The sequence below is a fragment of the Trinickia dabaoshanensis genome (assembly GCF_002879885.1).
Lineage (GTDB): Bacteria > Pseudomonadota > Gammaproteobacteria > Burkholderiales > Burkholderiaceae > Trinickia > Trinickia dabaoshanensis.
The window spans coordinates 56,508-113,513 of record NZ_PNYA01000027.1 but is presented as its reverse complement, the minus strand read 5'-3'; the positions used below and the strand labels follow the sequence as shown (position 1 = coordinate 113,513).

General features: G+C 61.4%; 51 protein-coding genes and 1 pseudogene (1 of these 52 cut by a window edge). 24 read left to right on the top strand and 28 right to left on the bottom strand.

The annotated features are described in order from the left end of the window. From C0Z18_RS33650 to C0Z18_RS25255, 5 genes are all read right to left on the bottom strand, one after another. The coding region (locus tag C0Z18_RS33650) for a hypothetical protein (RefSeq protein ID WP_233217484.1) at window positions 1–197 on the bottom strand (197 nt) is incomplete at its 3' end. A gap of 298 nt (window positions 198–495) precedes the next feature. After that, complete coding sequence (locus C0Z18_RS25270) at window positions 496–963, bottom strand: GNAT family N-acetyltransferase (protein ID WP_102648184.1); 468 nt, start codon at window positions 961–963, stop codon at window positions 496–498. A 24-nt stretch (window positions 964–987) separates the two neighbouring features. After that, entirely contained in the window at window positions 988–2,775 is a 1,788-nt protein-coding gene (locus tag C0Z18_RS25265; protein WP_233217483.1) for a type III effector HrpK domain-containing protein, read from the bottom strand. 354 nt (window positions 2,776–3,129) lie between these two features. Further along, entirely contained in the window at window positions 3,130–3,609 is a 480-nt protein-coding gene (locus tag C0Z18_RS25260) for a MaoC family dehydratase (RefSeq protein ID WP_102648183.1), read from the bottom strand. 106 nt (window positions 3,610–3,715) lie between these two features. Further along, window positions 3,716–4,879, bottom strand: coding sequence for a carboxymuconolactone decarboxylase family protein (locus C0Z18_RS25255; RefSeq protein ID WP_102648182.1), 1,164 nt, complete (start codon window positions 4,877–4,879; stop codon window positions 3,716–3,718). A 418-nt stretch (window positions 4,880–5,297) separates the two neighbouring features. Here C0Z18_RS25255 and C0Z18_RS25250 point away from each other — a divergent pair, with 418 nt between their 5' ends. The 5 genes from C0Z18_RS25250 (at window position 5,298) to C0Z18_RS25230 (ending at window position 12,858) form a co-directional block, all read left to right on the top strand. Then, window positions 5,298–6,056, top strand: coding sequence for an SDR family NAD(P)-dependent oxidoreductase (locus C0Z18_RS25250; protein ID WP_102648204.1), 759 nt, complete (start codon window positions 5,298–5,300; stop codon window positions 6,054–6,056). Window positions 6,057–6,130: 74 nt separating this feature from the next. Continuing rightward, a complete protein-coding gene (gene ccrA / locus C0Z18_RS25245; RefSeq protein WP_102648181.1) occupies window positions 6,131–7,408 on the top strand; it encodes a crotonyl-CoA carboxylase/reductase in 1,278 nt (425 codons plus the stop codon). Window positions 7,409–7,446: 38 nt separating this feature from the next. After that, window positions 7,447–11,367: a type I polyketide synthase gene (locus C0Z18_RS25240; RefSeq protein WP_102648180.1), complete on the top strand. Its 3,921-nt coding sequence runs from the start codon at window positions 7,447–7,449 to the stop codon at window positions 11,365–11,367. Between the two features lie 68 nt (window positions 11,368–11,435). Then, window positions 11,436–11,780 (top strand): acyl carrier protein, encoded by a 345-nt coding sequence (locus C0Z18_RS25235; RefSeq protein ID WP_102648179.1) that lies wholly within the window; start codon window positions 11,436–11,438, stop codon window positions 11,778–11,780. A gap of 55 nt (window positions 11,781–11,835) precedes the next feature. After that, window positions 11,836–12,858: a beta-ketoacyl-ACP synthase III gene (locus C0Z18_RS25230; RefSeq protein ID WP_102648178.1), complete on the top strand. Its 1,023-nt coding sequence runs from the start codon at window positions 11,836–11,838 to the stop codon at window positions 12,856–12,858. A 30-nt stretch (window positions 12,859–12,888) separates the two neighbouring features. On the opposite strand, the gene C0Z18_RS25225 is transcribed toward C0Z18_RS25230, so the two are convergent. Both C0Z18_RS25225 and C0Z18_RS25220 read right to left on the bottom strand, forming a co-directional pair. Then, the gene (locus tag C0Z18_RS25225; RefSeq protein ID WP_102648177.1) at window positions 12,889–13,647 is read right to left on the bottom strand and encodes a response regulator transcription factor; all 759 of its coding nucleotides are present in this window, start codon (window positions 13,645–13,647) and stop codon (window positions 12,889–12,891) included. 510 nt (window positions 13,648–14,157) lie between these two features. After that, window positions 14,158–14,910, bottom strand: coding sequence for a zinc ribbon domain-containing protein (locus tag C0Z18_RS25220; RefSeq protein ID WP_146014093.1), 753 nt, complete (start codon window positions 14,908–14,910; stop codon window positions 14,158–14,160). 298 nt (window positions 14,911–15,208) lie between these two features. Here C0Z18_RS25220 and C0Z18_RS25215 point away from each other — a divergent pair, with 298 nt between their 5' ends. The 4 genes from C0Z18_RS25215 (at window position 15,209) to C0Z18_RS25200 (ending at window position 16,726) form a co-directional block, all read left to right on the top strand. After that, complete coding sequence (locus tag C0Z18_RS25215) at window positions 15,209–15,790, top strand: RNA polymerase sigma factor (protein ID WP_199189543.1); 582 nt, start codon at window positions 15,209–15,211, stop codon at window positions 15,788–15,790. A gap of 12 nt (window positions 15,791–15,802) precedes the next feature. Next, window positions 15,803–16,111 carry a hypothetical protein gene (locus tag C0Z18_RS25210; protein WP_102648174.1) on the top strand — a complete coding sequence of 103 codons (309 nt, stop codon included), beginning with the start codon at window positions 15,803–15,805 and terminating at the stop codon, window positions 16,109–16,111. A gap of 2 nt (window positions 16,112–16,113) precedes the next feature. Beyond that, complete coding sequence (locus tag C0Z18_RS25205) at window positions 16,114–16,410, top strand: 4Fe-4S dicluster domain-containing protein (RefSeq protein WP_102648173.1); 297 nt, start codon at window positions 16,114–16,116, stop codon at window positions 16,408–16,410. A gap of 124 nt (window positions 16,411–16,534) precedes the next feature. Next, a complete protein-coding gene (locus tag C0Z18_RS25200) occupies window positions 16,535–16,726 on the top strand; it encodes a DUF805 domain-containing protein (RefSeq protein ID WP_233217486.1) in 192 nt (63 codons plus the stop codon). Between the two features lie 90 nt (window positions 16,727–16,816). Here C0Z18_RS25200 and C0Z18_RS25195 read toward each other — a convergent pair whose 3' ends face one another. Continuing rightward, window positions 16,817–17,431, bottom strand: coding sequence for a plasmid fertility inhibition factor family protein (locus C0Z18_RS25195; protein WP_102648171.1), 615 nt, complete (start codon window positions 17,429–17,431; stop codon window positions 16,817–16,819). A gap of 416 nt (window positions 17,432–17,847) precedes the next feature. On the opposite strand from C0Z18_RS25195, the gene C0Z18_RS25190 reads away from it, so the two are divergent. After that, window positions 17,848–18,756: a helix-turn-helix domain-containing protein gene (locus C0Z18_RS25190; protein WP_158244287.1), complete on the top strand. Its 909-nt coding sequence runs from the start codon at window positions 17,848–17,850 to the stop codon at window positions 18,754–18,756. On the opposite strand, the gene C0Z18_RS25185 is transcribed toward C0Z18_RS25190, so the two are convergent. Genes C0Z18_RS25185 through C0Z18_RS25175 form a run of 3 tightly spaced genes read right to left on the bottom strand, consistent with a single transcriptional unit; the run spans window position 18,685 to window position 22,020 of the window. Continuing rightward, a complete protein-coding gene (locus tag C0Z18_RS25185; protein WP_102648169.1) occupies window positions 18,685–19,737 on the bottom strand; it encodes a glycosyltransferase family 9 protein in 1,053 nt (350 codons plus the stop codon). The two genes, C0Z18_RS25190 and C0Z18_RS25185, sit on opposite strands and share 72 nt — an antisense overlap. A 4-nt stretch (window positions 19,738–19,741) precedes the next feature. Then, a complete protein-coding gene (locus C0Z18_RS25180) occupies window positions 19,742–21,529 on the bottom strand; it encodes an ATP-binding response regulator (RefSeq protein WP_102648168.1) in 1,788 nt (595 codons plus the stop codon). Beyond that, on the bottom strand, window positions 21,526–22,020 hold the full coding sequence (locus tag C0Z18_RS25175; protein WP_158244286.1) for a molybdopterin-dependent oxidoreductase: 495 nt from the start codon (window positions 22,018–22,020) through the stop codon (window positions 21,526–21,528). Before C0Z18_RS25175 ends, C0Z18_RS25180 begins: the two co-directional genes overlap by 4 nt. Before the next feature lie 190 nt (window positions 22,021–22,210). Between C0Z18_RS25175 and C0Z18_RS25170 the strand changes: the two genes are divergently transcribed. Beyond that, window positions 22,211–22,474 carry a PAAR domain-containing protein gene (locus C0Z18_RS25170; RefSeq protein ID WP_102648166.1) on the top strand — a complete coding sequence of 88 codons (264 nt, stop codon included), beginning with the start codon at window positions 22,211–22,213 and terminating at the stop codon, window positions 22,472–22,474. A gap of 32 nt (window positions 22,475–22,506) precedes the next feature. Here C0Z18_RS25170 and C0Z18_RS25165 read toward each other — a convergent pair whose 3' ends face one another. The 9 genes from C0Z18_RS25165 to C0Z18_RS25125 form a co-directional block, all read right to left on the bottom strand. Continuing rightward, window positions 22,507–23,178 (bottom strand): HAD family hydrolase, encoded by a 672-nt coding sequence (locus tag C0Z18_RS25165; RefSeq protein WP_102648165.1) that lies wholly within the window; start codon window positions 23,176–23,178, stop codon window positions 22,507–22,509. 26 nt (window positions 23,179–23,204) lie between these two features. After that, the gene (gene nudK / locus C0Z18_RS25160) at window positions 23,205–23,801 is read right to left on the bottom strand and encodes a GDP-mannose pyrophosphatase NudK (protein WP_102648164.1); all 597 of its coding nucleotides are present in this window, start codon (window positions 23,799–23,801) and stop codon (window positions 23,205–23,207) included. Between the two features lie 120 nt (window positions 23,802–23,921). After that, window positions 23,922–24,980, bottom strand: a complete 1,059-nt coding sequence (locus tag C0Z18_RS25155; RefSeq protein WP_102648163.1) for a Gfo/Idh/MocA family protein — start codon at window positions 24,978–24,980, stop codon at window positions 23,922–23,924. Window positions 24,981–25,111: 131 nt separating this feature from the next. Then, a complete protein-coding gene (locus tag C0Z18_RS25150) occupies window positions 25,112–25,828 on the bottom strand; it encodes a phosphorylase (protein ID WP_102648162.1) in 717 nt (238 codons plus the stop codon). Beyond that, entirely contained in the window at window positions 25,828–27,822 is a 1,995-nt protein-coding gene (gene shc, locus C0Z18_RS25145) for a squalene--hopene cyclase (RefSeq protein WP_102648203.1), read from the bottom strand. The genes C0Z18_RS25150 and shc overlap by 1 nt, the downstream gene beginning before the upstream one ends. 111 nt (window positions 27,823–27,933) lie before the next feature. After that, window positions 27,934–28,782, bottom strand: a complete 849-nt coding sequence (gene hpnD, locus C0Z18_RS25140; protein ID WP_102648202.1) for a presqualene diphosphate synthase HpnD — start codon at window positions 28,780–28,782, stop codon at window positions 27,934–27,936. Window positions 28,783–29,016: 234 nt separating this feature from the next. Beyond that, window positions 29,017–29,958, bottom strand: coding sequence for a sensor domain-containing diguanylate cyclase (locus C0Z18_RS25135; RefSeq protein WP_102648161.1), 942 nt, complete (start codon window positions 29,956–29,958; stop codon window positions 29,017–29,019). Continuing rightward, window positions 29,955–30,578 carry a chemotaxis protein CheC gene (locus C0Z18_RS25130; protein ID WP_102648160.1) on the bottom strand — a complete coding sequence of 208 codons (624 nt, stop codon included), beginning with the start codon at window positions 30,576–30,578 and terminating at the stop codon, window positions 29,955–29,957. Before C0Z18_RS25130 ends, C0Z18_RS25135 begins: the two co-directional genes overlap by 4 nt. Next, complete coding sequence (locus C0Z18_RS25125; RefSeq protein ID WP_102648159.1) at window positions 30,571–30,939, bottom strand: response regulator; 369 nt, start codon at window positions 30,937–30,939, stop codon at window positions 30,571–30,573. Before C0Z18_RS25125 ends, C0Z18_RS25130 begins: the two co-directional genes overlap by 8 nt. An 80-nt stretch (window positions 30,940–31,019) precedes the next feature. On the opposite strand from C0Z18_RS25125, the gene C0Z18_RS25120 reads away from it, so the two are divergent. Genes C0Z18_RS25120 through C0Z18_RS25110 form a run of 3 tightly spaced genes read left to right on the top strand, consistent with a single transcriptional unit; the run spans window position 31,020 to window position 34,444 of the window. Beyond that, window positions 31,020–31,364: a hypothetical protein gene (locus C0Z18_RS25120; protein WP_102648158.1), complete on the top strand. Its 345-nt coding sequence runs from the start codon at window positions 31,020–31,022 to the stop codon at window positions 31,362–31,364. Window positions 31,365–31,386: 22 nt separating this feature from the next. Next, window positions 31,387–33,648 carry a hybrid sensor histidine kinase/response regulator gene (locus C0Z18_RS25115; RefSeq protein WP_102648157.1) on the top strand — a complete coding sequence of 754 codons (2,262 nt, stop codon included), beginning with the start codon at window positions 31,387–31,389 and terminating at the stop codon, window positions 33,646–33,648. Continuing rightward, window positions 33,605–34,444 carry a hypothetical protein gene (locus C0Z18_RS25110; protein WP_102648156.1) on the top strand — a complete coding sequence of 280 codons (840 nt, stop codon included), beginning with the start codon at window positions 33,605–33,607 and terminating at the stop codon, window positions 34,442–34,444. Before C0Z18_RS25115 ends, C0Z18_RS25110 begins: the two co-directional genes overlap by 44 nt. A gap of 4 nt (window positions 34,445–34,448) precedes the next feature. On the opposite strand, the gene C0Z18_RS25105 is transcribed toward C0Z18_RS25110, so the two are convergent. Continuing rightward, complete coding sequence (locus C0Z18_RS25105; protein WP_102648155.1) at window positions 34,449–35,006, bottom strand: NADPH-dependent FMN reductase; 558 nt, start codon at window positions 35,004–35,006, stop codon at window positions 34,449–34,451. Between the two features lie 811 nt (window positions 35,007–35,817). Beyond that, window positions 35,818–36,177 (bottom strand): arsenate reductase (glutaredoxin), encoded by a 360-nt coding sequence (arsC, locus tag C0Z18_RS25095; RefSeq protein WP_102648153.1) that lies wholly within the window; start codon window positions 36,175–36,177, stop codon window positions 35,818–35,820. Window positions 36,178–36,864: 687 nt separating this feature from the next. Between arsC and parA the strand changes: the two genes are divergently transcribed. Next, on the top strand, window positions 36,865–37,527 hold the full coding sequence (gene parA / locus C0Z18_RS25090; RefSeq protein WP_102648201.1) for a ParA family partition ATPase: 663 nt from the start codon (window positions 36,865–36,867) through the stop codon (window positions 37,525–37,527). A 24-nt stretch (window positions 37,528–37,551) separates the two neighbouring features. Further along, window positions 37,552–38,613, top strand: a complete 1,062-nt coding sequence (locus C0Z18_RS25085; protein ID WP_102648152.1) for a ParB/RepB/Spo0J family partition protein — start codon at window positions 37,552–37,554, stop codon at window positions 38,611–38,613. A gap of 69 nt (window positions 38,614–38,682) precedes the next feature. Here C0Z18_RS25085 and C0Z18_RS25080 read toward each other — a convergent pair whose 3' ends face one another. Further along, window positions 38,683–40,041, bottom strand: coding sequence for a replication initiation protein (locus tag C0Z18_RS25080; protein WP_102648151.1), 1,359 nt, complete (start codon window positions 40,039–40,041; stop codon window positions 38,683–38,685). A gap of 1,835 nt (window positions 40,042–41,876) precedes the next feature. Here C0Z18_RS25080 and C0Z18_RS25070 point away from each other — a divergent pair. Further along, window positions 41,877–43,091: a DNA-binding protein gene (locus tag C0Z18_RS25070; RefSeq protein ID WP_102648149.1), complete on the top strand. Its 1,215-nt coding sequence runs from the start codon at window positions 41,877–41,879 to the stop codon at window positions 43,089–43,091. An 82-nt stretch (window positions 43,092–43,173) separates the two neighbouring features. Here the strand turns inward: C0Z18_RS25070 and C0Z18_RS25065 are convergent, their stop codons facing one another. Both C0Z18_RS25065 and C0Z18_RS25060 read right to left on the bottom strand, forming a co-directional pair. Next, window positions 43,174–43,557, bottom strand: a complete 384-nt coding sequence (locus C0Z18_RS25065; RefSeq protein WP_102648148.1) for a DUF2471 family protein — start codon at window positions 43,555–43,557, stop codon at window positions 43,174–43,176. Window positions 43,558–43,638: 81 nt separating this feature from the next. Continuing rightward, on the bottom strand, window positions 43,639–44,253 hold the full coding sequence (locus tag C0Z18_RS25060) for a helix-turn-helix domain-containing protein (protein ID WP_102648147.1): 615 nt from the start codon (window positions 44,251–44,253) through the stop codon (window positions 43,639–43,641). A 157-nt stretch (window positions 44,254–44,410) separates the two neighbouring features. On the opposite strand from C0Z18_RS25060, the gene C0Z18_RS25055 reads away from it, so the two are divergent. Then, window positions 44,411–45,610: a glycine C-acetyltransferase gene (locus C0Z18_RS25055; RefSeq protein WP_102648146.1), complete on the top strand. Its 1,200-nt coding sequence runs from the start codon at window positions 44,411–44,413 to the stop codon at window positions 45,608–45,610. A gap of 12 nt (window positions 45,611–45,622) precedes the next feature. Further along, a complete protein-coding gene (gene tdh / locus C0Z18_RS25050; RefSeq protein WP_102648145.1) occupies window positions 45,623–46,651 on the top strand; it encodes an L-threonine 3-dehydrogenase in 1,029 nt (342 codons plus the stop codon). Here tdh and C0Z18_RS25045 read toward each other — a convergent pair. Further along, complete coding sequence (locus C0Z18_RS25045; RefSeq protein ID WP_102648144.1) at window positions 46,629–47,312, bottom strand: YceI family protein; 684 nt, start codon at window positions 47,310–47,312, stop codon at window positions 46,629–46,631. The genes tdh and C0Z18_RS25045 overlap by 23 nt on opposite strands. Before the next feature lie 141 nt (window positions 47,313–47,453). On the opposite strand from C0Z18_RS25045, the gene C0Z18_RS25040 reads away from it, so the two are divergent. The 5 genes from C0Z18_RS25040 (at window position 47,454) to C0Z18_RS25020 (ending at window position 55,818) form a co-directional block, all read left to right on the top strand. Further along, window positions 47,454–48,131: a TetR/AcrR family transcriptional regulator gene (locus tag C0Z18_RS25040; protein ID WP_102648143.1), complete on the top strand. Its 678-nt coding sequence runs from the start codon at window positions 47,454–47,456 to the stop codon at window positions 48,129–48,131. A gap of 9 nt (window positions 48,132–48,140) precedes the next feature. Then, window positions 48,141–48,626, top strand: a complete 486-nt coding sequence (locus C0Z18_RS25035; RefSeq protein WP_102648142.1) for a nuclear transport factor 2 family protein — start codon at window positions 48,141–48,143, stop codon at window positions 48,624–48,626. A gap of 288 nt (window positions 48,627–48,914) precedes the next feature. Next, complete coding sequence (locus C0Z18_RS25030) at window positions 48,915–49,376, top strand: hypothetical protein (RefSeq protein WP_102648200.1); 462 nt, start codon at window positions 48,915–48,917, stop codon at window positions 49,374–49,376. Window positions 49,377–50,422: 1,046 nt separating this feature from the next. Next, complete coding sequence (locus C0Z18_RS25025) at window positions 50,423–54,880, top strand: response regulator (protein WP_102648141.1); 4,458 nt, start codon at window positions 50,423–50,425, stop codon at window positions 54,878–54,880. 692 nt (window positions 54,881–55,572) lie between these two features. After that, on the top strand, window positions 55,573–55,818 hold the full coding sequence (locus C0Z18_RS25020; RefSeq protein ID WP_102648140.1) for an H-NS family nucleoid-associated regulatory protein: 246 nt from the start codon (window positions 55,573–55,575) through the stop codon (window positions 55,816–55,818). A gap of 15 nt (window positions 55,819–55,833) precedes the next feature. On the opposite strand, the gene bluB is transcribed toward C0Z18_RS25020, so the two are convergent. Beyond that, window positions 55,834–56,508, bottom strand: coding sequence for a 5,6-dimethylbenzimidazole synthase (gene bluB, locus C0Z18_RS25015; RefSeq protein WP_102648139.1), 675 nt, complete (start codon window positions 56,506–56,508; stop codon window positions 55,834–55,836). Between the two features lie 191 nt (window positions 56,509–56,699). Next, a pseudogene (locus tag C0Z18_RS25010) lies at window positions 56,700–57,006 on the bottom strand (c-type cytochrome) (its annotated part continues 632 nt past the right edge of the window); the annotation flags it as partial.

Genomic DNA, 57,006 nt, shown 5'->3' with positions numbered 1-57,006 from the left:
CCAGCCGAACCGCTTCCAGCTTGAATTCGAGCGTGTAGCGCGCCCGCGTTGTCTTGCTCATCTTCTTGACTCTCCTTGCTTGAGTTTAAACGCTCAGCAAGGGATTCGTTTTTCGGGGGCAAGCTCAGTTTACCGCGACATGCACTCGCTGCCTCCATGAATTGATCGCATCTCAATCCAAGCGCTAGTGTCAGCATGTGAATCTGCAACTCGTGCGAGAAAGGCCCGTTATAAGTGGTGCAAAGGCACGCCGAAGCCTACGCGGATAGAAGACCAGTAAGGGCCTCGGGGGATCGACCGATCAGACTTCAACGCATGGAAGCGGAAATACTGGAAGGATCGCGCCTCTTGAACCGCCCCGGATTTTGTGGAGGCTCCAACTCTTGAGAGAATGGATTGCTTCCGAACACCGGCGCTATTTCGTGAAGAAGTATGCGATCAAGCTCCTCGAAGGAATAGCCAGCATATTCGCACCTCCTACGCCCCAACGCGCCCTCAAGCCGCGATTCCGCTGCGCTCGAACTCCCTTGCAAGCGCCGCAGAGTAACGCCGGCCCAGGAACCGGCACTCGCGCTTCAACATGCCGTACACAATGAAATCGGTTCGATCGCCGGCGCCTTCCCGCATGACGCCCTCACGCGCAAATCCGAGATTCTCGTCGAGCACCTGAGCGCCGACATTGTCTGTCCGCACGAGCCCGGTTACCCGATGGCAGCCGAGCACCTGAAATGGATACATGAATGCGGCGCACACGAAGGCCGGTGTAATCAGATGGCGCGACCCATTGAGTGCAAAATGCATCAGCACGTTGGGTCCGTTGTGCCCTTGGTAGACGACCCCCGCGACGATCTCGCCGTCTTTCTCAAGTCCGATCGTCGAGCAGTCGTCGTACCGGCTTTCCCCCGTCATGCGAGCGACAAAGGCCATCACCTCTTCGCTCCGGTCGAATACAACGCGACGCATCGCTTCACCTCGCTTCGGTAGGCGTCATTTCGGGAGCGGAATGCCGAACTGCTGCAGCGTCGGGTTGACGTTGGACGCGAATTCGTTCTGATGGTGTTTCTTTTGCACGGCCTGAACGATGGCCATCACGATACCCGCGATACCGGCAATGCCGGCGCCAACCGCCAATATCGGCGTTGCTGCTGCGAGGCCGCCGGCCACCGCGCCCAGTACGCCATCGGCAGCGGCTGCGCCACCCTCCGCGCCCGCGACAGCACCTTCCGCACCGGCTGCCGCACCTTCGGCCGCGCCGTCGGCTCCGCCCACGGCGCCTTCCGCCGCGCCCGCAGCTTCCGCGGCCGCGCTGTCGCCGCCAATGCCCATGAAGCCTTTGCCCTTGGCGAGATCGCTGAGCGATTGCGTCACGGTCTTGGCATCCTTGAGGCCATCGTGAACCTGATCGACGATATCTTTGGCGGACGTTTGAGATTGGCTGCCTGCGGCGCCGGTCTCGCTGTCACCGTCGCCGCCCCCGGCACCGGACAAGCCGCCTGCCGCCGCGAAGGCGCCGCCAAGGTTTTGCATGGCGGGAGGCACCGTTTTCTGTAGATATGCCTGGGTTGCCGGATCGCTTGCGAGCGTTTGAATGTCTTTTTGCAGGGCGGCCACGGTGGCCTTTACGTCGCGCAGACCATCCGACCCGCCCGCCTGAACGTTCACGAGGGTCTTCATCAACGTCACCATCACCGCCGCCTTTTGCTCAGGCGTGTAGTTCTGCGGATTGGCAAAGATGTCCTGGTTCAGCTTGCTGGTGTCGGTGTTCGCCGTAATGTTCTGCAGGCTCGCATCCTCGAGGAAGCTCTGGTCGCTCGCTTCGTTCGTCGGCGCTTCTTTCGAAATGAAGTCCGTGAGATTGTTATCGTCGAATTTCCCGTCGGCTTTCGTCGTGGCCTTGTCGTCGCCGGCACGGTCGAGGGCGTCGAATGCGCCGCTCGTCGACCACGCCTGCGCCGCGCTCTTCAACGCCGAGCTGAAGCCCTGGTTCTTTTCCAAATCGGCGACTTGCTGCTTCGTGGTAAGTCCGCCGCCATTCTTGCCGCCGTTGTAGCCGTTGTTCTTGCCGTTCGAGACATGGCCGGCCGATTCGCCCGCTATCGGGTTGTAGGCCTGTAGCAGCGCGGCGGATCGCACGGTGTTGAGCGAGCCCGGGTCCGCGCCCGGGTGCTTCTTCATGTAGTCCTTGACGTTGTTGTCGGCCTGCGTCAGGTTCTTCTCGACTGATTGAAGCAGGCCTTTGAGCTTCTTCGTATCGACGCTGCCGTCGGAATTGAGCGCACCCGCGTTGCTCATTGCGCTCTTGAGCGAAGGGTTGTCGTTGACGAATTGCATTGCCGCCTGCTTTTGCGCTTGCGTGGGCGGTTGGCCGTTCGCATTCGGTTGCCCCGAGAGAATCTGCATCGCCGCGAGCGGTCGCTCGAGCGAGATTCCTTGGTCGTTCGCGGCAAGGTCCGACCATTTGCCGAGATCGGAGCCATCCGCCTGCGAAGCGTAGCTGTCGAGCTCGGGGTATGAGTCGCTGCTCGTATTGGTGCTGGTACCGGCGGCGCCCGCACCGTTCATCCCGGCGGCCGAGCCGGTGCCGGTCGGCGTCGTGCCTGCGCCGCCGGTGTCGGGCTGATGCATCTGCTTGTGCATCAGTTCGCCAAGCAGCGTTTGGAGCTCCGTTATCAGATCGGTTTCCGTGCCGCCTTGAGACCCTTGCTGGCCTGCGTCCTGCAAGCGCGAGAATGTACCGGCGGGCAGTCTGAGGGTTGACGTGATCGACGAGCTCATGGAAATCAGATTCCAGGAAAGGGTACTCGCCTGCGCCCAAGCAACGGCGTCGCAGCGCGCAGCGTTGACGCGCGTGTGCGAGGCGGCGTATCCGATTGTTGGTGTCCTCGTTGGGCGCCGCGCTACGAGCGAGGCGTCCCTATCGAGTAGTTGAGGGCATTGTGCGGACTGCAGGCGTTCGATCCGATGCGCGAGCCGAATCGTTGTCGCGTTTTGCGAAGCAAGCGGGGGCAGGTTTAGCCTCGGACTCTAGCTGTCCTTCGGGCTGAAACCGGGGGTAGGTCAGTGGGCCGGACGGCATAGGAATCTATCCGTCCTCGAACGGCGGCCTGCGCAGCCCGGTTTTCGCGTTTCCTATGCTTGACTCCCCACTGCATGCACGGCCGTGATGCACAGTTTCTCCCGATCGGAAACAGACGTCGTGAGTACCACGGCATCGCCCTGCACCACGATACGGCCTTCGACATCACATGTCGTCTCGAGCACCGCCCGCTTACGGCTCGCCTGTATTTCCTTGACCGTAACGGTGGCGCAGACCGTCTCTCCGATCCTTACCGGCTGGCGGAAGCTCAAGTTTTGCGACAGATAGATCGATCCCGGACCAGGCAGACGCGCGGCGATCGCGGCTGAAATGACGGATGCCGAGAGCATGCCGTGCGCGATGCGCCCGCCGAACCGTGTGCGCTTCGCGTATTCTTCGTCGAGGTGGACGGGGTTCCGGTCGCCGGATGCCCCGGCAAACAGAAAGACGTCCCGCTCCGTCAGTGTCTTCATGAACTGCGCACTCATGCCAACCACCAGGTCTTCAATATCGTATCCACCGGCATCGTTCATTTTTAGTCCCTTCGTGTGTGACTAGCTTCGGTTATCACGCGCAGCCGTACTAGGTCCATTTGGGAAAAGCAGCCAATCGCTGTGCTCGAGCAACCTCTCAGCGCGCTCAGGCGAACCGACGATCTGCCGCCTCAATCCGTGTCGTGCTCTCGAACACCTGGTTCGCCACAACGAGGCCATACCGGACGGCCAGCGCGCCCGCGAGAGGGAGTGTTCTCAAAATGGCATCGGTGATGTCCTGCTTCGACGCGCCAAGCAACAGCGCTTCCTTCACGTGTTCAACCATGACACCCGCGTCGGCGTTTCGCGCAAGGCATGTCAAGCACGCGATATCCGACAACCGCTGGGCCAAGGCTCGCTCGCCCGAAGGCAGCCCATTTCCGTTCAACCCCGTGTCTTCAAGATACTGGCCGATAGCAGGCGACAAACTCGCAACGCCCTTCGGTACAGCGAATCCGGAAAGCGCGCCCACGGGTAGCGAATGGAGTGTCGGCGTCGCAACCGGTGCCTGCGATGACACGATCTCCGGTACGTCGCGATTTTCGGATTCCTCGAAAACTTCCAATGCCATCCCAGCAATGGGAAGAATGAGCGGCCAACCGATGTATCCCGTCAGTTGGATTAACACCTCCGTCAGCTCGCTGCGCCGCCACCCCAGCTTCAGACAGGCCTTCAGATGCAGCCGCACCGCTGCCGGTTGATTTCCATGTGCGATCGCGATCGCCAAGGTGGCAAGCTCCCGATCCTTCAGCGTCAGCGTCGGTCTGTCCCGCGCAATCCGATACATCGTATGTGTGAACATTTCCTGAATTTCCCGCGGAAACATATCGAAAATTTCACACGAATTTTGAAGCGTGGGCACGACATCCGAGTTCAAAACTTCAACATCATTCGTCGAGCCGATTTCATTTCGCTCGACCTCGATTCCTCGCTCACAAAAAACCGTTGAGACGATACGCATGGCGGCAATTGCCGCAGTAACGCCTGAATAGACAAGCGTTTGCAATATCGTTTCCAACAGTTCATCCGGAGTCCAACCGGTATTCAACATGCCGGCGGCATGGTATTTGAGTGCCGAATCGGCCTTGCCCATCGTAGCCAAGACCGCAACAGTCAGGAGTTCGCGATGCTTCAACGCGAGATTGGGCCGGGCAAGCAATCCGGCGTACCCGCCTTCGACGAGCAAGCGCTTGAAGTCCGGATCGAGGCGATCCAACGCCGAGCTCAGGCTGTTGAAGCCTTCGTCCCCAACCGCTCGGACAACAGTCATTCCAATCTCGTACAGCGAACTTTCGTGTTCTCGCATGTCTGGTAATGAGCCTGATGTCGGTTTAACAGAGATTTCTTTAAAATAAAAATAGCGTCGACGCACTAATATAAAGCGATCAAATCAATGTTTTTCATACGCGACTCTGCGACTTTAGTCTAATCGACCGATTCAAAAGTTGATTCTGAACAATTGTGAACTCAAAGCGCATTTCCGAGAGCCATCCCATTAGAATAAATTCACACCGCTTTCCAAGTATTCGCTCTGAATTTCGGGTTACCCCGGTCGAATTTTCCGACGCGCCCGGCAACACCGGTAGAGGCTTCAACACACACAGTCTGAACTGATCGATGTGGGCATCCCGCATCGGGAAACGGCGGGCCATTGGCGCCACGACAGCAGTGTCACTCTGGAGAGCACCTTGTCGAAACTTCGGGAAAACGTAGCCCTCGTGACGGGCGGAAGTTCTGGTATCGGTCGCACCACCGCTTTGCTCTTTGCAAGAGAGGGCGCGAAGGTCGCAATCGCATCGCGCAGGCAGGAGGAAGGCCAAAGCGTGGTCAACGAAATTCGGAACGCCGGCGGGGACGCCATCTTCATCAAGACCGACGTCTCGAAGGCGGACGACTGCGCGAACGCCGTATCGCAGACCGTAGATGCGTTCGGCAAGCTCGACATCGCGTTCAACAACGCCGGCGTGGAGTCGTTCGGAAAACCGGTGGCAGAGACCGATGAATCGACGTGGGATTCCGTGTTGAGCATCAATCTGAAAGGGATATTTCTCTCGATGAAATACGAGATCCCGGAGATGCTCAAGGCCGGCGGCGGATCGATCGTCAACATGTCGTCGACATACGGCATCGTCGCGTCCGCTTTCGGCGGTTGCAGCTATCACGCGTCTAAAGCAGGAATCATCGGCCTCACGAAAGCGGCCGCACTCGAGTACGCCAAACACGGCATCAGAGTGAACGCAATCTGCCCGGCTTTCGTCGCTACCGCGATGGTCCAGAAGTTTCTCGAAGAAACGGGCATGACCGATCAGATCAAGGCGTTTCACCCGGTCGGCCGGCTAGGAACGGAAAGCGAGATTGCGCAATCCGTGGTGTTTCTGGCCAGCAATGCTTCCTCGTTCATGACGGGCACCGCACTGTCCGTGGACGGCGGGATGGCCGCCAATTAGACGCTCCCGTACGCGGCGGCGCGAGGCTGCCCGACGAACGTGTGTACCGAACCTATACCGAGGTGAGAACAGACATGGACATTGAATCGTTGGACATCGTCGTTGATTCGCGAATCGACCGCCCCGAACTGTTTGAGATCGGCCGCCCGATCCCGCTGGGGCAGGTTCCCCGCAAGATGTACGCGTGGACCATCCGTCGCGAGAACCACGGCGAGCCGCACCGCGCATTCACCAAGGAAATCGTGGATGTTCCCGTCGTCGGTGCTAACGAAGTGCTGGTTTTGGTGATGGCCGCCGGCGTGAATTACAACGGCGTATGGGCAGCACTCGGCCAGCCCTTCTCCGTCCTAGATCTGCATGACGACCCCTATCACATCACCGGATCGGACGCGGCGGGGATCGTCTGGGCCGTCGGAGCCAACGTGCGGACATGGAGGGTGGGTGACGAAGTCGTCGCGCATTGCTCGCAGGTGGACGGCGAAGACGAGGAATGCAACGGCGGCGATCCCATGCTTTCGCCCTCGCAACGCATCTGGGGGTATGAGACCTCCCACGGCTCGTTCGCGCAGTTCACGAAAGTGCAAAGTACGCAATTGATGCCTCGCCCAAAGCATTTGAGCTGGTCTGCCAGCGCCTGTTACACGCTGACGCTCGCAACCGCGTACCGCATGCTGTTCGGTCACAAGCCTCATGTCCTCATGCCGGGACAGTCGGTCCTCGTGTGGGGCGCCGCGGGTGGGCTAGGAACAATGGCCATCCAGTTGGCCGCCCTCGCGGGAGCCCGCCCCGTAGCCGTGATCTCGGACGATTCCAAAGCGGACTTCGTTAAAAGTCTCGGCGCAGTGGGGGTAATCAATCGCTCGCACTTTTCTTGCTGGGGCACGCCTCCGTCGGTCGATGCTGGCCCGCAGTATCTGGCCTATATCGACAGCGTAAAGAAATTCGGCAAGGCCATTTGGGACGCACTCGGCGAAAAGCGCGACGTGGACATGGTGTTCGAGCATCCCGGCCGCGACACGTTTGCGGCGTCCTGCTATGTCGTCAAACGCGGTGGCATGGTCGTTTTTTGCGCGGCGACGAGTGGCTACGACCTCGCCTGCGACGCGCGATATATCTGGATGCGCCAGAAGCGGATTCAGGGCAGTCATTTCGCCACGCTCAAAGAAGCCGCGCAAGCCAACCGGCTGGTGATGAGTGGGCGCATCTCCCCGTGTCTTTCCGAAGTATTTCCATGGAACCGGTTGCCGGACGCGCACGCGAAGATACGAACCAATCAGCACTTACCGGGCAACATGGCAGTGCTCGTCCAGGCGAGCACCAGTGACGACCTCCGCGCAGCTGTCCGCGTGTGACGCCCCAAAAACTCAGGTTCTCGGCGGTCACGAACACTATGGACAAGTCAAACGAAAACACCGGCAAAACAGCCATTATCGGCATGTCTTTGCGGTTTCCCGGCGGCAGCTCATCGGCATCCACCTATTGGGCGTTTCTGAATTCCGGGTCTTCGGCCATTCGCGAAACGCCGGCCGAGCGGTTCGATATCGACGCCTGGTATTGCGCGGACCCGTATGCACCGGGAACCACTTACTCCCGACAGGCGGGCTACGTCGCCGATCCGTTTTTCTTCGATCACAAATTCTTCCGCATCTCCGCCGCCGAGGCGATCGAAATGGACCCGCAGCAACGCTGGATGCTGCAACTGACGTGGGAAGCGCTCGAAAATGCCGGGCTCGTGCCCAGCCAAATGCGCGGCAAGCGAGTCGGCATATTCATGACTACCGGCGAGGCGGACTACGGGCGCAGGACGTTCTGGTCCGGCGATCCTTCCGCCATCACGACATACTCCAAACTCGGCAACCTTCGCGCGATGGCGGCAGGGCGCGTTGCACACGTCATGGGCTTCAACGGCCCAGCTATATTCATCGACACCACATGTTCCTCGTCGCTCGTCGCCATTCATCTCGCCGCACAAAGTTTGCGAACGGGAGATTGCGACGTGGCAATCGCCGGTGGCGTCAACCTGATCTTGGGACCCGAAGAGACGATCGGCGTTGCGCGGCTACAGGCGATGTCTCCCACCGAAAGCTGTCGTCCTTTCGACGCTGAGGCCAACGGCTATATGCGGGGCGAAGGCGGTGGCGTCCTCGTCATCAAGCGTCTGGACGACGCGCTCCATGATGGAGATCGAATCGATGCGGTACTGGCCGGCTCGGCGATTAACAGCGACGGCGCGAGCAACGGCCTGACCGCACCCAACGGTGCCGCACAGGAAGCCGTTATCCGCGCCGCCATGACACGCGCCGGCGTGGAGCCCGAAGACGTCGCGTACATCGAGGCGCACGGCACGGGAACCTCGCTAGGCGATCCCATCGAACTGGCTGCGCTTCGCAACGTCTACACCCGTTCGGTTGCAAGGCAACGGCCGATCCTCGTGGGTTCGGTCAAATCGCAAGTGGGTCACCTGGAAGGGGCGGCGGGAATGGCCGGGATCATCAAGGCGATCCTCGTTCTGCGTCATCGCTATGTGCCCGCCCAGGTGAACTTCGCGACGCCGAATCCGCGATTCCGATGGGATGGCGCACAGCTCGAAATCCCCCGGCATGGCAGCACCCTTGCCGGCGATGAACCGATGGTCGGCGTCAGCGGTTTCGGAATTACCGGAACCAATGCCCACTTGATTCTCTCGTCGCACGGCAGCGCGACCGCGGCGCCCGCGAGTGTCGCAACGCAACGCGTGCTCACTGTGTCCGGCCGTTCTCCGGAAGCGCGAGCGCGCCTCGTTTCCGCCTACCGGGACATGCTGACGAAAGCGGACGCTTCGTTGCGCGACGTCTGCTACACGGCAAGCACCCGACGGGAACACTTCGACTTTCGGGTGGCATTCGTCGGCGCGACCAAAGAAGACTTTCTCGCGGCAATGGACGATTTCCTCCATGCCAATCCTTCCGGCAAGTGGCACGCAGGCGACCTCACCAAACGGCAGCGTCTCGCGTTCCTGTTTCCAGGACAAGGCGCCTGGGAGCCCGGTATCGGCGCGGAACTGTACAACGGCAACGGCATATTCCGCCGGTTCGCGGACGCGTGCCTTCAAGAACTCGACCGCGACACCGCGGACGACGTGCTCTCCGCGATTGTCAAGCGCGATCCCGCGTCGGTTCGCCATCATCCAGGCCAACTGGCACATTTCGTCGTCTGCTTTTCGCTGGCTCGCACGTGGATGGAGCTCGGCCAACAGCCCGAGCTTCTCATCGGGCATTCGCTCGGCGAACATGTGGCGGCAGTTATCGGTGGTGTCATGACGCTCCCGGATGGTCTGAAAGCTGTCGAGGCGCGTGGCCGGCTGTTCGATACCCAAACGCCACGGGGCGCGATGCTCGCGGTCGCCGCCAGTGTCGAGGAGATATCCCGGCACTTCGACTTGGGCACGGATTTGTTCATCGCGGGCATCAACGGCCCCGAGCAGACAGTGGTAAGTGGCACGCCGCAAGCGGTAGCCAACGTCCAGGACGCCATGGTGGCGTGGGGCAAGCGAGTGTCTTTGCTGAAGACCTACGACACGCCTGGGCATTCACCTTTGCTCCGATCGATGCGTGAAGCGTTCCGGCTCGTGCTGGAACCGCTTACGTTCGCGCCGCCCGCCATACCGATCATTTCCACGCTGACCGGTACGCTCGCGACCGAACGTATAACGAAGCCAGACCATTGGTTGGATCTCGTCGAAGAACCGGTACGATTCCACGAAGCATTGCACGCCGCGCTGGACGGCAAGACAGCTTTCATCGAAGTCGGGCCCGGGGCCGCGCTTTCCAAACTGGCGCGTGCAGCCGAGGGCGGTGACTGGCAGTGCGCCGTCTCCTCGCTAACAGACGGACCGGACGGCGACGAGGAGGCCGAAACGACCGGCTTCGCGCATGCCTGTGCTCATCTTTACAGCGCAGGACAGGCGATCGCGTGGAACAAGATGTATGGGAACGCGCCGCAGCCCGTGGAGCTGCCGACTTACCCCTTCGACGAAGAGCGATTGGAATTGCCGTTCCCCGACCGCAAGCAGGCAGGTATGCCCGTGCGCTCCATAAGCGGGCTTTCGCGAAGCATCGCGGCGAGCGCCGACGTCATCGAACGTACGCCGGTGCCGGCGAACACCGCGCCGGATGCGGCCTCGTCCGCGAGCGAGAATGAACAACTCATTCTGGCCAGCATCCGCGCGCTCGCCCAGTCCGTTTCATCGGGCGCGGCGAACCTCGAGGACAATCTGCCTCTGGCTGCTCAAGGTATGGACTCACTCGCACTGACGGAGCTGCGCGTACGCCTGCATCAAACGTTCGGAACGATGCCGCCGGTATCCGTGCTGGCACGAGGCGCGTCGTTGATCACGCTCGCGCGCTACTTCACTTCGTCGCCACCGAGTCCGGCAAGCGGAACAACGGCAGTCGATCCAGCTCGTGCAACGGAAGCATCCAACGACACGCGCCCATCGGACATGCTGCGCGATGATGTCGACGAGCGTACCCTCGTCGTATCGCTGCGCGAAGGCAGTGGACCGGTCATTGCGCTCGTTCATCCTGTCGGCGGCGACGTGCTCTGCTATCAGCAGCTTGCTTCGGTATGGCCGGGCGATCCGTCCATCGTTGCGGTTCGACATCCTTATTCGGACCACGATCGCGAAGTCGAGTATCTATCGATCGAGCAATTGGCCTCGCTTTATCGCTCCGCCGTTCTCAAAACCACTGGCCGTATTCCGGACCTGTTAGGCGGGTGGTCGTTCGGCGGTCTGGTGGCACACGAAATGGCGGCGCAATGGGAGGCCGAGGGGTTCGACTCGCCGCCGCTGCTGATCGTCGACAGCCCACTCCACGATGGCGAGTTTGCGAGGCGTCTGAGAGAGATCGTCAGCGCACTCGATTGCGACGAGGGACCCCGGCTTGTCGAGAGGTTGCTTGCGAACGAGCACTTCGATGCGATGCTCGACAGTGACTTTTCCCTCGCCGACATTCGTCGTCGCGCTCACCCCACGGTCTTTGCGCACATCGCTCGCCGTCATGCGTCGAGCGCGGCAGCGCTATCGCAGCATCGCCCGCGACTGATCAGCGCGCGGATGCAGTATGCCGTCGCGACGCGAGGGAAGGCAGGCGCCTGTGGCGAACAACTCCTCGCCCGTCTTCGTCTGCTCACCAACGGCACGATCACCGTGAAAGCATTCGACGACGATCACGACTCCATCGTTCGTCTTCCCTCAGCACAACATCTCGCAAGCTTCCTCGACGATGCAACCGCGACCGGACAACACCGCCTCGGCGGAGCCGAAGCATAGAGAGCGCATTGGTTCACGACCAACCTGGTATTCCCCCGCCCCTAACCTGTTTTTTCGGAGCAAACGCCATGAGCGACCAACTTCAATCCTCCGCCGTGGACGGCGCCAAGATCACCACGGCGAAGATTCTCGCGTGGGTCGAGGAGTGGACCGAGGCTAACCATCTGAAAGTGCCGTCCGACTTCGACCAGACGTTCGCCGAGGCGGGCTTCGACTCGATGCACTCGGTCGAGTTGGCGTTCTTCCTCGAGGAGCGGCTCAAAATCAAGATCGACGATACGGTCCTGTTCGATTACCCCACGTTCGCATCGCTGGCCGAACATCTTCTCTCACTGGCCCAGCCCGCGGAGGCCGGCCAAGGGGACTACGCCGTAGCGTCCAGCAGCCCGGCCTCCGGCACCGGCAACTGGTAGTAAAACGCGCTCCACCGCTTGACCGCAACCACGATACGCACGGGAGTACGAAACAATGACGGAAACAACCGATACCGTCGATTCAACGACGGCTCGATATGCCGTGACGAACTGGGCCTCCCGTGTAGTCGGTTGCGGGTCGGCGCTTCCAGAGCGCCGGCTGACGAACCATGAACTGGCCACGATGGTCGACACCTCGGACGAGTGGATACTGCAACGTACGGGCATCAAGGAACGACGGATCGCCGCGCAGGGAGAGAACACCTCGGATCTCGCGATAGGGGCGGCGAAGGCCGCCCTAAAACAGGCCGGCATCCATGGCCCTGACGTCGACCTCGTCGTGCTGGCCACGTGCACGCCTGACCGGACCATGCCCGCGACCGCGGTTCGCGTACAAGCGGCGCTCGGCATGACGGGCGGCTTTGCATTCGACGTGCAGGCGGTCTGTTCAGGATTCGTTTTCGCATTGTCGATCGCCGACAACATGATTCGCCTCGGTCAGGTGCGCACGGCGTTGGTGATCGGCGCGGAAACGATGTCGCGCATCATCGACTGGAATGATCGCAATAGCTGTGTGCTTTTCGGCGACGGCGGCGGCGCTGTAGTGTTACGCGCCGAGCGCCGGGCCGGCGACCAACCGAGAGGCATTCTGTCCACCCATCTTTATTCCGACGGACGGCATCAGGACAAGATTCATACCGACGGCGGAACGTCATCGACCCAAACGGCCGGAAAGATGCAGCTCGAAGGGCGCGAGGTATTTCTGCATGCCGTCGTCAATCTCGCGCAAGCATCGCAGGAAGCCCTGGTGGCCAATGGCATGACCAAGGACGACCTGCACTGGGTGGTGCCTCATCAGGCGAATCAACGCATCGTGCAGACACTGGGCGAAAAGCTACAACTGCCGATGGCAAAGATCGTCTTGACTCTCGATCATCACGGCAACACCTCGGCCGCGTCGATTCCTCTCGCGCTTGCCGAGGCCGTTGCGGACGGACGCATCAAGGAGAACGATCTGGTCCTGACGCCCACGATGGGATCGGGTTTCACCTGGGGATCCGCATTAATACGGTGGTAGCGGCGATGACAGCATGCCGCTCCCCGTTCGCTACGTTTCGATCGCATCGGCTGGGGGTAAAGCGGGAGCCCGCAGTTGGCCAGCTTCGATATCCGCGTTGGGCGCGTTTGCTTCGTCCAGCCGGTAGCCGTGTGTATAAACGGAAGCGAACGTTACGCCGTTCTCGGGCGTAAGCCGCAATTTCTTGCGCAGCCGATAAATGTGGGTATCGACTGTGCGCGAATCGGCATCCAACTGTCTTCCCCACACGGCGACCGATAGCATTTGCCTCGAGACCACCTTGCCAACGTTACTGAACAACAGCGCGATCACCTCGAATTCCTTCATCGTCAATTCGACCTCCTGACCACGCAAGGAAATTCTTCTGCGCCGTGTATCGAGGAGGTACATGCCGACCTCGATGAAGCCTGCCCGCGTGTCGCCCTGCGCATGCGTCCGGCTGCGAATCCGTATTCTCGTTGCGAGCTGAAGGCCGCTAAACGGCTTCAAGATGTATTCGTCGACCACCTCGGCCGCCTGTAGCAACGCGTCAATCTCCGAACGGAGGTTGACCAGCGCGATGGCAGGAATATGGCGTTTTTGCTCGGAGCGAATCGATTCGATCGTCATTTCCGATACAAACGACTTCGACAACCAATCAAGAACAATGAAATCCACGGGTATCACACTTGCCGCTTCCAGAGCGACTCTTGGGCTCTGCGCATGTGACGCTTGAAAATTGCTCTCGATCAAAAACCTCTCGAGCGCCCCTGCATTCTTGACGCTCTCATCAAGGATCAATATATTCATGATAACGCCCCTATTTTTTATAGAGCCATCGATTTCATTACTTCAATTTAGATCAATCAAAATAACAAGACGAAATCAACCATATATTGCGAGAGCAAAACCGGTTCGCGCGGCCCGCACCCTCTGGAAAAACAGAGAATGATCGTCGCGACGAATGAACTGGACCCCAAGTAGGACCGAAACTAACCGTGAGGCACCGCCGTCCCAGGCATGGCCCCGTAAACGCGTTCGTTCCGCTGTGCAGACGGATCTCGATTACATCAAGATGCTACCGATGTTTCGTCGAATATATACTTATATTCATACAAAAAGCCAACAAATTTTTAGATCTTATGGAATATTTTTATCCCGCGTCAGCCACTCCCACGAATGCGACAAGGCGATGACAAATGCTCAATATGTGAGATTCCACTAAACGGAATACTCCATCGCTACTACGCCTCATTCGGATATCTTAATCCATAAAACAAACGGTGATATCGCAACCCAAATCTACCGTTATAGTCTGCCTCACCCAAACCACCGCCCCACTCGCACATCCGAATGCAAGTAAGTCGTATCCCGAGTGGGCCTATGCCAGATCTTGGCATGCGAATGCGCGTGGGCTCTCCCCCGGGAGAGGTGCCGGCGCTGCCCGGCGCCTGCCCTGCCCGTCTGCGCTCGCTGAGTACCGGCGTTCGCAACGGGCGGCGTCACCGCACCGGATGCCGATGTGCCGGCGCCTTGCCCCGTCGCATCCGCCGCTCTGGCCGCGTCGTTCGCAGACCCATTGAGATTCGATTCCTCCGAGCCATTGAGCGCCGTCGAACCGTCGGCTGAATTCCACGCGCTCTTGTCCAATCCGGCGGGATTCGAAGCATCGTCGTACCGGTGCAATACAGTCAGGCTGCCGGCCAGCACGACACCAGCAGCGAGAGCCAACCCGACGCCGCTTTTCAGGCCCCACTGCCGCCAAGCCGCGAAGCGAGCACCACCCGCCCCACCATACGGCTCGCTCTCCGGCATCGCGGCAGGCAGATCCGGCGGTGCACCGGATGGCGCATCGAGATCTCCTTCGAAATCGGTAGATGCAAACGAGCGCGCGGGCGGCTCGAAGCGCGTCATAGGAGCGGACTGACCGCCTTCCGCTTGCATCGCAACCGAAGCGTGAGCAGCCAGCGGCGCGCCGCAGTGCGGGCAAAACGCGGCGGGCTCCGGAATTCGGCCACCACAATGAATACACGCGATCGCAAGATCCGAGGTTCGAGCGGTTTGGTCGCTCATGCCGGTGCTCCTAACGCGGCGACCAAGCGGGCGTTGCGCGCCGCTTCAATTGCCCGCTCACAAGCGTGAAGCCGGCCACCCCCTCAACTCGATAAAAGAACTCGATCATGACATCAGCCAATCGCATCGAACGAGTGACCCACTATGGTCGAGCGCCCCTTAAGCGTCAAGGGTGCGAAGGCACATACAATCCAGCCAAATCGGCCACATGTTCGGCCATTACCGCCGCCACCGCCACGGGGCCGGTAATTTTTCGCGCACGCCACAATATCCGCGCGCCTGAAACGTCTTCAGGTGCATGCAATCGCCAACCACTTCGCGCACGATGACCGAACCAGACCGCGACATCACCGCGATAGTGATGCGCGAACGAACGAGGCTAGTGAATTTCATCCGGCGGCGGATACGCGATCCGGACGACGCCGAAGACATTCTCCAAGATGTGTTCGGCGAGTTCGTGCAGGCGTACCGGCTTCCCGCACCGATTGAACAGGCAAGCGCGTGGCTGTTTCGGACCGCGCGCAACCGGATCATCGATCGTTTTCGCAAGAAGAAGGAGCAGCCGCTGACCGAGGTGTTCGCGAGCGAGGACGATGCCGACGGCGAGTATCGCTTGGACCTCGCGCTGCCGGCGCACGATGCGGGTCCCGAAGCGCTCTACGCTCGCACGCTGTTGCTCAAGGCCTTGCAGGATGCACTCGACGAGTTGCCGCCCGAACAACGTGACGTATTCATCGCGCACGAACTTGAAGGTCTGCCCTTCAAGGCGATGGCCACGCAAAGCGGTGTCGCGCTCAATACCCTGCTCGCGCGCAAACGCTATGCGGTCCTGCATCTGCGCGCCCGGCTTCAACCCATTTATGACGAACTGGATCTCTAAAGGAGTCTACGAATGAATCTTCGAATCAAATGCGCGGGCAAAGCGCTGCTCGTCGTAGTCGCGATAGCCGCGCTCGGATGGGTGGTCATGATGCTATGGAATTGGGTGATTCCGGCGCTCTTCGCAGGCGCCCGTGCGATCGATTTCGCCCATGCGCTGGGCCTGCTCGCATTGAGCCGCATTCTATTCGGCGGATTCCGCGGACATCGCGGCTGGCATGGCCGACGCCACTGGCGCAAGTGGGAATCGATGACGCCCGAAGAACGCGAGCGTTTCCGAGCGGCATGGCACTCGGGCAGCAATCCGCGCACAGGAGAGTGATCATGCGCGATCAATCAACGCGCGACTGCAAACAAATGCCGGGCGTCATTAAGCCTATCGTCGATCTAAAACGCTGCGAAGGCAAAGGCGACTGCGTCACCGTTTGCCCTGAAAACGTGTTCGAAATCCGGCGCATCGATAACGCTGATTACCTTAGCCTCGATCTGCTGCATCGCTTGAAGCAGCGCGTGCATGGAATGAAAGTCTCCTATACGCCCAACGCGCAGGCCTGCCGGTCTTGCGGTCTATGCGTGACGGCGTGTCCCGAGCGCGCCATTACGCTCGCCCGAATGACATAGGAGTACACCGAGAGCGCACGCCAATCCATATACATTGCCTTTATGAATTGATTCGCAGATAATTTGCGGCGTCGAGGGAAAACCACAACGCAAATTCACTAACGGAGAAGAAAAAATGGGCGCAATGAATATTTGGGCGTGGCTCATCGGCATCGTATTCACTCTTGCGATGCTTTACCCCTATGTGCGAATCATCCGTCGTACCGGTCACTCGGGATGGTGGTTCCTCACCATGCTCGTACCGGTCGTCAACCTGATCATGATTTGGGTTTTCGCCTTCGCGAAATGGCCCGCTGTCGATCGCGTCAAGCAATAAGCGGGCGCAAAAAAACAGCTACGGCGCGCGATGCGCGCCGTCTTCCCGGCCTACGTTTCATACCGTAAGTGCCGGCATGAACATCCAACCCTATCTCCACCCGCTCCGATATTGCCGATCATCCACGCCGGCCTCGAACTCGAATAAGTTCTTAAAAGACAACGGCGCGGGCCCGCATCCGACGGACTCATACAAACGCGTGGCCGAGTCATAGCCCTGTACCTCGACTGGAAACGACTGCGCCCGATTCGCAATCAACCAAAACACGCTCGTGATTCCGCTCACCACACCCACGCGCAAAGCACCCCGCTCCACCCACACGATCGCTTCCGCCAACGGTACCGGCTTACGGCTGCTATGAACGAAGCGGCTATTGGCGACCGGGTATAAGCGCGCCTTCCGCATCTCCGCGCGCACGACGCAGTCCTCTTCACGCGGCGTCCAATGCGTCGGCGTCGTGGCGAGCCAAGCCCGGTAAAACAACTCGGTGTCCACGTGAACGACATGCTTGTCTCGGTTGCCGTTGCCCGAGATCGCCGTCATGAAACTGTCCGGCAATCCCGGCGCACGGATGCGCCAAACAGCCCGGTGGTCGGTATGCCCCACCATCTCGCATCCCTGAACGCGTACGCGGTCGCGGGCTTCTCTATCGAGCCGCTTCAACTCGAACGCACGTGTCAATGCTCTGCCAATCCACGTCAGCATGTCGGCCGCTCAACGAGTTCCGATCGACGGAGCAAAAAAGCGCCGACGACGCACCAACGTCGTCGGCACAGGAAACCCGGCTGGCCCCAAGCGGGCAGCACCGGGCCGAGGGATGGCAATGAAAACAAAGTACTCGACATCAATTCGACGGCAGACAACGCCAGCGCGTCACGCCGCTACGGCAATCACACAGCGAGCGAAAATCCCCGCCGCCCGTGTCTCGCATGCTTCATATCCACCACCTCGCGCCGTTATTGACACGATTAACGCGCTTTTATGTGCCCTCGGAATTGCGCTTCACGTCACTTTACTATGGAAAACGCGCGTGTCAAGTCATGATCTCAGGAAATTCACGCCAACATTGCGCGGCACGCCAGTTTTCGATAAAGTCCGCTCCCAAGGAGGAGCCGACTGTGATGGCCCGAGAAAGTGAAGGGACGGAGGCGCTCGCGGTAGCGCTGCGGGTTCGCCAACTCATGGATAAGCACGGCGTGCCCAAGCGGTCACAGGCGAGCGTGCTGAGCCGTATCCTCGATCTCAGCTTCTCCGCCGCCAGCAGAAAGATGAAAGGCCAACTGCCGTGGGATTTGAAGCAGTTGGGTGCCGTCGCCGGTTATTTCGGCGAGGCCGCGAGCGTATTGCTCACGCCCGAAGACGAAAGCGCCGGTTCTTTGGCCGTGGAAGGCATGCTCATGGTGAGTCCCCGCGCATTGCCTTGCATCATCCACATGGGGGACGAAGCCGCCGGCCCATCGCCCCTGGACCTCGTCGCACTCGAAATCGGCGGAGCGTGGCGCGCCTATCCGGCGGAAATCGCTCCGCCCGGAAAGGCGCGCAGCGTCTTCTCGCTCGAGGTCCGCCCCCTAACGGCTCAGGCCGACAAACCGACGATCGCCGTCGTCGATGACGATACCGATACGAACGAAGCAGACAACGTCTGCGAGTATCTAAACGGTCACGGCCTTCAAGCCGAGGCGTTCTACGATCTAGCGACTTTCCGAGAGCAGCTCAAGAACACGGCCTACGACGCGTTCGTTCTCGATTGGCTCGTCAACAACGAAACGGTGGAAGAACTCATCGGCGAAATTCGCCGGTCCGACAACGGTTCGGCGCCGATCTTTTTGCTTACCGGACAGTTGAGAACAGGCAAGGCTCACGTCGATGAAATCGCGCTAGTGATCCAGCGATTCGGCTGTAAATGGATCGAAAAACCCATTCGAATGCCGATCCTTCTTTCCGAAATCACGCACGAGCTAAGCCGCACGGGCCCGCAAGGCACCGATCCAATCCACCCCTTCCAATCCCGCGTACGCACGCTCGACTAACGCCAAGTCCTCAGGGCGCGCGCTTGCATGAATGCCCGTCAACGCCGGAATGGGCAGATCGATCGCGGCACATTTGGCGTAGTCGCGCGCGCGCAGTCCGGAAGGGATCGTCGTGAAGAACGCGGCGGTGGGCACGTCGAAGCCCGCGCCGACATGCACTGCGCTCGTATCCGAAGTCACCAGCAGCGTTGCGCCGCGCACCCACGCCAGATATGACGCCGTGCTACCGGAGCTGCTTGAAACGTTCGTATAGCGCTCATGCTCGATCGGGAAAAATCCGACGATCGGCAGGCGAAATTCGGCCCATAGCCGGCTGACGATTTCGGGAAGATATTGCGAAGGAATGCTTCTTACGGGCGTGCTGGCCGCCGGTGCGAGCAGAACGTAGGGGCGCGCTTTCCATTCCGGCATAAGCTTGGGCAACGCTACCCGCTTGAGCCATCCATTGCTCTTTTCTTGCGATGGGATCTGCGCGGGATCGAGGCCGAGAGCCCACAAGAAGAAATCGATCATGGGCATGGTCGAAAATTTCGGCCAAAAAAGATGATTGCCGATATCGACTTTCGGTTCGTCGGCAGGCAACGTATCGAGCGACACCGGTAGGTCCTGTATCGTGCCGAACAGCGGCGCCGCGAGATGGTAAAGCGCCTTGACGAACAGCGGCGTTCGGCTGGGACGATAGATCGCGAACGATAAGTCCGGATACCGTTGCTTGATCGCCGCCAACGCGGTGAGGCCGACGATCGAGTCGCCGAGCGTCACGCCCATCCCGTTGATGATATGCGCACGGCTGGCGCCTTCGTAGCAGATGCTGCCGGCGCAGGCGTTGGCGTTATGTATTCCCTGTAACGTCGACAGTGCGCAATATTCGCCGATCGCCGCATCCGCCACTTCGAGGTCATACGATGCGGTAATCCGCCCTTGCGCCGACAGCAACGATCCCGTATGCGTTAAACAAGCGACATCGTCCAGTGTGGTCATCACGTTACGTCCCGAAACAGACCTCGACCAAGGCATCGCGCAATACCGTTTTGCGAACCGGCTTATGAAGATGCTTGGTAAATAACGGCGGATCGCCGATCACCAACTGCTCACCGAAATACGCGCTGACCGCAATGATCGGCACGTCGCGGTTGGGCCCGTCTCCCGATCGTACCTTGCCCGCCACTTGCACGCCATCCTCGCCCGGCATTTGCACGTCGAGCAAAACCGCATCGTATCGGGACTCGCGCAGCGCCTCGAGTGCCTCCTGCGCATTAGCGGCGATATCGACGTCGGCACCCAGTGACGACACGATGTCCGCCAACGAATCGCGCGCGGAGTCTTCGTCGTCCACCACGAGTACGCGTTTGCCGAGAATCGACGAGGCATCGCGAAGCGCGGCTTCACTATTGCCATTACCGGACGAAGCGATCGCAATCGGTATCGTCACATAGACTCTCGTTCCCTCGCCGATCCCCGTTTCCATACGCAGCGAACCCTGGAGCAGGCCGACGAGTCCTTTCACGATTGCAAGACCGATTCCGGCACCTTCGATCCGCTTCATGCCCGGTTCGTCCAGTCGCGTGAAAGGTCGAAACACGCGCTCGACGGAGTCGGCCGGCATACCCGACCCGGTGTCTTCCACCACGATATCGAGCGTCGGCGCATTGTTCGACATACTGACGCAAGCGCGCACCGTAATGCCGCCTTCATTCGTATACCGGATCGCATTCGATATCAGGTTCGTCATAATTTGCCGTATTCGGTCAGGGTCGGACAGGTACCATCCGCCTAAATCCGAGAGCTCCGAACGAACCGTTAGATGCTTTCTCCTGGCTGCCTCGCGCGCCTCCTCGATCATCGTGTCGATAAGCACACTCGGCTGAAACTCTTGCTCCCGAAGTTGCAGCACGCCGGCGTCGAGCCGGGCGAAATCCGTCAAATCCTTCATCTGCGCTTCGAGGCGCGCGGCCGCTACCGCGAGACGACGCACCAGCGCCGCGTCTCGCTCCGGAAACGATCGCTCGAGCAGTGTATCGGTCACGCTGATGATGCTTTGCAATGGCGTGCGAAGCTCGTGACCGATCATGCCCAAGAATGCATTTTTCGATTGGATGGCCGCCCGCTCCGCCTCCATGGCCGCCGCCTGTTGTATCCGCAAGCGGCGGCGATGACGCAGCAATCTGATCGCGAGCACGCCCGTGCCGGCCAACAATGCCATCAACAACAGGCCGCTCAGAAAGAACAGATGCCGCTTTCCGATCAGATCGTCGTAGACCTCGTCTCTGCGTGCGATTTCGACGGAACTCACACTCTCCATGATCTCGTCGAATGGGTCGGAAAACTTATCCAAACCCACGGAAACATCGATCGCGCGACTGCGATCGGCCCGCACGCCGGGTAGTTCGCGCTTGGCGGATTCGATTACCGAACCGATAGCGGCGATCGCCCGCTGGGAAGTTTCATTACCCTGAAAGATCGCCGTGGAATCCGATGGCGTCGCGAGAATCGAGTATCGGGACTCGAGCACATCGAATCGCCGCTGCACTTCGGAAAAATCCACGCGGCCGTCGGCGTACAAAAGCAGCGCGATCTTCGCCTTGTAGGTCGCAACCTGAAGTTGCGCTACCGGCCAGTAATAGTTCTCCTGAGGACCGGCAAGCGCGCTCAAACTCGCCGGCGACAGCAACAGCACATAGGCGTAGTACACCCAAACGACAAACGCGAGGAGCAGCAGGCCGACCGTCGTCGATAGGGACTTCTTCGCACCGAACCGGCGAAGCAGTCTCATTTGACGACGATCTTATAGATTTGCCACACGAAGCGGGCTTCGATCGAAGCCCGATTGAGTGCGTCCGGCTCGGCATCTCGCGGATAAACCAGCATCAACGGGCCGAACTTATTCGGCGCCAAAGGGACGCCATTGCGTTCGAATGCCAGAATCACGCCGTACTTTTGCACGTCCGAAACCGGAACGTCGTGCTCGTAATCGTCGAGCGCGTACACACGGAGGACTTCCCCGTGGGCGCCGACTTTCTGTAAAACGCTTTGTAAGGAAGGGCCGCGCCACACGCTAACCGGCGTCCAATTCGTAGAGGTCTTGATCGTGCTCGTGCCGAGCGCGAGCAAATCGGCTTTAGAGAATCGGTACGTGTGCGAAGCTTGATCGGTCACATGCTCGATGTTGCCGCCGACGGTCAGCATCGCGTCGTCGCCCGACGCAAAAGCCGGCCTAAATGCCAACGCGATGAACAACAGTATCCAACCAACGACGACTCGCATCCTTGCCTCCATTCGTGACTGCCCCTCGCGTAAAAGTTCGGCCGACTGCCGATGGACCGGGCGCGCTGCATAATACCCCACGAATCCAGCGCTTATCCGCGCGCGGGTTGTCTCGCGAGCGCGACACAACCCGCCCGCTCGGCCTTCGTATAATGGCGGGCATTACAAATCGACGAACGAGGGAAGCCAAATGAAAAACGTGATCCGTGTCGGCGATCCGACGAGCCACGGCGGCAAAGTGGTGACCGGCGCTTCGAATTTCGAAGTCGACGGCGTTCCCGTCGCCTGCGTCGGCGACACGTGCACCTGCCCCCAAAACGGACATGAGAACTGCATGATCGTCGAAGGCGATCCGCAATTCGTCGTCGACGGGCGCGCCGTGGCATTCGACGGCCACAAGACGAGTTGCGGCGCGGTGCTGCAATCGACGGTGCAAGGATTCGGCGCAAGCTGATGCGCGCTTGCGCCCTGACGGCAATGGCCCGGCTATGAGACCGTTTGCACGGCTTCGTCGAGCATGCGCCACAACGAGGGCGCCGTGAAATCGTCGATCACGTCGCCGGCACCCGCATCGAGCAGCGTCTGGGCGGGCAGCGCCGTGCGCATGCCGAAGGTGTAGATTTTTGCGGCGCTCGCCGCGCGAATACCGGAAAGCGAATCTTCGAACGCGACAGCGTGCCGAGCATCGCCGCCGAGCCGCTCGAGGCCGGTCAGATACGGCAAAGGATCGGGCTTGCCGCGCGCCAATTCGTCGGCGATGACGAGCGTGTCGATACGATCCGCCAGCCCTAGCCCGTTGAGCAGCAACTGCGCATTGGCCCGCGGTGCGTTCGTCACAACGGCGATACCCACGCCTCGCGAGCAGGCCCAATCGAATAATTCCAATGCCCCCGCCGTGGGCTCCAAGCGGCTCACCGACGCACGAAACAGCGCCTCTTTGCGATCGGCCAGTTGCCGATGCCGGCTCTGCGGCACGTCCGGAAAGAATTCGCGCATGATGACGTCGTTCGTCGCGCCCATGATGCGCGACTGATACGTCTCGAGCGTCAAGCTGCGCCCAAGCTCACCGAGCAAGACTTGAAACGCATGGAAATGAAGCTCGTCCGTATTCACGAGCGTGCCGTCCAAATCGAACAGCAGCGAGAAATTGCGCGACATGTGATATCCCTTGGCGATGCAAGCGTCTAATCGATCAACCGATGCAGCTTGGCATATTGCAACAGCATGATCGTTTTGCCATCCATGATTTCGCCGCGATCCACGCGCGCAAGCGCATCGTCGAGCGTCATCTCGAGCACCTCTATCTCCTCGCCGTCCGATTCCACGCCGCCGCCTTCGCTCACTTTATCCTTGCCGAAGTATTCGCCGACGAAAAAGTACAGGCGCTCGGTGACCGAACCGGGGCTCATGAATGCCTCGAAAACCTTGCGCACGTTTTTCACGCGGTAGCCGGTCTCTTCTTCGGTCTCTTTGCGGATGCACGTTTCCGCATCGTCGCGATCGAGCAGTCCCGCGCACGTTTCGATCAGCATGCCGTCATGCTCGTTCACGAACGCGGGAAGACGGAATTGGCGCGTCAAGACGACCGTTTTCTTTTCGGTGTTGTAAAGCAGGATCGTCGCGCCGTTGCCGCGATCGTAGACCTCTCGCGTCAATGTCTGCCATGTGCCGTCTCTGCGCAAAAAATCGAAAGTGTGTTTGCGCAGGATGTACCAGTTGTCGGACAGCAGTTCGGTCGACGTGATTCGCACGCGACCGCCTTCACGCTCGCTCGTGGCCAAAGCCTCACTCCTTGTTTAATGAAACATGCCATACCCCGGGCAAAACCGTGGTGATGGTATCAGGGAAGCTAAGCGCCCAGGATCGAGGGCCACCGCCTGCGAAGCAGGCGGCTGAGACGCTCAGTGAGGGAAGCGCCCGAGCCCTGTGCCGGCCGGCGGCGATATATGCCACCCCTCGCGCGTCGCGGCGGCGCTATCGTGCTCGCGCTCCGTCGCCCGATCGGCATCGCAAATGGCCTCGACGATTCGGTAGGTCGGCAGCAGGCTGTAAAAGTCCGCCTCGAAACGCGTGCGCGTCCGGCAGGCCTCGAAGAATCGATGCAGTTCGCTATCGTAACCGCCGCGATCGGGGCCGAAATCGAACGGCGTTTGCGCGTCGATTTCCGCATATGAGCCGGGTTCGGCCCCCCGCAGCGTGATGTCCCCGCGATCGTCGAGTTCGGCCGTGGCCGAGTTCGAGCCGATGAGCTTGATGTGAAATTCGAAGTGAGGAAGCGTCGTTCCCAGCAGCAAGGTTGCCGTGGCCCCGGACGCGAACCTGCACTCGGCTTCGACGGTCAACGCTTCGCCATAGCGGCGCACGTGCGACTGGACATCGATGAGCTCGCCGCGGCCGAACGTTACCGCCAAGTCGATCGATTGAAGCGCATGTCCAAGCAAAACGGAACGCAATGCCGTGTCGTGCCCCGGCAATGCGGTGCGCGGCTGATGCGCATAGTGCGTCAGTTGAATGCTCGACGTATTGCCGAACGTTTCGCTCGCGGTCAGTTCGCGCAGTTGCCGGATGGGCCGCGAAAACCTCAGGTTCATTCCCACACCGGTTCTTACGCCGCACTGGCGAGCCATGTCCACGAGCAAACGCAATTCGTCCAGCGTCGAGCAAGGCGGTCTTTCGACGAAGACGCTGATACCGCGCTGCATCGCACTGATCGCCAGCTCCCAATGCAGATGCGGCGGGCAAGCCATGACGATGGCATCCAGGCTCATCGTATCGACCATCGCCGCCACGCTGTCGGTCGTCCGAATGCCGGGAACGGAGCGATGAATCGCGCCGGCGCGCGCCGCCTCGCTATCGCAGGCGCCGACAATCTCGATACCCGGGGTTTGCAGCAGCGCGGGGAGCAGGTTCTGCTGCATCTGCGCGCCGATGCCCGCTAGGCCAACCTTGAGCACGCCCATCGTAGTCTCCGGAATGATTCGCGCGATCGAACCCGGCTAGTGGTCCATCGAAAGAGCCTATCGGAATACCAATGGGTTGGAATCTACTAGAACTGGTAGTGTTTTCGCCGCCGAAACGAAGGATTGGGAGCTTAGCGCGGGGACGCTGCGGTGCCCGCGCTGAGCGCGCCCGCTCGTTGCAGCGCCGCGCGAGCGGCAACCAGCGATACGCGGGCGGCGCGCGCATCGAAGGCGAGGCGGATCATAGCGGGCAACTGCCCGGGCGCGCGCGCGAGTTCGCGCAGAATCGGCGCGAGCGCCGTCGTGCCATCGTCGCGCAAGCCCGCGGTCGCCGCCGAGGGCAAGGTTCGCCATGCAGGATCGACGATGGCGCGGCATACGGCGAAAGGCACCCCATACGCGCCGGCCTGCTCGGCGGCGATGTGCGACTCCATATCGACGGCGAGCGCCCCGGTCGCGCCATGCAGCGCCTCCTTCTGCTGTTGCGAGACGACGGGCGCCGAGACCGCGGCCATCGAGCCGCGTTCGACGCGCGCCGCCGGCATCGATGCGCGCAGCGCGCCGGCGATTTGCTCGCTCCAAAGCGCATCGGTCGATCGATGGCCCATCGGCCCGTCGATCGCACTCGCCACGACGAGTGCGCCGGGCATCAAGCCGGGCGCAAGCCCGCCCGCGGTGCCGAAGCTCATCACGCCCGATGCGCCGCGGGCCAGCGCCTGGACCAACGACCGTTCGAGCACATCGGCGCGCGCGGCGTAGACGACTTCGACGCCGGGCCCACGCGCAATACGCGCCTCGAACGCCATCCCCGTGACGATGATGAGCGGCCTTGCCGCGCCAACCGTCATTACATGCCGACCGTCACGCGCACGCGAGCGTCGCGCTTCAGATTGCGGTATCGCGCCAGTGCCCACAGCGGGAAGAACTTACGATAGCCGTGATAGCGCAGGTAGAACACGCGCGGAAAGCCCGTGGCGGTAAAGCGCGTTTCGTCCCACAAGCCATGCTCGCGCTGCGTGCCGACGAGATACGCCACGCCGCGCGCCACAGCCGGATGGTCCACGGCGCCCGCGGCCATCAGACCGAGCACCGCCCACGCCGTTTGCGACGCGGTGCTCGTCGCCTTCTCGTAGCCGCGATAGTCGAGCTTGTAGCTCGCGCCGTCTTCGCCCCAGCCGCCGTCTTCGTTTTGAATCGAGATCAGCCACTGCGCGGCGCGCTTGATGCGCGTGTCGTCGTGCGCGATACCGGCCGCGTTCAGCGCGCACAGCGCCGTCCACGTCCCGTAGATGTAGTTCATGCCCCAGCGGCCATACCAACTGCCGTCGTCTTCCTGCTCGGCAAGCAGGTAGTCGTATGCACGCCGCGCCGGTTCGCTATTGCCGGGCATCTCGCCCAGTTGCGCGAGCATCGACAAGCATCGCCCCGAAACGTCGGCCGTCGGTGGGTCGAGCAATGCGCCGTGATCCGAGAAAGGAATGTTGTTCAAGTAGTACTGCGTGTTTTCCGGCTCGAACGCACCCCATCCGCCGTCGCTGCTTTGCATGCCGACAATCCATTCGCGTGCGCGAGCAATCGCCTCACGATCGACGTTCGAGCTCGTCAGCGCCGCCGCGCGATCCATCGCCAATGCCACGACCGCCGTGTCGTCGACATCGGGGTAATGCGGGTTCGCATACTGGAACGCCCAGCCGCCCGGGCGCACGTTGGGACGGCGCGAGATCCAGTCGCCTCGCACGTCGAGCACCTGCAACGGCCGCAGCCATTGCAGGCCGCGCAGCACCGCGTCTTGTGCCTTCGGTGCTTCGGTTTCGAGCAGCGCGTGGGCGACGAGCGAGGTATCCCAAACGGGCGACAAGCACGGCTGGCAATACGCTTCGTCTTCGGAGATCGCGAGCAGTTTTTCGATCGATGCGCGCGCAATAGCGCGGTTCGGATAGTCGGGACCGTAGCCGAGCGTGTCGTACATCATCACCGCGTTCGCCATCGCGGGGAAAATCGCCCCGAGCCCGTCTTCGCCGTTCAGCCGCTCATCGACGAACGCGACGGCGGCCCGGATCGCGCGCTCCCGCGTTTTCCTCGGGAATAGCCCGTCGGTCGCACGCAATACCGTATCGACGACGCGGAAAAATCCGAACCAGCCCCGGCTCTGATGCCCCGCGCGCGGCAGCAAGCCCGTGCGCGCCGGATCGCCGAGAAAGAGTTCGTTTATACGCACGCCGCGCGGATTTTTCGCCACGGGCCGCCGCGCATTGAGCACGAGCAACGGCACGATGACCGTCCGCGCCCAGTACGACACCTTCGACAAATGGAACGGAAACCATTGCGGCAGCAGCGTGATCTCGACGGGCATCATCGGCACGGCGCTCCAAGGCACGATACCGAACAGTGCCAGCAAGATCCGCGTGAAGACGTTGACGGCCTCCGCGCCGCCGGCACCGAGAATGGCCGAGCGCGCCCTTTGCATATGCTCGGCATCTTCGCGCTCGCCCGCCATCTTCAACGCGAAATACGCTTTCACGCTCGCGCTGACGTCCATCGCGCCATCCGTGAAAAGCGGCCAACCGCCGTCGCTCATTTGGATACGGCGCAGGTAGCGCACGATCTTGCGTTCGAGCTCGAGATTGGGCGTCTCGCCCAGGTAGTGGACGAGCAGGATGTACTCGGCGGGAATCGTGGCGTCCGCTTCGAGTTCGTACACCCAATGTCCGTCGGGCCGCTGATCGGCGAGGATGGCGTCGGTCGCGCGCTCGATCGCGGCCTCGAGCGCAACCCGTGTTTGGGTCGCATCGGCGTTGTTCGAGGCCGCCACGATGGCGGAAGGGGCGGTAACGTCGTTCATCGGCATCTCAATGGTGTTCGAGACGAAGCGCGCGGCTTCGTCGTTCGTCTTATCGGTCTAAGCTCGTCGGCCCGCGGTCGCATCGACCCGCGAGCGGGCGCGGTGCGCGGCTCAAAAAAACGCGTAACGGGCGACGATTCCCAACAGCCGCAGACGCGGCTTCGCAACCGGCGAGCGAGGCACATCGAAGCCACGCTCGAGCGTGCGTTCGAGCAGGCAACGATAGACGCCCGACATGATCCGCGGCGCACGCACGGCTTTGCGCGGTGCGCCGTCCATGATCGCGTCGGCTTTGGCGAAATGCTCGAGCGCGCGTTGCGCGAGCGTCGCACACACGCGCGGCAGCGAAGGATCGTCGGCGATCTCGAGCGGATTGGTCGCGGCAATCCCTTCTCGCGCCAACAATTCGCGCGGCAAGTAGCAGCGGTTGATCGCGGCGTCTTCGTCGATGTCGCGCAAGATATTCGTCAGTTGCAACGCGCGCCCGAGGTGGTGGGACAGCGCATGCCCCGCGTCCTCGCTCATCCCGAACACTCTCACCGATAAGCGGCCCGCGGCGCTGGCCACGCGGTCGCAATACAGATCGAGCGTCGCTTCGTCGGGTGCGCAAATATCGGCCGCGGCATCCATCGCCATGCCGTCGATCATCGCGTGGAAGTCTTCGCGGCGCAGCCCGAACGCGCGGATCTGGCGCGCGAGCGGAATCAGCGCTCGGCGCGGCTCGCCGTCGTAGCAGGCGTCGATGTCGGCGCGCCAGCGCTCGAGCCCGGCGCTGCGCTCGGCGCGCGGCGCATCGCTGTCGGCGATGTCGTCGACAGCGCGGCAAAATGCGTAGATCTGAAACATCGCCTCGCGCTGCGCAGCCGGCAAAATGCGCATGGCGAGATAGAACGAGCTGCTCGACGTAACGGCTGCGGCGTCGGGTGCTGCTTCGTCCGCGACGAGATTGGATACGGCCAAGGCGAACTCCGCTGTGGCGCCCTCGCGGGGCGCATGAGAATCGATGCTATTTGCGGCGTGCCGCGCGGGCACTCTTCGGACGCGCTTCGCTCAATGAGCGGCGCGGCGCACCAGCAAGGAAGCCGGAAACGGGCAAAAGTATACCAACGTTTCATTCGGTGCCGCCGCCGAACGGTCCGGCGCCGGCTTCGCCGCCGGCAAAGCGGTGCCGCCGCCGAACCCGGCGAGCGCGGCTCAGCCTAGCGTAACCGACCGATTGCGGCCCTGGCGCTTCGCGCTGTAAAGCGCCGCATCCGCCTCGTTGATGAGCGCTTCGTAGCTCGGCAAGCCGGGACGCGCCGCCGCGCCGCCTACGCTTGCCGTCACCGGCACGCGCACGCCTTCGGCCTCGACCGGCGTGTCGCCGATCGTCATCCGAATCTTTTCCGCGACGAGCATTGCATCGGCCAGCGGCGTGCAGGGCAACAGCAGCGCGAATTCCTCGCCGCCGAAGCGCCCGAACGTGTCTTGCACGCGCACGGCCTGCGCCACGCGCTGGGCCATGACGCGCAGCACGGTATCGCCCACGGCGTGCCCGAAGCGATCGTTGATGTCCTTGAAGTGATCGAGATCGAACAGCAGCACCGAGAGCTCGCCGCCGTAACGCTGCCAGCGCAAGAATTCGTCGCGCAGCCGGTCCTCGAAAAACCGCCGGTTGGCGATGCCCGTCAGACCGTCCAGATTCGCGTACTCCTGCAGCTTCTCGACGGCCTCCTCCCGCTCGCGCTGCATGACGCTCACGTGAGTCACATCCGAGATCGTCACGCACACGGCGACCACTTCGCGGCCGCGCGTGAGCGGCATGAAGGTGCAATCTTGCTGCATGAAGTCGACGCCGCCGGTGATCGGGCGGTCATGGTCGAACTTGAAGAGGTAGGGGCGCTGCTCCCACGAACTGAACGCGAAGCTGCCGAGTTGAAAGACACTTTCGACCTTGCGCGTGAGCCACACGCGCGGCAATTCAGGGAAGCTCGCGAAAATCGATTTACCGACGACGGTTTCCGCGGGCTGTCCGCTGTGGTCCTGCATGAACCGGTTCCACATCAGCACGTTCATGTCGCGGTCGAGCACGAAGATTCCGAACCCGACGCGTTCGATGACTAAATCGCTGAGAGATTGCTCGATCGCATCGTTCATAGGCTCGACAACAACCCGTCAAGGGCTTCGTTCATCCGCCGAATGGAGTCTTCGGCCATCAGCATGACGAGGTGCGCGCGAAACGTTTGATCCTCGAGCGCGAAATTCACCTCGAGCAGCAACGCGACCTTCCATGCAAGCACATCGGCTTGGAAAACATCGTCGAGCGAAATGCGTTCGCCGAGCATCCCCGGCGGCGAAAAAATCGGCGTGCGGTCGAGTTGATTGAGAATGCACGACACGCACGCGCCCATCAGCACGTTGGCGACGTCGAACATCAACTCGGTCTGGCTTACCGCTTCGTAAGCCGAATGGACGTAAGGGTCGTTCACGAGCGCGCACAGATGGCCCACCCCGCTGCTACGGCAAATGACGAGCGCCTCGCCTTTGATGTCGGAACGAAAGCCTTGCCGCACCGCGGTCACGCTTTCGTCGATGCCCGTCATCTCGCGCAGCGTCTGCGCCGCGTCCTCGGCACCCACCACGCGCACGCGCGGCACCGACAGTTCGATGAAGGTATCTAGCAGCCGAGCCAAGCGCGTGGCGGCCTGCCCCATCGCCAAATTGGCGATTTCCTGCAGGGCGTCGCGCTGCTCTTCGGTGAACACGTTCTCACGCATACAACCCGTACTCCTTCAGGATGGGCAATATTGCCTCTGGGGTCACGGGCTTGGCGACGAAGGCCACGGCACCGAGCGCGCGCACGCGCTCCTGGGCCAGCGGCTGCACGTCGGCGGACACGACGATCACGAAGGTGTTCAAGTCCTCGTGCTTGAGGGCCTCGAGCACCTGGTAACCGGTCATATCCGGCATCGTCAGGTCGAGAAACATCACCGAGGCTTTCCCCTCGCGGTAAAGTGCGAGGGCCTCGCGGCCGTTCGATGCGTATGCGATGTCGACGTCCCAGTCGGCCGGCAAGGCTTTCGTCAGAACCTTACGAGCAAGCAGGGAATCATCGGCGATCACAATCGGCAAAGGCATGGCAAGAGCGTGACGAAAAACGAAAGCGGTCTATATCGCGTTAACGGCGGCTCGGAACGTTTTCTTTAACGGGAGCGGGCGTGTCGACGGGCGGTGGCGTGCGCGAGCGGCAAGTGCTCTACGCGGGCGCTCGTTACACCGAGCGCATCATGTCGCATAAAAATGAAGCGAAATTCTCGGAGCAAACCGGCGGAAAATCAACTCTCCAATTTCACAAACGCTCAGGCAAGCTCGTTCGTTTCTTCGGTATGAAGAAAAAAACATGGCGATTTCTGGCCAATATGCGCAGATTTTTCTTTTGTGTACGTTTGCGCTTCCGATTTCGTCGCTGTTTTAGGGCGAACGTTCGGACGCGTCGCGCAATGCCTCTTGGAACGAAAAGGCCGGCGACGAACCAACTCGCTTATGATGACTGCACGGCGTAACGCCGATTGGACGACTACGAATATGACCCGACGGCTCGATGACTCCACGACGAAGGCCTTGCCTGAGGAATGGCAAGACGATTCGGCGGCGCTGGGTATGCCCGAGCCCGATTTTGCGGTCCGGCGCATCACATTGATCGCACTGCTCGCCGCCGCCATCATCCTGCCCGGCATTTATGCCGCCGCGATCGTGTATTCGAACTTTAGAGCGCGCGTGGCATCGGCGACCGACGCGACGGTTCGAACGGTGCGCATCGCCGAGGAACATGCGCTCAAAGTATTCGACTTGAACGAGACGCTCGACGCGCGCGTCGACGATTTGGTGCGCGGGCTCGACAACGATGCGATTCGCGCGCGCGAAGCCGATATCCACAACAAACTGCAAAGCATCGGTGGCGGTTATCCGCAAGTTGCCTCGGTATCGATCTTCGGCCCGGAAGGTCTACTGCTGGCAAACAGCCGCTATTACCCCACGCCGCGCGCTTCGATCGCGGCGCGCGACGATTTCGTCGGCATTCGCGGCGGGCACATCCTCGAGCATGTGTCCAAAGTGATGGTCTGGCATGCGGGCAGCGGCGAAGCCGTCTTCAATACGGGCATTGCCCGCCGAGGGGCAAATGGGGCGTTCGCGGGGCTCGTCTCGGTGGCGCTGCGCCGCTCGTACTTCGAATCGTTTTATCGGGACCTGCTAGGCGGCGAACGCGGCGCGATGACGGTGATGCTCACTCGCACGGACGGGGCCGTGCTCGCATCGTATCCGCCTCGCCCCGACCAAGCCGTGGTCTCGCCGACATTCGCCGCCGCGCTCGCGGCAGGCGCCCGGTCGGGCGTGCTTCGGCTTCCGGGCAGCAACGCCAAACACGGGCGCCACGACGGGCAAATCGTCGCATACCGGCAGGTCGGCAGTTATCCCGTGTACGTGTCGTGCGCGTATAGCGAATCGGCAATCTGGTCTGCCTGGTATCGCCGCGCGCTGGTGTTCGCCGCGTCCGTGTTTACGCCGTCGATCGTGCTTTGGTTCGTGCTCGCCTTCTCGCTCAAACGTTTGGCGGCGGAAAAACAAGCCTGGGAACGGTGGAAGGCCGAAGCGTCGATGCGGCGGTCGATCGAATCGGCCTATCGCCAATCGCGCAAGATGGAGGCGCTCGGCAATCTCGTCGGCACAGTCGCGCACGATTTCAACAATCTGCTGACGATCGTCGCGACGAACGTGCAAATCGTCCGCCGACGCGGCGTCTCGAGCATCGATCGCGAACTCGGCGCGATCGAGCGCGCCTTGAAAAGCGGTCAATCGCTGACGCGCCAACTACTCGGCGTCGCCCGCAAGCAGCCGCTGCGCAGCGAAACGATCGATCTGTCGCGCTGGATGGCCGCGAGCCGCGAACTGCTGCGCGCCTCGCTGGGCGCGAATGCCGCGCTCGTCATCGATATCGGCCGCGATGTCTGGCCGATCGACGTCGATAGCGCGGAGCTCGAGCTCGCGCTGATCAACGTTGCGGTCAACGCGCGCGACGCGATGCCCAGCGGCGGCCGCTTCACGGTACGTGCGACGAACGTGCGGCTGGAGCCCGAAGGCGGGTTCGCCCTGACCGGCGAGTTCGTGCAGATTTCATTGGAGGATACCGGAGCGGGCATGCCGGCCGAGGTGCTGGCCCACGCGTTCGAGCCGTTGTTCACGACGAAACCCAAGGGAATGGGCACCGGTTTGGGTCTGCCGCAAGTCTTCGCGTTTTGCGACCGTTCGGGCGGACTCGCGACGATCGATAGCGCGCCGGGTTCCGGCACCACGGTGCGCCTCTATCTGCCGCGCGCCCACGACGTGCCCGCGGCTGTCGCGCCACATCCGCAGCAACCCGTGCAGGACGTCCCCGCGGGGGGGCTGCACGTGCTGCTCGTGGAGGACAACGACGAAGTGGCGGCCGGGACGGAAGCGCTACTGCGAATGATGGGTCATCGCGTCACCTGCGCGTTCAATGCCGATGCAGCGCTGAAATTGATCGCCGAAGCGCTGACGCAACCGACCGATCCCTTCGATGTGGTGATTTCCGATATTCACATGCCGGGCACCGCCAACGGCATCGATTTGGCCGAGGCCGCGCAGGCGCTTGCCGAACCGCTGCCGGTGATCCTCATCACGGGTTACGCGCAAGAGCTCGAACGGGCGCGGAATGTCAACGTGCGTGTGCTGTCAAAACCTTTCGATATCGCCTTGTTGGAATCGATGCTTCAGACGATTCGACGTGAACGCGAAGTCCGCGCTCACGCGCACGGCAGGGCCAGTTGAGCGACGCGGCGCGAGTTTTGCGCACCGTATCGCAACCGGCATCGAGGAGGTCATCATGCAGCACACGGTCATCGCGTTTTTCGATACCTATCCGCAGGCGGAAGCCGCTCGCGACGCACTCGTCGCAGCCGGGATCGCGCCTGCCGATGTCACCCTGAAGGCAAAATGCGAGCCGACCTACGCGACCGATGCGACGACGGCCTATGAGTCGACGCCGGCAGCGAACGAAGGTCTGCTCGCGAGCATCGAACGCTTTTTCGAATCGCTGTTCGAAAGCGGGCCTCGCGAGCGAGAGCGCGCCCACTACGCCGAGGCGGTGCGCCGCGGGGCCGTCATGATCTGCGTGGACGCCGCAACGGATGGGCTCGCGCAACTAACGCGGACGACGCTGGAAGCGATGGGACCGCTCGATGTGGAAGAACGGGCGTCGACGTGGAGTCCCCCGGCCGGCGATGCCACCCGCTCGCATTCGCCGCTGGAAGAACTCGGGCTTAGGCCGAGCGTGCCTGCGCCACCGGCATCGCACGGCTCGGTATACACCTATGCTCGCGACGGCGCGGCCACATCGCCGGACACGGACGCAGCGGCCGCACGTACCGTCGTCACCGAGGCGACCGCTACGGCCGTCGCGGCGGGCTCGGCGCCGGGCATGGGAGCCGTCTTTGCGGCCGGGCATGCCAACCCGGCCCCGGCGCCCCAAACCGCCGCGCCGCCGCGCCCGAATGTGGTCCCCGACGAATACCTCCAAGACGAAGAAAGCTATCGCGGCGACGGGCCGAACTCCGGCCCGAGGTGAGCGATTACTTGCCGGCGCGGTGCCGTTGCACCCATGCCTCGAAGCGTTGCATGAAGGCGGTGAGGAATTTGCGCGTATCGTCGTTGCCGATCGCGCCGGAAGCGTCGAAGAACGCATCGGTATGCTTGAGGAATATCTCCGGCTGCCCCAGGGTCGGCACATCGAGGTAAGAGAGGACATTGCGCAAATGTTGCTGCGCGAGTGCCGTGCCGGTGGCGCCGACGGAAATCCCACACACGGCCGCCGGCTTATCCTTCCACGAGTTCGTCCCCCAGGGCCGCGAGCCCCAATCGAGCGCATTTTTCAGGACGCCGGGCATGGACCGGTTGTATTCGGGCGTCACGAACATGAGGCCGTCCGCAGCTTCGACGCGCGCCTTCAATTGCTTTGCCACGTCGGGGAAGTTCGAATCGTAGTCTTGGCTGTACAGCGGCAGCGTGCCGATATCGAGAAACGAAAACTCGAACTGGTCGCTCGCGAGTTTAGTCAGGGCATGTGCCAGTTGCTTGTTGAACGATTCGCGGCGCAAGCTGCCGACAACGACCTCGATCTTGTATGCCATGGTTCTTGCTCCTTTGAGTGAGAACGACGCACCGAAACGCATAGATTGGGCTCGGTCCTCCATCATAGCGGCCGGTGCGCACGCCTGCCGGCTCGTTTTTCCGTCAACCCACTAAACGCCCGGCGGGCTGTGGGTTCGCGCCACACTTTCCACAAAGTTTTCCACAGAAACTGTGGATAACTCGTCAATATCCCCCGCCGTTACGAATCGACACATATGTGTCGGAGCGATGACGTTGCGGTGCGACGTTTTCGTCCGGATTCGCGCCACTGGTACGTGGGACAAGCGACGAAGAACGCGGACAACGGTGAGTTCGAAGCGGCGGCGAAGAGCACCTGATTCGTCGCCGGAAACGTCGACGGAGTTCAAAAGCACGCTCGGTAGCTCGATTTTGGGCGGAAAGGATGTCAACGAAAACGTCTCGGCTTACGTGGCGTTCGAATCGGAGCGGAATACGGAAGCCGGGATGCTTGCTCTCGCCGCACGAACAGGTCACGGCAACCGCGGGTTGTGGTCGCGGTCAGGCTTTATTTATTTCGCGTGTTTCTTTCTTTCGCGATTGACGAAATTTGCGCAGTTGGGGCACTACGCCTTATTTGTTTTCTAACGAATATCACATACCCGTGCCGCCGCCGGCTGTTGCGGCCGTCGCGGCCATCGTGCGGGCCGGCGGCGAACTGATCTTCCGGATTTCTTTCCGATTTTGCAGTTGCTCGGTTGGCACGGGCAGTTCGCGGCGCCTGTCGTGACGCTGCGTCTCGATTCGTGCCGTTACTGCGTGGATCGATCCGATTGCACCGGCCGGGACCCTTCAGTCGAACAGGGCTTCGACGTTTTCCGGCGGCCGCGCGATGACGGCGCGGCCGTTGCGGACGACGATCGGACGCTGCAACAAAATCGGATGCTGGGCCAGCGCTTCGTAAAGCTGTTCGTCGCTGAGACCGGAATCGGCCAAGCCGAGATCCTTATAGGGCGCTTCGTTGTCGCGAATCATGTCGCGCACAGAGCCGCCGAGCATTTGATGGAGTGCTTTCAAAGCGTCCACCGACAGCGGTTCCTTTAGATATTCGACGACCCTCACTTCTTCGCCCGACTGATTGAGTCGACCGTCGACTAGCTCGCAAGCTCCGCGCGATTTCGAGCAGCGGGGATTATGGTAAATGGTGATCATTGTCGTAGTGCGTTTGCCTTTGGGACCGTTATTTTAATGGCCACGGGGCATCGGAAGCGACTCCGTCACCTCAGAGCGGCTTCCGCCGCGAACTTGTACTTCAACGCCGCTTGGACTTCAAAGGTGTTGGCTTCTGGGCATCCGCAGCGCCTGAGAGGATTCGAGCGGCGGGATGTTTATGCGCATAAAGACGAGCAGGCACCCTCTGCCGCGACGGTGGATGCGACCGTTCACAGCGCCCGGTCAATCCCGATCTCAAGGCAACCGATCTATCGACGCGAATAGTTCGATGAGCCACGCTAGGGCGGCGCAGAGCGGTACTACGTTCACCATCATGCGGATGGGCGTTCGCTGCGTGCCAACGCTATGACACGCGCAATCACAGCCCCTTCTGGAGTAGCTGCGGCTACATCGCGATGCACTCAGATCTGCCACGGTCGCACATCACCTCGCGCTCGTCGGAGCAACAGCCTTCGGCGATCGAGATTTGCATCGAGACGTTCGCTGACTCCAGCGCTAAGCCAACGATACGCGGATGCGCGCCTCCCTTGCCCGTCACTCGCTAACCACCATCTTTATGCGCATAAATCGTCGGCCGAACGGCCAATTCGTGGTGTCATCGCGACGAAATTATTGAAAATAAAAATATACAAGGTAAAATTCGGCGATCTGTTAAGGAGCGAAAAATTGGCAGCGGAAATCGTCGCGGTAACTCAACAGAAGGGCGGGGTAGGAAAAAGCACGATCGCCATGCATCTAGGCGCGGCTTTTCACGAAAGAGGTAAGCGCGTTCTTGTCGTCGACGCCGATGGCCAAAATACGCTAGTACATTGGGCCAGCGCTTCCGCTGACGGTGATACAGGCATTCCATTCCCGGTCGTGAACCTGTCCGAAGCGGGCGGGCAAATCCATCGGGAGATCAAGAAATTCATCGGCGACTACGATGTGATCGTGGTGGACTGCCCACCCTCTATCACAGAGAAAGTGTCGGGCGTTGTCCTCCTCGCTGCATCGATTGCCGTCATTCCAACCTCGTCATCGCCAGCCGATTACTGGTCGAGCGTCGGCTTGGTGAAACTCGTACAGCAAGCGCAGGTCATGAACGAGGACCTCCGCGCCGTGTTTCTGTTGAACAAAACCGAGGAGAAGCGGATGCTGACGCGCGAACTCAAGCGCGCGTTGGAAGACCTCGGCTTCCCCTTGTTGAAGACCCAGATCCCGACGCGTGAGGCCTACAAGCAGGCGATGGCGCTCGGGCAGACCGTATTGCAAATGACTGACCGCGGCGCGAAGCTGGCCGCCGCGGAAATCCGCGCTTGCGCGGAGGAAATAGCGTCCATGCTCCCCTGACTTTATGCGCATAAAGGACACCGAATGAAACCCTCCCAGTTCGCCAAAGGCTTCCAAGCGCGCCCCGATACCACGAGCAGCGAGAAGCGCACCGCCCTCGACCGGCTCAATGCGATCGATGACCTCGTTCAAAGCGATGGCGCACCGTCTGCGAAAACTGCGACGAAGCGAGCCGAAGCGCCGCTGCGCGCCGTCCCACCCGCGACGGAGGCCATCAACGCCAACGAATCGGCCGAATACCGCGCGTGGCGCGCAGTGAATGGTTATGAGCCCGGCCAGGTCATCGAACTCGATCTGAAGGCCATTAAGCCGAGCCCGTTCAATCCCCGGCATTTCTACCTGAAAGCGTCGATCGCCGAATTGGCCGTGAATCTCGCGAAGCAAGGGCAGCAACAAGCGATTCACGTCATACCCGACTACGCCAATGCGGGGACGTACTTCGTCAGCGACGGGGGCCGACGCGTCCGCGCCTTGAAAGAGGCCAACAAAGAAACGGTCAAAGCCGTTGTCGTCGATCTCCCGATCGGCATCGAAAGCTACAAGCTCGGTTACGATTTAAACGTTCAACGCGACTCGCAAACCGTCTTCGACAACGCCGTCGTCTGGCGCCGATTCCTCGACGAGCAGCATTTTCAAAGTCAAAAGGAATTGGCGGAGCATTTGGGACTCGACGAGTCGACCGTGGCCGTCGCGCTTTCTCTCGCCAAACTGCCGGAAGCGGTCATGCAGGAGATGGTTGGCCGCCCGGAGCGGTTCGGTTCGAACATGGCCTATCAGGTCGGCCGGTATTACTCGGCGCGGGGTGTCGAGTCGACGTTGCGCTTGATCAACCGCATCGTTTCCGACGATCTCAGCACGCGCCAAGTCGCGGACATCGTGAAGGGCAGGGCGAACCCAGAGGAGAACGTCAAACCCGCGACCCGCCAGCGCTACGCACAACGGATGGAAATCAAGCTCGACGGCGTTGCCGTGGGGGATTTGAAATCGTACGGCGACGACCGCCTAGAGTTGCGACTACGTGGGCTGTCTCGAGATAAGCGAGACGAGATTCTGCGGCAAATCGAACAGATGCTGCAGGCGAGCTGAGCGACCCCATCAAAATAATCCGCCGCGCCGGAGCGCGGCGGCAGGGTAAGCCGTCTCGAGCTTTAAACGTTATGCCGCGCGCGATTGGCTCAAGGTGAACGCCAATAGATCGCCGTCGGTCGGCTCGCCCCAGGTCTTACGCGCTAGCCAGTCGAAGAAGGCCGTTTCCCCGAGCTTCGAGCTCAGGCCCCGCCGGCGCCAATCCTCCCGCAGGTGGGACCCCAGTTGCGGGAGCATATCGTCCTCGAACGATTGCCGCGCCACCTCCTGTTCCGACTCACCTTGCTCCTCGTACAGCACGCGCGCCTCCTTCCGGCGGTAGGCCGCGTACTCGTCCAGCAACCGTGCCTTGAGCTCATCGGCCGGCACCGCAGCCGATATGGCCTTGCCTGCGCCCCCGGTAGGCTGATCGATGAGGTCGACCGCCGGAGCATACCCTTTCTTGAGCGCGTCCTTGAACAAAGCGGGAGCACTGCGAACGGGCGGCAGCGACGTGCTGCGCATACGCTGTTCCGTCATCTGCAATGCTGCTCGTATGCGGTTTTCCTCGCTATCCGCATACAGCGTCTGCGCTTCCTTGAGCGGGATACCGATCTTCACCATCCGATCGATCAGCGTGCTGTCGAAAACGTTCGGGTGCTCGTCGAGGGCCAGCATCGGCTGCTTGCGCTCGGTCACACGGAACTGGATTTCGGCGACGCGCCTGCCTTCGCGATGCTCGATCAGTTCCACGAAAATGTTCGTCACGGCGTTCACTTCAGCGATAGCCGGACGCAGATAGTCGCGCTTGAAATATTTGTACTCGCGCTTCGCTTCGTCGCCGGCTTCGGTATCGGGCGTTCCCGACAGAATCGGGCGCCACCAAGCCCACGACTCGCGCATCGTCAGATGGCTCGGATTCGTGAGATAGCGCACGCAGATCTCATACAAGGCGAGGCCCGCGCTGCTTCGCAGCTGGCTTTGAAACTGCAAGCTCAACCGTGCGTACTGCACCGGATCGAGCAGCTTCTTCTTGATCTTCGGCGCGAACGAAAACTCGACCCACACCCGCCTCGTAGCGGGATCTTCGAGAATTTCCGCGTCGGCGATCAGCGTGGAGATCCCCCACTTGCGGCCGGGCTTCTGGCTCGACGTGCCTTGGCTCCATTCCACCTGGACCGACACCATGCGCCGCAAATGCTCCTTCACGAGCGCGGTATCGTTCGAATCGAAAGCGGAGTTGGCGACGATGTCGGACAGGAGCGCACGATAGGTGTCGCCCGATTCGTCCGCCTGTTGGGCGACCGCCAACAACACGTTGAACAGCTTTCGTGTGAGCAACGTGATCTTGCCGCTTTTCGGCTGAATCGCGATCGCTTCGACGGCTTTTCGCAATTCGGCGGAGCTTGGACTTACCACATCGGTTTTCTTCGCGCGCTTCGTTGCCATGCGTCGGTCGGGAAAGAAAATTTCCGACAGGATACAGAGTGCGGTGATGGGCGTCTACAAGCACGCTCTCACCCTTCGCGGTGAAATGCGTCAGAACGCGCTGCCTCACCTCGATTGGCTCCCGCAAAGGCTCACCGGAACGCATATGGGAGGGCAAACGGCTCCTTTACGGCGCTTAGCGTTCACCGCCAAGCGTGCCTGACCGCCGTGCTCGAAGCGTGTTCGCGGCCTCCCGTATTCACTCACCACAAAAAATGTCGCTATTTAGCGACGGCAATTCGGCACTGAAATCGCCGATAGATTCGCACGCTCATCGACCGCGACCGGGCCACGACCGGGATCGCTGCAAGAATGCGACACCGGCCCCTCGCGAGGTCGCGCCGGAGCCCCGCTTCAGTCCCGCATTCGCCTATCGATATTCCGTACGCTCCATTGGCAAGCGATAGGGCAGGGCCGGCGGATGATAATGATTGGGAATAACGTCGTCCCGAAGAAGCTCACCTTCATCGGGACAGAAACGACCAACTGCCGGGCGCTTGGCCCATTGGAGCGCCTTCGACGTGGCATTCGGGTCCCGAAAACCTTCACCTGAACCGCTTTTATCGGCCGGCCGGACACCATTCCGCACCCAATGGCGGTGCTCCCGCAAACGCTCACCTTATCGGAGCATGCGCAACATTTCCCAAATAGATCCGATACTTAGCACCAGCGTGACGACCCGGTGCTCTTTCCTCACAGCTCCCGAATCGGCTCACCTTTTGGGGCCACGGCTCGGCGCAGCGAGGGCTACCGACTCATCCCGCAACGTCCCCGAAAACACTCACCTTTGTCGATTTCATCCCGCTTCGCGCCGGCTCACCAATGCGATAGCGCCTAGCTTTCCGTGAAAGTGGAGGCTAACTTCCTAAATGGCGCAGGTTCCCCAGCCCGTTCGCATCCCGAAAACGCTCACTTCAGAGTCGCAAGCGGATACTGGAGCCATGCCCGCGAACCGGCACCGCAGCGATCCCGAAAAGGCTCACCTCGACAAGAGATCGCGCGGAGCAACCGAGGCGACGAGCTACGAATCATCGATCCCGCTCCCGATAAGCCTCACCTTTGGCCCCTTTACGGCTCTGTCCGGCCGATGTTTTCCCGAAAAGCCTCACCCCGAAGACGCTTTTTTTCCCGCAACGCCTCACCCAAGCCATTTTTAACTGTCTCTCGACCCCGAAATTCGCCGTTTTTACCCGTCCCGCAACCGCTCACCGAAGGCAAACCGATCGAAGAAGCCGGCTCGCGCGCCCACGGGGGTTGCCGGCCTGCCAACTCCCGAAATCACTCACCTTCGAAGTTTTGGCATCGATCGTCCCTTCCTGAATCCCCTCACATCCTTTCCCGATACCTCTCACGGGTGTCCCTGAACCCCATCACGGACCGATCCCGCCAAAGCTCACGTCACCTCCCGCAAAGCTTCACCCAACCGGTCGGAGATCCTTGCCCAGCAAGGGTTTCACAAGGCGTTAACGTTTTTAACTAAGGTTCAAGGGTGTTTACTTAACTACTCTCAAGACGTGCCCCGTGTGTTCCCGAGACATACAGCAGACTAAAAAGAGCACCGCCGCGTGAAACAACGGCCGATACTGCAGCCCCTTCTAAAAAGCCTTTATCCCCAATAACTTATCCCACAATCCTCGCTTTGTTTCACGAAATTCCGACGACGCATGGCGATGGACGTAAGCCGCGACTATCATCTATGGGTCTTTCTGACATCCAGCCAACATTGACGCAATGAATGTATCATTCGATACGTGATCCGTTATTATTGATACGTTTAAAAGCCAATCACCGCGCCCATGACCCTCGACGAGCAACGCGAAGCCATCCGAAACGAACTTGAATCGTTGCGAAATACGGGCGCGCACCGACGCGAACTTTCGCTGCATGCCTGCAAACGATTGTTCTTCGATCTGGGAATCCGCCCGTCCGCAGCCGCCGTTCGCGAACTGACCCAAACCGGCAGCGCAAGCGATATCCCCAAAGATATCGACCATTTTTGGGAGCGCATCCGCGACGCGTCGCGCGTGAGGATCGGCGCCGGTGCAATTCCTCGAGGTCTCGAAGAGAAAGCAGGCGAACTCTTGGGTGCGCTGTTCGAGCACGCGCTTACGGAGGCAAAACTCACGCTCGAGGATGAGCGCAAACAGCTTGTCGATGCTTTGGCGCAAGCGCAGAGCACTGAGCGCGAAGCGCAAATCCGGCAACAACTAGCCAATGAAGCCGTGCAGCGCAGCGAAGCCCGAGCGCAAGAGGCCTTGGAACGCGCGCAGATGCTCGAAGCGCAAGTCAGCGCGTCCATGGCCAAACGCACGAGCAGCGAAGATGCGCTGCAAGCGACGGTCGTTCGATTGGAAACCGAACGCGCACGCCTGGAGCAACAGCTCGAGACGGAGCGGGCCGCCAATGCCGCCTTGCGCGAGCGCATCGATTCGCTGCATCAAGAACTGCGTCAGAGCACGGAACACTATGCGACACAAATCAAAGACGCCATTTCGGAAGCCGAACGGCGCGTGAAGCCCATGCTCGTGGAACTCGATTCGTTGCGCACGATGGCCGCGACCTATCAAGCCGGCATACGTGACGCGAGTCGGAAAGAGTTCGATTTCATTCAGCAACTTAGCGCGGCAAAAGGGCGAGGCGATCGCCTTGAAGCGCAAGTGCGCGAGCAATCGGACGAAATCGATGCGCTAACGCGCGAGCTTGCCGCATCCCAAGAACGCGGCGCGTTTTCGCCCGAATTGGCCGCGTTGCTGCGTGGCTGGGCGGAAACGGGGAGACTCGACGATGCCGACTTTGCGGCGCTCGGTACGACGGCCGACGCGCTCGCGCAGATTCCGGCACATTGTCCGAAGTGCGTCGATGGCGAGCCCGAACTCGCACGCGCCGACGATGGCTTCGAGCTGCTGTGTCCCGAGTGCGATCATTCGTCGGGGATCAAACGATCGCGGCTCGAGGCGGTGACGCGTTTCATGCTTGCCGCGCGCATCGACGACTCGAACATAAACGCTTGATTTACCTTTGATTGCACCAGTCCTCTTCAAGAGGTGAGGCTTTTCGGGACTCTTGAGGTGAGCCGTTACGGGAGTCTCGGCGTCATTGCCCTACGCCCCGAGGCTGGCGCGGCGCGTCTTGGCGATGTGTCCTCTTATCGGGCGACGGCGCGTTTTGCGCGTCTTCATAGGCCGCTACCGCGAACGCGAACGCCATCGGCAAAGCGTTCGATTTACCGAACGTCGCCGGGTCGTCCGTTTCGGGGTACGTCATATCTTCCGGGCGCTTGAACAAATCGAGCACGTCGGCTTCATGCCGACTAGCAAACCCGAGGTCCGCCAGCGCTTCCGCTTCGATCCCGTGCAATAACCGCCACGTCAGCGGTACGCCTTGGACGACATAGCGTCCCGCGATATGACGGACGATGTGGTCGAGGTCGCGCGCCGCGGCCTGAAAGCGCAGCGCGGCAAGATCGTTTTCTTTCATGGCCGCTCTCCGAATATCGAGATACTGTGGAAATATACAGTATTCGGACGAGGCGGCCAAACCTCCTTGCCTCGTCAGCGACTAACCATGAATGACGACGAGCAGCGCTTTCGCTTCGGCTTTGCCGGCATTGCGAATTGCATGAGGCACATCGGCCTGGTAGCGGGCCGTATCGGCGAGTTTGAGTCGCTTGGTCTCGCCCGCGCTTTCGATTTCGATCGAACCCGCGAGCACGGTGAGATGCTCGCGCGTACCGGGCTCGTGGGCGTTCGACGTCAGTGCGCCGCCCGGCTGCAACGTCAATTCATACCATTCGAATTTGCCCGCCAGCTCGATAGGCCCCCAGACGCGTAGCTGGTATTTGGCTTCGTGTCCGTCGAGCGTGGGGATCTCGTGCGGTCCCGAGACGGCGATCGTTTCGGGCGCGCGCTGGGCGGCAAACAATTGATCGAGGCTTACCCCGAGCGCGTTCGTGAGTCGCCACGCCACGGCGATCGTCGGATTGGCCTTGTCCCGCTCGATTTCGGAAAGCATCGACTTCGAGACGCCGGCCGCCCGCGACAAGTCGTCCAGCGTCAGTTTTCGCTCCATGCGGAGCCGCTGAATGTGCTCCCCGACGCGAGGCGGTGCCAAGGCGGCAACGGATCCGGCTTGAGCGGGTGCGGGCGCGGTGCGCCGATTGGCGGAGCTTGCCATTTTGTTTTCGATCGCTTAAAGTCGTTCGCTATATCGAACTTGTGTTCGGAAAATTGGAATTGTTCGGCAAAACCGGACAACCGACTATAACAGCAATAGACGGCTGCCTTGCCCGCCATCCGGCGCAAGCGCCACCCTTCCCGTCAGGAGCGAACCGATGCGCGACACTTTTCTCGGCCACTTGCGCGGCACGATCGATCAGATCCGAGCCGATGGCTTCTATAAAACCGAACGCGTGATCGCGAGCCCGCAATCGCCCGACGTGCATCTCGCCAGCGGTGAAGACGTCCTCAATTTTTGCGCCAACAACTATCTCGGGCTCGCGAACGATGCGCGCTTGATCGCGGCCGCGAAAGAGGGACTCGACAAGGACGGTTTCGGCATGGCCTCCGTGCGCTTCATCTGCGGCACGCAGACGGTGCACAAGGAACTCGAGCAGGCGTTATCCGCCTTCCTCGGTACCGAGGACTGCATTCTGTATTCGAGCTGCTTCGACGCGAACGGGGGCTTGTTCGAAACGCTAACCGACGAAACCGACGCGATCATCAGCGACGAACTCAATCACGCGAGCATCATCGACGGGGTCCGTTTGTCGAAGGCCAAGCGTTATCGCTACAAGAACAACGACCTGGCCGATCTCGAAGCGAAGTTGCGCGAGGCCGATGCCGCCGGCGCGCGCTTCAAGCTGATCGCCACCGACGGTGTTTTTTCGATGGACGGCATCATTGCCAACCTCGCCGGCATCTGCGATTTGGCCGACCGTTACGGCGCGATCGTGATGGTCGACGATTCGCATGCGGTCGGCTTCATCGGCGAGCACGGCCGCGGCACGCCCGAGTTTTGCGGTGTGCAAGGACGCGTCGACATCATCACGGGCACGCTCGGCAAAGCGCTGGGCGGCGCCTCGGGCGGATACGTCGCGGCACGGCGCGAAGTGGTCGAGCTATTGCGCCAGCGTTCGCGGCCCTACCTCTTTTCCAATACGCTCACACCGAGCATCGCGGCGGCTTCTCTCGAAGTGCTCGAATTGCTCGCAAGCGACGAAGGCGCGCAATTGCGCCGGCGCGTCCGCGCCAACGGTGAGCGTTTTCGGGAGGCGATGAGCGCGGCGGGCTTTACGCTCGTACCGGGTCAACACCCGATCATTCCCGTGATGCTCGGCGATGCATCGGTTGCATCGAAGATGGCCGATGCGCTCCTCGCGGAAGGCGTCTATGTGATCGGTTTCTCGTATCCCGTCGTGCCGAAGGGCCGCGCCCGTATCCGTACGCAAATGAGCGCGGCGCATACCCCGGAGCAAATCGATCGCGCCGTCGATGCGTTCACGCGCGTGGGCCGCTCGCTCGGCATCGTTTAAGGAGCCCCGAACATGAAGGCACTCGCCAAACTCGAACGCGCGCCCGGGCTCACCCTGACGCAAGTAAACAAGCCCGAAGTGGGCCACAACGATGTCATGATCCGCATCAAGCGCACGGCGATATGCGGCACCGACATTCATATTTGGAAATGGGACGACTGGGCGCAAAAGACGATTCCCGTGCCGATGCACGTAGGCCACGAGTACGTCGGTGAAATCGTCGAAATGGGACAAGAGGTGCGAGGCTTCGCCATTGGCGATCGCGTCTCGGGCGAAGGACATATCACGTGCGGCTTCTGCCGTAACTGCCGTGCGGGCCGGCGTCATCTATGCCGCAACACCATCGGCGTCGGTGTGAACCGGGAGGGCGCATTCGCCGAGTATCTCGTGATTCCCGCCTTCAACGCCTTCAAGATTCCCGACGAAATCTCCGACGATCTCGCCGCGATCTTCGACCCGTTCGGCAACGCGACGCACACCGCGCTGTCGTTCAACTTGGTCGGCGAGGACGTGTTGATCACCGGAGCGGGACCCATCGGCATCATGGCCGTGGCGATCGCGCGGCACGTCGGCGCGCGCAACATCGTGATCACCGATGTGAACGAATACCGGCTCGGCCTCGCGCGCAAGATGGGCGCCACGCGAGCCGTCAACATCTCGAAGGAGTCGTTGCGCGACGTCATGAGCGAGCTGCACATGACGGAAGGGTTCGACGTAGGCCTCGAAATGTCGGGTGTGCCCAGCGCATTCACCGGCATGCTCGAGGCGATGAACCACGGCGGGAAAATCGCGTTGCTCGGTATCCCGCCCGCGCAAACCGCTATCGACTGGAATCAGGTGATTTTCAAGGGGCTCGAAATCAAGGGCATTTACGGGCGCGAAATGTTCGAGACTTGGTACAAGATGGTGGCGATGCTGCAAAGCGGCCTCGATCTCTCGCCGATCCTCACGCACCGCTTCGCGGTGGACGACTACCAAGAAGCGTTCGCCACCATGCTCTCCGGTGAAAGCGGCAAAGTCATTCTGGATTGGACGGTGTAGCGCTCGAGCGTCGCTCGAACTCGGCTTCGATGCGCACTTGCACGTCGTTGCCGACCGCGGGATACCAGGTCGCCAATCCGAACTGCGCACGGCTGAACGCGCCGTGCGCGGAAAATCCCAGTGTATCCGCGTGCGTGAGCGGGTTGCGTCCATAGCCGTTGAACGTCACGTCGAGCGTGACCGGACGCGTCACCGTCCGAATCGTCAAGTCTCCTTCCAGCTTGCCTTGCGCCGGCCCGGTCCTCACGAAGTGGTTGCCGACGAAACGAATCGTCGGGAACGTCGCCGCGTCGAACATGTCGGCGCCCTTCACCATCTTGTCGAGCAACGGCACTTTCGTATCGACGCTGGCAGCGTCGATCGAGATGTCGGCCGTGCTGGCTTCCAGCCCGCCTGGCTTCCATTGAAGCGTGCCGTGCGCGCGGTCGAAACGCATCACGAAGCGCGAGTACTTCAAGTGCTCGACGTCGAACGTGATGCTCCAATGATCGGCATCGAGCGCGTATTCGCCAACAGGCACCCCAGCCTCGTCGGCGGATACCGTGTGCGACACGACCTGTAGCGGCGTACAGCCCGGCATCGCGAGCGCACCCATCGCCAGCGCGGCCGCGCTCAGCATCGCCCGATGCATCAACCAGCGCTTGATCGTCGTCACCTTCATTGCTTTCCTCTTCGTCGTTACTCGCAATCGCCGGCCGCGCCGTACCGCCCGCTCGGCTCCCGTAAAACTTCACCTCGGGGCGATAGCTTATATGCAGGCATCGTATTGACAAAGGAGAATGATCGTTCTACCTTTGTCGGCATGAAAACAGCAACCGACGATTCGCCACCGGCCATACGCGATGCCGATCCAAAAACGCTCCCGGGCCCGCGCGACCGGCTGCTCGACGCGGCGGAGGCGCTGATCTATGCGGGCGGTATTCATGCCACCGGGGTCGATGCGATCGTTCGCGCTTCGCAGGCGACCCGCAAGAGCTTTTATGCGTACTTCGAATCGAAGGATGCGCTCGTGGCCGCGGCGCTCGAGCGACGGCATCTGCGGTGGATGGACTGGTTCGAACAGAGCACGCGGCGCAAGGGGAACTCGCCCGGCGGCCAATTGCTCGGCATGTTCGACGTCTTGCGCGAATGGTTTGCCTCGCCCGGCTTTCACGGATGCGCGTTTCTCAATGCATCCGGCGAAATCGCTTCGCCCGCCGATCCGATTCGGATCGTTGCCCGCGAGCACAAGGCAGCGCTGCTGCGCTTTATCGAAGCATGCTTCGCGGCGTTCGCCGAGGAGCACGGTATCGATGCGCGTCAAGCCACGGCGCTCGCGCGGCAATGGCTCGTGCTCGTCGACGGCGCGATCGGCGTTGCGCTCGTGAGCGGAGCGGCCGATGCCGCCGACGACGCGCAAGCCGCCGCGCGTCAATTGCTCGATCATGCGGCGTCGATGCCGCGACCGCGCGCTTCCAAGGCGAAGCGCGTATCCACCTAGGAGAAGCGTATGTCGGATAGTAGTCCTAATGAAATGCGGCCGCCGTTGCCGCCCTTCACGCTCGAAACCGCGAAACAGAAAGTGCGGGCGGCCGAGGACGGTTGGAACTCGCGCGACCCCGAGCGTGTCGCGCTGGCCTACACGCCGCAAAGCGTATGGCGAAACCGGGCCGAATTCGTGACCGGGCGCGCGCAGATCGTCGCCTTCTTGCAGCGCAAATGGGCCAAGGAACTCGACTACCGCCTCATCAAGGAACTGTGGGCGCACGACGGCAACCGCATTGCCGTTCGCTTCGCCTACGAGTGGCACGACGATTCCGGCAACTGGTTTCGCTCGTTCGGCAACGAGAACTGGGAGTTCGACGAACGAGGCTTGATGGCGCGCCGTTTTGCGTGCATCAACGATTTGCCGATTCGCGAAAGCGAACGTCTGTATCGTTGGCCTCTAGGCCGGCGGCCCGACGACCATCCCGGCCTCTCCGATTTGGGCCTTTGAGCGCGCGAGCCCTCCGATAAGGTCGGCGGTATGAGTCTTCGGTGTGAGTCTGCGGTCTGAGTCTTGCTCGCCTGCCCGCGCTCGAGTCGGGCCTCTAATCATCGCGTCGTCAACATTGCTGTAGTAGAGTGCGCGACGAACGGCGCAAAGCCGAGAGAACGGGACGACAGACGACAACCACGCCGGCTCCGACCGGCAAACGGAGAGGACATGCGTTTGAGGATGGCGGCTGCGCGCCGCATCGGCGCGCGCGCGGCGAAGGCGATATCGGCGGTCGTGCTTGGCACGATGGCGTCCATGATGGTGTCCACGCAAGCGCATGCGGCCGATTGGTGTGGAGGCGGCCTGTGGGTCGATGCGATGATCGCGTCGCATCACATTCATCCGAAGCAATCGTTCGAGGACGTCAACCCCGGATTGGGCGTGGAGTGTTGGCTCAATGGTCAATGGGCCGTCACGGCCGGGGGATTTCGCAATTCGCTTTCCCATCCGTCGTGGTACGGCGGTGGGGTATGGGCGCCCGAATTCGCCCATTGGGGCTTCGTGCGCTTAGCCGTGATGGGCGGCCTGATTTCCGGATACAACTACGGCAGTTATGGCTTCGGCCATGATCATTCGATCGGGCCAGTGGCCGCGCCCGTCGTCATGGTCGTATATAAGCGCGTGGGCATGAACTTCATCCTCATCCCGCCAATCCCGTCCGACAACCTGCCGTTCACCATCGGGTTTCAGTTGAAAGTCGGGTTTTGACCGCTCCTGAAAAAGCTCACTATCCCGAAAAGACTCACCTCATCGCGGTATCGATAGCGTCAACGACAGCGTCACCGGCATCGCGTTCGACGACTCCCGTCGATCAAATGCGCCTTGCAGAAGCATCAGAGCCGCTCTTGTCCGAAAAGCCGTTCGCCTCGGCTCGCCGAGGGATCGGCAACCTGTGGTGAGTGTTTTCGGGAGATGAGGCCTGTGTTCGAACGATTGCCCCCGTATCGCGCTTCCATCCCCGGATGCGCGATTTAGGCGGCTTGAGGTGAGTGTTTTCGGGAAGTGGCGGACGCAGTAGGCCCGGACCTTCACGCCAAGTGTCATCGGCCCGCCCAATACGGCAAAGGACTTTCCGATTCCGAGAAGGTGAGCGTTTTCGGGAGTCGCCGGATGCGCTTGCCGCGGCCTTTGCCAGGTCGCGTGACTCGAGTCGCAGTGAGGTGAGCTTTTGCGGGAGCAGTACCCGCCAAATCGAGAAGCCCGGGGCCCGCCGACAAGCCCGTGGTTGAAACGGGCCGTGCGGCGACAGGTATGTCGTTGCTTCACCCGCCGTGCAAAAAGGAAATACTTCCACGCGCGGTTCTTTCGACGCTCGCCCGCGCGCCATGCGCACGCGACACAGCGCAGAGTGCGACGCAAATCCATGCCAGTGCTTGATCCGACGTGATCTGTGCGCGCCTGCGGCCAACGCCTGCCGCTCGACGCCGACCGCTCCATCATCGATGCCCGGCCATGGCATGCGCCGTGCTTTCTTTTCCCGATCGAGCATTCGTGTCGCCGCTTTTGAGGCGAACGTAAGGAGCAAGTGCGCCCCATGAATTCGTCAACGCGCTGCGGTGTCTGCTCCCTTACGATCGGTCTAGGTTCCCGATGCTTTGCGCCGTGCTGCAATTTGCACGGCGGGCGAATGGGTCGCGGCGCGATTCCCCAACCTCCCGGTTACGACTCGACGCGCAAGCCCGGCAACCGACCGACGGCTGTTGGCTTTTGCGTGCCTGGTGCATATTTTTGCCGAATCGGAATAGGGAACCCCTATGAGCGACGCATCTAGCATGTTGCCCAACGAAGACACCAACGATTTCCTCTCGGGGGGCGGAGAGCTCGGTAGGCTCATCCGCGCTCAGGATTGGCGCGAGACGGCGCTCGGCGATCCCGCGCATTGGCCTCGAAACCTGAAGCTCGCGCTGCGCATCATCCTCAATTCGCGCCAGCCGATGTGGATCGGCTGGGGTTCGTCGCTGATCTATTTTTATAACGACGCTTATCAATCGATCATCGGCGGCAAGCATCCGTGGGCGCTCGGACGTCCCATCGCCGAAGTCTGGCGCGAAATCTGGGACGACATCGGCGGGATGCTCGAACTCGCCATGAGCGGCCGCGAGGCCATCTATGTCGAAGCGCAGCCTCTGATCATGGAGCGCAACGGCTATCGCGAGGAAACGTATTACACGTTCTCCTACAGCCCGATCCCGAACGACGACGGCACCATTGGCGGCATCATCTGCGCCAACACCGACGATACGCAGCGCGTGATCGGCGAGCGCCAGCTTGCCCTGTTGCGCGATCTCGCCGCGGGTGCGGCCGACGCGCGTACTTGGCAAGATGCCAGCGAACGCAGTGTCGCCGCGCTGGAGCGGCACACGCGCGATTTGCCCTTCGCCCTGCTCTATCTCGCGCCGTCGGGGGCGGACGACATCGTGCTCATCGCGGCCTCGGGCATCGAGGCCGGGCACGAAGCGGCGCCGGCACGCCTGCCCGAGGATCGTGCAGTTCCGTGGCCGGTGCATGAGGCGTTGCGCACGCATCGGCCCGTTCTCGTGCCGAACCTGAGAGAGCTCGTCGCATCGCCGCTGCCGGCCGGACCGTGGCCCGAGCCGCCCACGCAGGGTGTCGTAATGCCGATCCTGCCGTCGGGCGAGAGCGGTCACGCCGGGGCGCTCGTCGTCGGTTTGAATCCCTTCCGCTTGTTCGATGAGCCTTATCGCGGGTTCTTGAATCTCGTCGCCGGCCAGATCGGAGCAGCCGTCGCTCACGCGCAAGCTTACGAGGAAGAGCGCCGGCGGGCCGAGGCGTTGGCCGAAATCGACCGCGCGAAGACGGCGTTTTTCTCTAACGTCAGCCACGAATTTCGCACGCCGCTCACGCTCATGCTCGGGCCAATCGAAGATGCGCTCGGCGATACGAGCGATGCGGCGCTTGCCGCGGCGCAGCGGCAACGTCTCGTGACGGCGCATCGAAATGGCTTGCGCCTGCTCAAGCTCGTCAATTCGCTGCTCGACTTTTCGCGGATCGAGGCGGGACGAGTGGTCGCCGCGTTCGAGCCGACGGATCTCTCCAAACTGACGGCCGAGCTTGCATCGAACTTCGAATCGGCGACCGAACGCGCGCGGCTCTCGCTGTCGATCGAGTGTGAACCGCTCCCGCAACCCGTCTACGTCGACCGGGACATGTGGGAGAAGATCGTCTTGAATTTGCTGTCGAACGCGTTCAAGTTCACGTTCGAAGGCGAAATCGGCGTTATCGTGCGTCCGTGCGGCGACGGCACCGCCGCTGAAGTGGTCGTGCGCGACACGGGGGTAGGCATCCCCGCGCGAGAATTGCCGCGACTGTTCGAGCGGTTTCATCGGGTGGAGGGGCAACGCAGCCGCTCGTTCGAAGGATCGGGTATCGGGCTCGCGCTGGTTCAAGAGTTGGTCAAGCTCCACGGCGGCACCATCACGGTGAGCAGCGAGGTGGGGCACGGAACGTCGTTCGTCCTTCGGCTACCGTTCGGTTATGCGCATTTGCCGGCGGAGCGCGTGGGTTCCGCGCTCACGCCGTCGCAGCGCTCGGCGCGTGCCGACGCCTATGTGGAAGAAGCGCTGCGCTGGCTCCCGCTCGATGACGAATTGGGCGGCGAGACCGAGGACGACGCATCGATCGAACGCGCGGACGACATACCGGAATGGTCGTTCGGCAGCGGTACGGTAGGCGCGCGCGTGTTGGTCGCCGACGATAACGCCGACATGCGCGATTACGTGGGCCGCATGCTGAGGACTCGTTGGGAGGTGGAGACGGTGCCCGACGGTCAAGCCGCGCTCGACGCGATTCGGCGGTGCAAGCCCGACCTCATCTTGAGCGACGTGATGATGCCCGTGCTCGACGGCTTCGGCTTGTTGCGCGAGATTCGCGGCGACGCCCAATTGCGCGATTTGCCGTTCGTCATGCTGTCGGCGCGCGCGGGCGAAGAGGCGCGCGTCGAAGGACTCGAATCGGGCGCCGACGATTACCTGACGAAGCCGTTCTCGGCGCGCGAACTGATGGCACGCGTCAATGCCAACTTGGAGATGGCGCGCTTGCGGCGCAACGCGACGCGCGAGTTGCTCGAAAGCGAGGCGCGCTTCCGGAACATGGCCAACCATGCGCCCGTGATGATGTGGGTCAGCGAGCCTAGCGGATCGCTGACGTACCTGAACCGGCTGTGGTGCGAGTTCACGGGCCAGGCATTGGAAGACGCATTGGGCGCCGGTGCCTGGGCGGCATTGCATCCCGAAGATCGTAAGCAGTACGAAGCTTCTTTCGCGGCGGCCACTAGTCGTAGCGAACCGTTCAGCGCCGAGTGCCGGGTCCGGCGCTCGGACGGGGTTTATCGCTGGGCGCTCAGTGCCGCGGCCCCGCGCTTTAGCGACGATGGCGCGTTTCTCGGCTACATCGGTTCCATCATCGACATCACGCATCGCAAAGAAGCCGAGCATATTTTGCGAGAAGCGAACGTGGTCCTCGAGCGGCGCGTCGCAGCCGCGATCGCCGAGCGCGTGCATACCGAAGCGCAGCTGCGGCAGGCGCAAAAGATGGAAGCCATCGGCAAGCTGACGGGCGGCGTGGCGCACGACTTCAACAACGTTTTGCAAGTGATTGCGGGCAATCTCCAGTTGTTGAGCCGCGACGTGGCCGGCAATTTGCGCGCGGAGCAGCGCTTGCAGACAGCGATTGCGGCGACTTCGCGGGGCTCGCGTCTTGCCTCGCAGTTGCTGGCATTCGGCCGTAGGCAGCCGCTTTCGCCGAAGAGCGTCAACCTGGGCCGGCTCATTCGCGGCATCGACGATATGCTGCGGCGCTCGCTGGGCGAAGGCGTGGAGATCGAGACGATCATCGCGGGCGGCCTCTGGAACACGTTCGTCGATACCGTCCAGGTCGAAAACGCGTTGCTCAATCTCGCGATCAACGCGCGCGACGCCATGCAAGCGCAAGGCAAGCTCACGATCGAAGCCGGTAACGCCTTTCTCGACGATACCTACGTCGCGCGTCACACCGACGTCGCGGCGGGGCAGTATGTCATGGTGGCGGTGACCGATACCGGATGCGGGATTCCCTCGGAGCTGCTCGAGCGCGTATTCGAGCCTTTTTATACGACCAAGCCCGAGGGGCAAGGCACGGGCCTCGGCCTGAGCATGGTGTATGGTTTCGTCAAGCAATCGGGCGGGCACATCAAGATCTACAGCGAAGTGGGACATGGCACCACCGTGCGTATCTACTTGCCGCGCGCGCAGCAGCCGGAGGAGGTCGAAACCGATCTCGAAACGGGGGCGATCACCGGCGGCAACGAGACGGTGCTCGTCGTCGAGGACGATGAGGATGTGCGTGGAACCGTGGTCGATCTGCTTTCCGAACTCGGCTACCGCGTGCTGAGAGCGAAGGACGCGCAAAGCGCGATGGCGATCGTCGAGAGCGGCGTGCCCATCGATCTGCTGTTCACCGACGTGGTGATGCCCGGGCCGCTCGGCAGTCCTGAACTGGCCCGTAAGGCGCGCGAACGCCTGCCGAATATCGCCGTTCTGTTCACCTCCGGCTACACCGACAACGCGATCGTGCACGGCGGCCGCCTCGACGAAGGGGTGGACCTGCTCAGCAAACCGTATAGCCGAGAAGCGATGGCGCGCAAGATTCGCTATGTTCTGCGCAACCAAGCGCGCGCTCAACCGGTGCCGGTCGAGACGCCGATTCTGCCCGCGCCGGCGCAAGAAGTCGTGCCGGACGCAGCGCGGGTGCCCGCGCGCGTGCTGCTCGTCGACGATGACGCCATGGTTCGCTTCACGACGGCCGATATGCTCAGCTACCTCGGTCACGCCGTGACGGAGGCGGGCGATGCGACCGACGCGTTGCGGTTGCTCAGCGAGCACGCCTTCGACGTGATCGTCACGGATATCTCGTTGCCGGATTTGTCGGGCGACGAACTCGCGATGCGGGCCCTCGCATTGCAGCCGGGTTTGCGCGTGATATTCGCGACGGGCTACGACGCGTTGCCCGAGGACAGCGATCACCAAGCGCTTGCCGGCGCGATGCTGCTGCGCAAGCCCTATAACAAAGAGCGAATCGAGGAAGCGATGAATGCGGCGATGGCCGCGCGTCTGGCCGCGGGCGCCTCGCGTGCGGCCATCGAGCAGCGGGCCATACCGGCCCTTGCTTCCAACGAGAGCGAGAAGGAGAAGGCGAAGCGCATGCCATCGATTTGAGATACGCTTTCCCGGCTTCGAAAGCAACGCGAAGCGACGAACGGTGAGAAGATTCGGGAGCGATGCGGCCGATGGCGATCGCGCCGGATAGCATCCCGAAAAGACTCACCTATTAGCGCGGTCGAGCGCAGTAAGGTGAGTCTTTTCAGGAGCGCGCGACTCGATGTCTTTTTTGCCTGCGGAGGCAAGCGCTGGCAGCATTAATCGGACTTTGTTGTAGGAATTATTCAATGCATGCGTGAAAACGATTATGAAAGAAATATCGCAATGTCGGTGATCGTACGTTAATCTCGCGTCAAAGCGCCGACTATGCTCCAGCGTCGTTTGCAGCGCGGCCGCGCACGCAGGCATGCGCGAAGGCGCAGGCGGCACGAGCGGCGAGGACAGCGTTCGCAAGCCTGATCAAACGTGTGAGGAAAGCTGCGCCGCAGCGAGGTTGCGCCGGAAGGCGCGTGATCGCGGCGGTTGGAACGTTCCGTGCATGTGAAACGGTACCCTGGCTTTTTGCAGTTTTGCTTTTTGCCGATTTTGTATCGATAATTCAAGCCGACACCGCTTGACCACGATCGTGCGCTGCCTTCCCTGGTACGCGCCCGTGGGCGGCTGCAACCTTTCGACTACGAGTCGAGTATGATTCGGCTCGGGTCAACTGGGGATTTAGCGCCCCGCATCAACCATAACCGGAATCATCGATGGAACAGCTTGAAGGCGAAGCTCGCGAACGGCTGATTCGCTGGCTGCGACGCCGCATGGAAGAATACGGCATTACCGTGGAAGCCGTTGCCGAATCGATTTCCGCCGATAAGCAGGCGGAGCGCCCGATTCTTTATCGCGACGCGATGGGCAACACGTGGGACGGGTACGGGGATCCGCCCGATTGGCTGCGCCGCGCTGTAGCGGCTGGCCAGCAAATGGACTTTTACCGCTGTGAAAGCTGACGCACCGGCGGTGCCTCAGTCATCGTGGGAGGCCGGCGCGGTCGTTTGATCGGCCGGCCAGTGATTTTCGTAGACGCATTCGCCGATCGGCATGCGTTTGGCCCATTGCTCCAGTTCGAGCATCGGCTTCGGATAAAAGCCTTCCACGTGTCCCAGGCAGAGAATCGCAACCGGTTTCGCACCGGGCGGCATTCGCATCAGCGTACGCACTTCGTCGACGTCGAATAGCGAAACCCATCCCATGCCGAGCCCTTCGGCACGCGCGGCAAGCCACATGTTTTGAATGGCGCAAGCCACCGATGCCAAATCCATTTCGGGCATCGTGCGGCGGCCGAATACGTGCCGTTCGCGGCCGTCCATCAGCGCCATGACGAGCAGTTCGCCGCACTCGAGCATGCCTTCAACCTTCAGGCGCATGAATTCGTCGTGCCGCTCGCCGAGCGCATCGGCCGTGCGTACGCGCTCGCGTTCGACCGCACCGTGCAACGCGCTGCGCAGCGCCGGATCGGTAATGCGCGAAATGCGCCATGGTTGCATGAAGCCGACGCTCGGCGCATGGTGGGCGGCATCGATCAGGCGAGCGAGCACTGTCGCGTCCACCGCGCCGCGCACGAAATGGCGCATGTCGCGCCGTTCGTAGATCGCGCGGTACACCGCCGCGCGTTCGTCGTCGTTGAATTGCATCGCCATGACTGGAAGCGGTTTCGAAAGCCGCGTGGATCGCAATACGCGAAGTGTAAAGCGACCGACCGCGTCACGCACCACAAATGCGATTGCATCGCTTCACCATTTCGTGGCTCAGCGTGATTGCGCCCAGCGAACCCTCAATCGCTATTCCCTGCGCCGTGGCCGGTTTCGGGAGTACGCGTTTCGCGTTGTAGGTAGCCGAGCGATTGAGCGTCGGCCACGTGGTTGCCGTTCGCGCTCGTGCGGGCCGGCTGCGCCGACGGGGCGAAGGTACTCGACGACTGTTGCGCCGGCAGGCTCTTCAAATAATGGGCGACGGCAAGCAAATCCGCATCGGACAGGTATTCGGTGCTGTCTTCGATCTGCTCGACCATGCTGCCGTACGCGATATTGCCGTGGGCATGGCCGTTTTTTAGGAAGGCGGCGATATCGGCCTCTCCCATGCGGCCTAGGCCGGAGCCGGGATCGCCCGTCAGGTTCGGCGCGAACCAGTGGTCGTTC

Bases quoted from the DNA above. Each gene is read 5' to 3' on its own strand.
- C0Z18_RS25030 (WP_102648200.1), top strand. From the start codon at position 48,915: ATGGCGTCCATGATGGTGTCCACGCAAGCGCATGCGGCCGATTGGTGT.
- tdh (WP_102648145.1), top strand. From the start codon at position 45,623: ATGAAGGCACTCGCCAAACTCGAACGCGCGCCCGGGCTCACCCTGACG.
- C0Z18_RS25220 (WP_146014093.1), bottom strand. From the start codon at position 14,910: ATGAGCGACCAAACCGCTCGAACCTCGGATCTTGCGATCGCGTGTATT.
- C0Z18_RS25025 (WP_102648141.1), top strand. From the start codon at position 50,423: ATGAGCGACGCATCTAGCATGTTGCCCAACGAAGACACCAACGATTTC.
- C0Z18_RS25065 (WP_102648148.1), bottom strand. From the start codon at position 43,557: ATGAAAGAAAACGATCTTGCCGCGCTGCGCTTTCAGGCCGCGGCGCGC.
- C0Z18_RS25150 (WP_102648162.1), bottom strand. From the start codon at position 25,828: ATGACGGTTGGCGCGGCAAGGCCGCTCATCATCGTCACGGGGATGGCG.
- C0Z18_RS25185 (WP_102648169.1), bottom strand. From the start codon at position 19,737: ATGACCACACTGGACGATGTCGCTTGTTTAACGCATACGGGATCGTTG.
- C0Z18_RS25215 (WP_199189543.1), top strand. From the start codon at position 15,209: ATGCAATCGCCAACCACTTCGCGCACGATGACCGAACCAGACCGCGAC.
- C0Z18_RS25260 (WP_102648183.1), bottom strand. From the start codon at position 3,609: ATGAACGATGCCGGTGGATACGATATTGAAGACCTGGTGGTTGGCATG.
- C0Z18_RS25045 (WP_102648144.1), bottom strand. From the start codon at position 47,312: ATGAAGGTGACGACGATCAAGCGCTGGTTGATGCATCGGGCGATGCTG.
- C0Z18_RS25175 (WP_158244286.1), bottom strand. From the start codon at position 22,020: ATGCGAGTCGTCGTTGGTTGGATACTGTTGTTCATCGCGTTGGCATTT.
- C0Z18_RS25085 (WP_102648152.1), top strand. From the start codon at position 37,552: ATGAAACCCTCCCAGTTCGCCAAAGGCTTCCAAGCGCGCCCCGATACC.
- C0Z18_RS25235 (WP_102648179.1), top strand. From the start codon at position 11,436: ATGAGCGACCAACTTCAATCCTCCGCCGTGGACGGCGCCAAGATCACC.
- C0Z18_RS25105 (WP_102648155.1), bottom strand. From the start codon at position 35,006: ATGGCATACAAGATCGAGGTCGTTGTCGGCAGCTTGCGCCGCGAATCG.
- C0Z18_RS25055 (WP_102648146.1), top strand. From the start codon at position 44,411: ATGCGCGACACTTTTCTCGGCCACTTGCGCGGCACGATCGATCAGATC.
- C0Z18_RS25240 (WP_102648180.1), top strand. From the start codon at position 7,447: ATGGACAAGTCAAACGAAAACACCGGCAAAACAGCCATTATCGGCATG.
- bluB (WP_102648139.1), bottom strand. From the start codon at position 56,508: ATGGCGATGCAATTCAACGACGACGAACGCGCGGCGGTGTACCGCGCG.
- C0Z18_RS25135 (WP_102648161.1), bottom strand. From the start codon at position 29,958: ATGAACGATGCGATCGAGCAATCTCTCAGCGATTTAGTCATCGAACGC.
- C0Z18_RS25190 (WP_158244287.1), top strand. From the start codon at position 17,848: ATGGCCCGAGAAAGTGAAGGGACGGAGGCGCTCGCGGTAGCGCTGCGG.
- C0Z18_RS25255 (WP_102648182.1), bottom strand. From the start codon at position 4,879: ATGACTGTTGTCCGAGCGGTTGGGGACGAAGGCTTCAACAGCCTGAGC.
- ccrA (WP_102648181.1), top strand. From the start codon at position 6,131: ATGGACATTGAATCGTTGGACATCGTCGTTGATTCGCGAATCGACCGC.
- C0Z18_RS25060 (WP_102648147.1), bottom strand. From the start codon at position 44,253: ATGGCAAGCTCCGCCAATCGGCGCACCGCGCCCGCACCCGCTCAAGCC.
- C0Z18_RS25210 (WP_102648174.1), top strand. From the start codon at position 15,803: ATGAATCTTCGAATCAAATGCGCGGGCAAAGCGCTGCTCGTCGTAGTC.
- C0Z18_RS25020 (WP_102648140.1), top strand. From the start codon at position 55,573: ATGGAACAGCTTGAAGGCGAAGCTCGCGAACGGCTGATTCGCTGGCTG.
- C0Z18_RS25070 (WP_102648149.1), top strand. From the start codon at position 41,877: ATGACCCTCGACGAGCAACGCGAAGCCATCCGAAACGAACTTGAATCG.
- C0Z18_RS25130 (WP_102648160.1), bottom strand. From the start codon at position 30,578: ATGCGTGAGAACGTGTTCACCGAAGAGCAGCGCGACGCCCTGCAGGAA.
- C0Z18_RS25200 (WP_233217486.1), top strand. From the start codon at position 16,535: ATGAATATTTGGGCGTGGCTCATCGGCATCGTATTCACTCTTGCGATG.
- C0Z18_RS25230 (WP_102648178.1), top strand. From the start codon at position 11,836: ATGACGGAAACAACCGATACCGTCGATTCAACGACGGCTCGATATGCC.
- shc (WP_102648203.1), bottom strand. From the start codon at position 27,822: ATGAACGACGTTACCGCCCCTTCCGCCATCGTGGCGGCCTCGAACAAC.
- C0Z18_RS25225 (WP_102648177.1), bottom strand. From the start codon at position 13,647: ATGAATATATTGATCCTTGATGAGAGCGTCAAGAATGCAGGGGCGCTC.
- C0Z18_RS25270 (WP_102648184.1), bottom strand. From the start codon at position 963: ATGCGTCGCGTTGTATTCGACCGGAGCGAAGAGGTGATGGCCTTTGTC.
- C0Z18_RS25035 (WP_102648142.1), top strand. From the start codon at position 48,141: ATGTCGGATAGTAGTCCTAATGAAATGCGGCCGCCGTTGCCGCCCTTC.
- C0Z18_RS25205 (WP_102648173.1), top strand. From the start codon at position 16,114: ATGCGCGATCAATCAACGCGCGACTGCAAACAAATGCCGGGCGTCATT.
- C0Z18_RS25165 (WP_102648165.1), bottom strand. From the start codon at position 23,178: ATGTCGCGCAATTTCTCGCTGCTGTTCGATTTGGACGGCACGCTCGTG.
- C0Z18_RS25155 (WP_102648163.1), bottom strand. From the start codon at position 24,980: ATGGGCGTGCTCAAGGTTGGCCTAGCGGGCATCGGCGCGCAGATGCAG.
- C0Z18_RS25115 (WP_102648157.1), top strand. From the start codon at position 31,387: ATGACCCGACGGCTCGATGACTCCACGACGAAGGCCTTGCCTGAGGAA.
- C0Z18_RS25195 (WP_102648171.1), bottom strand. From the start codon at position 17,431: ATGCTGACGTGGATTGGCAGAGCATTGACACGTGCGTTCGAGTTGAAG.
- C0Z18_RS25180 (WP_102648168.1), bottom strand. From the start codon at position 21,529: ATGAGACTGCTTCGCCGGTTCGGTGCGAAGAAGTCCCTATCGACGACG.
- C0Z18_RS25040 (WP_102648143.1), top strand. From the start codon at position 47,454: ATGAAAACAGCAACCGACGATTCGCCACCGGCCATACGCGATGCCGAT.
- arsC (WP_102648153.1), bottom strand. From the start codon at position 36,177: ATGATCACCATTTACCATAATCCCCGCTGCTCGAAATCGCGCGGAGCT.
- C0Z18_RS25265 (WP_233217483.1), bottom strand. From the start codon at position 2,775: ATGAGCTCGTCGATCACGTCAACCCTCAGACTGCCCGCCGGTACATTC.
- C0Z18_RS25170 (WP_102648166.1), top strand. From the start codon at position 22,211: ATGAAAAACGTGATCCGTGTCGGCGATCCGACGAGCCACGGCGGCAAA.
- C0Z18_RS25080 (WP_102648151.1), bottom strand. From the start codon at position 40,041: ATGGCAACGAAGCGCGCGAAGAAAACCGATGTGGTAAGTCCAAGCTCC.
- C0Z18_RS25125 (WP_102648159.1), bottom strand. From the start codon at position 30,939: ATGCCTTTGCCGATTGTGATCGCCGATGATTCCCTGCTTGCTCGTAAG.